This is a genomic window from Ketobacter sp. MCCC 1A13808, assembly GCF_009746715.1.
Lineage (GTDB): Bacteria > Pseudomonadota > Gammaproteobacteria > Pseudomonadales > Ketobacteraceae > Ketobacter.
In genome coordinates this window covers 115344-165579 of the sequence record NZ_VRKW01000011.1, presented here as the reverse complement: position 1 = coordinate 165579, position 50236 = coordinate 115344, and the positions used below count along the sequence as shown (strand labels likewise).

Genomic DNA, 50236 nt, shown 5'->3' with positions numbered 1-50236 from the left:
AATGCCACGTCGATCACTCCTGATTGCTCCTGCATCGTTGGGTGCAGGATGAGTTGAACGTGGGTCAATATTCGATGCAAATATGGGACTGAAGTGGGTCACTTTTGGGTGCAAATCAACAGTTAGTGCCCTACGATGTGGTATTCAATCGTCCGGTGGGAGATAGGACCAGGGATATTTGTCATGCAATCGTCAACGAGTCGTTAACTGTGGTGGGGCTCTGGGTCTTGCCGGTGATCGGTGGATCATTAACCGTGATGTCCCTATGGCCGAGCGATTGGCCTCTGGCGCTACAACTCATCCTGGCCATATTCATTGCGGATGTCGGAATTTCGCTGGCACACTATGCCAGTCACCGAATGCGCTTTTTGTGGAAATTACACGCAGTACACCATAGCGTTAAGCGGATGTATGGGTTTAATGGCTTGATGAAGCACCCACTGCATCAGCTCATCGAAACCACCGCAGGCGTGACACCGCTACTCTTGATTGGGGCGCCATCCGAGGTCATGGCACTGCTCGCCGTTGCCGTTGTCTTGCAACTGCTGCTGCAACATTCCAGTGTAACCTACTACGTGGGTCCGCTGAAGTTCATACTGGCCATTAATGAGGTACATCGCTTCCACCATTTGAACACCACTGAAGAAGGAGACGTCAATTTTGGGCTCTTTACAACGTTAACCGATCACTTGTTGGGGACCTGGCACTACGATAACCGGTCGATAGGATCAAGAGATCTGGGGATTTCATCAGATCCAGATTACCCGGTTAATTATTTACCCCAACTTGTGCAGCCGTTTCGATATAAGCAATAAAGTCAAGCTCCTAGCGCCTCTGATAGCTCTCGATTTAACGGTGTTAAACCGTACCGACAGCAGCTTGGGGCAAACGGATAGTGAAAGTGGTTACTCCGTGGAAAGAAGAGACATCAATCCGACCGCCGTGTGCTTCCACAATGGACTTAACGATTGCCAGCCCTAATCCAGCTCCTTCGCTTTGACGCTGGCGTGACGGATCAACCCGATAGAATCGGTCGAAAATTCTAGGCTGGTGTTCGTCGGGAATTTCCGGTCCTACATTCTGCACGCTAAGTAAAACCTGACCATCGTCCGACTGCTCTAAGCGAACTTTCACGCTTTCTCCTAAAGGAGAGTGGCGTAATGCGTTGGAAAACAGATTCGAAAGAGCCCGCCGAAGCATGGCGCGGTCACCCATTATCCTGGGGGCCTGTCCCTCAATTTCTAACCGGACCTGCTTTTCTTCCGCCAGCGCTTCGAAAAACTCAAATAGCTCGCGTACTTCCTGGTTCATATCAAGTGGCTCCCGGATTGGTTTTAGCAATCCATGTTCACTCTGTGCCAACCAAAGCATATCGTTAACCATCTTGGTCAAACGGTCCAACTCTTCCAGATTCGAGTAGTGCAACTCGCGGTATTCATCCAGACTGCGAGACTTGCCTAATACAACCTGGGTCTGGGTGACGATATTGGTTATCGGCGTGCGCAATTCATGGGCGATGTCCGCGGAGAAATGGGTTAGTCGAACGAAGCTGTCCTCCAAGCGGCCGATCATGTCGTTGAATGAGGTGACAAGCTGTTGCAATTCTCTGGGTACACCGTCGGGCTCAAGGCGAACATGAAGGCGGTCAGCCTGTATCTCTCGCATGGTTCCGCTCAGCCCACGCAGTGGCGCATGCCCCTGATGCACACCATACCAGGTTGCCAACAGCGTGACCGTGCCAGCGAGCATCATAATAAGCCACAGGCTTCGGCGAAAATTCTTGAGAAACTGGATATGAGCATCCATGTCAATGGCAGCGACGATGATGTATTCGAAGCCACCAGCTTGGGTTTGGGTGATGACTCCCCGGTAGGTTTTTCCTTCAGCCTGCCATTGATATTGGTTACTGACTTGAATGCGAGAAACCGGAGCGAAGCTACCAACGGGCGTTAAATAATCGTCTGTTGATGGTCCATAGATCAGCCGTTGTTCCTTATCCCATACCTGGAAATAGACACCGTGATGACCTGATACTGCGTGCGACAACGCCTCATCCAAGCGTGAAGAACCGTCACTCGTTTTGCGCAAAGCACGGTCCACTGCCCTTGTCATGACCTCCAGCTCGTCAGCATCCTGTTCGGCGAAATGGTGCTCGACCGCACTGTTCACCAGATAGCCGATCCCAAGAAGGCTAAGGCCAATGGCAAGGGCCACAAAGGTCATCACCCGGGTGGTGAGAGATAGCGGACGCTTCCCTAGACGACTAATCATGCTCGTCATCCAGTTCCAGCTTGTATCCCATCCCCCTAACCGTATGGATTAATTTAGTTTCAAAATCATCATCAATCTTGGCTCGCAGGCGACGGATCGCGACATCGATCACATTGGTGTCGGAATCAAAGTTCATATCCCACACCTGAGAGGCGATCAGCGAACGCGGTAACACTTCTCCTTGTCGACGAACAAGCAGCTCCAGCAGGCAAAACTCTTTGTGGCTTAGGTTAATTTTACGACCCGCACGCATAGCCCGATGTCGCGGCAAATCCAGAATGAGATCGGCGACGCGCATCTGATCCGTCATTACCGGTACCGTACTGCGACGCAACAGGGTCCGAACACGGGCCAATAACTCGGCAAAAGCGAAGGGTTTGACCAGGTAATCGTCCGCTCCCAGCTCAAGGCCCTTGACCCGATCATCAACGCTGTCGCGAGCCGTCAGGAAAAGTACCGGCGTTTGTCGCCCCGCTTCACGGATGGACTGCACAATGCGCCAGCCATCCACATCCGGCAGCATGACATCCAGTACCAACAGATCAAACATTTCCGTCAACGCCAAATGATGACCATCGAGGCCAGTGCGCGCCAATGTGACCATAAATCCAGCCTCGGACAGGCCCTGCTGTAGATAATCCCCAGTCTTGATTTCGTCTTCGACCACCAATAACCGCATCGTTGTCCTACTCCGTCGTTTCAGAATGGGTTTGGAAACAGCCTAAACCTAGCTAACCCACAGTAAGATGACGCCTAGATTACAACTTTGTCATTTTGGAGTCATGCGGGTGTCAGGCACCACTGGCTAGTATGCGGAGTCAAGATATGGAACAACCAATACTTCCCTAACAAGAGATTGAGCAATGACTTCATGGTTTCACCAACCCAAACAGTCCTGGCCGCTCAGTCGCCGCCGATTTGTGCAAGGCCTGGCAGCCGGTGGCGTACTGGCCGCTACACCGTCCTGGTTGCAGGCTGCTGTAAAAAGCGCAACTACTCTCGGCTCAGCGCCCGTGCTTAGCGGCCGTGAAATTGACCTGGTCATCGCTGAGACACCGGTCAATTTTACCGGTGTCTCACGGATGGCCACGACCATCAATGGATCAATCCCGGCCCCAACCCTGCGCTTGCGCGAAGGTGATGAGGTCATAATCCGCGTGACTAATCGCCTGCCCGTGGCCACCTCGATTCACTGGCACGGCATCCTGTTGCCCTACCAGATGGATGGTGTGCCCGGCATCAGTTTCAAAGGTATTGCACCCGGCGAAACCTTTACCTATCGCTTTACACTGCGCCAGAGCGGCACCTACTGGTATCACAGCCATTCCGGCTTTCAGGAAATGACGGGGATGTACGGCGCTTTGATCATCGAGCCCCGAGCTGGTGAAAGACATCACACCGATAAGGATCACGTGGTGCAGCTTTCCGACTGGACTGACGAAGACCCCATGCATGCCTTCAGCAAGCTGAAAATGCAGAGCGATATCTACAACTTCAGCCAGCCTACGTTTTTTGATTTTACCCGTGATGTATCAAATATGGGGCTGCAAGCCGCATTGGATAAGCGTCAAATGTGGAATCAGATGCGCATGAATCCCACAGACCTTGCCGATCTGTCGGCAGCGACCATGACGTATCTGATGAATGGAACCACACCTGCCGGGAACTGGACCGGCTTGTTTAAACCAGGTGACTGCGTGCGCTTGCGATTTATCAATGCGGCCAGTAACAGTTTCTACGATGTGCGTATTCCTGGCTTGAAAATGACCATTGTCCAGGCAGATGGCCAGGATGTTGAGCCGGTAACCATCGATGAGTTCCGTTTCGGCCCTGGGGAAACCTACGATGTGTTGGTAGAACCTAAAGACGATGCTTACACCATCTTTGCGCAAAGCATGGATCGCAGCGGCTACGCCCGGGGCACACTGGCCACACGCCAAGGCTTATCAGCACCGGTGCCAACGCTTGATCCAGTGGAGTGGCTAACCATGGCCGATATGATGGGTGCTATGAATCACCAGGGAATGAGCCACGAAGGCATGAACCACCAGGGCATGGACCACAGTGCGATGGGCATGGGCAGCATGGACATGGGCGGTATGGATCACTCTAAGATGCACGGCGGTATGGCGATGGATCACAGTCAGCACAGCGGCCACAACATGCAGGGTATGAATCACGCCGCACACAGCCCGCTCGCCAAGCCCTCGGCTACCGTGCGCCACGCTCGGACAGAGTACGGCCCATCCGTGGATATGCGCGTCGATATGCCCCGTACCAACCTGGATGATCCCGGCATCGGCCTACGTGACTTAAGCAAAAAAGGGATGCGACCACAGGGTCATCGCGTATTAACTCTGGCAGATTTGAAATCCATCGATGGTGTGCTGGACGACACTCGCACACCGGTGAAGGAGCTCGAACTCCACCTTACCGGCAATATGGAACGGTACAGCTGGTCATTTGACGGGCTCGAATTTGGCAAAAGTACACCGGTATCATTGCGCCATAATGAACGGGTCAGAATTATCCTGCAAAACGACACTATGATGACCCACCCCATGCATTTGCACGGTATGTGGAGCGAACTGGAAACCGATCAGGGCGAACTTCGCGTGCGTCGTCATACTATACCGGTGCAACCAGCCCAACGAATAAGTTACTTAACCACACCGCATGACCTGGGCCGCTGGGCCTGGCATTGCCACCTGTTGTTTCATATGGATGCGGGCATGTTCCGCGAGGTGGTGGTGTCATGAAGAGAGTCATGAGAATGAAGACTATGAACTGGTTAGCTGCGGTGGTGCTATCTGCCAGCAGCTTGCAGGCGAATGACGCCTTGGCACAGATGGATCATGGCGAGATGAAGGCGCAAGGAGGCAGCGCGCCAGCCGATGCCCGCGATCCACACGCCTACTCTGACGGCAACACGCTTACCGAAGGGCCTTACGCACAATCTGGGCCGCGACAACTGAAGCTGGCCGACGAGCATAGCTTTTGGGCTGTGCTGGGCGACCGTTTCGAATACCAGGAAGACAGCGAAACCACGGTTTACGACCTCCAGGCTTGGTACGGCACCACCTACGATCGACTAGTCATCAAGGCGGAAGGTGATATTGCAGAAGACTCTCTGGAGGAAAGCTCCACTGATCTGCTCTGGGGTCATGCACTGAACGCCTATTTTGATACCCAACTTGGCGTGCGGCTTGACCAATATGACGAAGGTAAAGATCGTCAATGGCTGGCACTGGGTCTACAAGGGCTTGCCCCCTATTGGTTTGAACTGGATGTTACCGCCTATGTGGGTGACAGCGGCCGGACTGCACTGTCCGCTGAAGCTGAGTATGAATTATTGCTGACACAACGCCTGATTTTACAACCCCGCGCCGAGCTGAACTTGTACGGAAAAAACGACCCAGAAAATGGTCTCGGCTCCGGCCTATCATATCTCGCGTTGGGTGTGCGTCTGCGTTATGAGTTCAACCGTCAATTTGCACCCTATATCGGTGTGGAATGGACGAGCACTTATGGCGATACAGCGGATTACCGGCGCGCCGCTGGCGAGAACCGCTCTGACACCCAGATCGTCGCGGGTCTCAGATTCTGGTTTTAATGATTGATACTGCTTGTTCAACAAAACTTTTAATCCCACGAGGAAACTAACAATGAAACTCAAACTTCTGTCCCCCGTTCTCGTTCTGGCTGCCCTGGGCGTCGCTTTTTCGGCTCAAGCCCATGATCCTAAGGAGCACATGAAAGACGCAGAAAACCCGAATTGCGCCGCAATGAAGGATATGGATCACAGCAAGATGGATATGAACGATCCTGTCATGCAGGCCATGATGAAACAGTGCATGAAGGATATGCATCATGACGATGATTCCCACGCTATGAGCCACGATGACACATCTGATGAAGATCATAAGGAAGGCTCAGGCGAACAACACTCTGAACATCAGCACTAAAGAATTAAATAAAGGATCTCCTATGCCATCGCTCACCGCATTTATCAAAAGCCTGTTCATTGCCACGGTTATTGGCCTGGTGGGCGCTGGCTTATTTATCTACTCCGGCCTATATCCCATCGGTGCCGACGTACCCCATAACAAATTAAGTTACTGGCTACTGGAAACCCTGCGCGAACGATCCATTGCCCGCGCCGCCAGCGGCATCCAAATTCCGGATAATTTGAATACCTCCGATCGCTTGTTGGCTGGAGGTGCGGACTACAACGATATGTGCGCAGGCTGCCATCTCAAACCGGGTAAAACAGACAGTGACTTCACCATTGGCCTGTACCCTGCCCCACCTAACTTGACAGCTAAGGCAGATGCCCACGGGCATGAGCATGGCAGCGACACAGGTAGTGAAGAAATAGCTATTCAACGCCAATTCTGGATTATCAAGCACGGCATTAAGGCATCGGGCATGCCCGCTTGGGGACCAACTCACAGTGACGAGCGTATCTGGAATATGGTGGCATTTCTACAAAGGCTTCCATCACTTACGCCGGATCAATATCAGATACTGACAGCAAGAGGCAATACAAGCGATTCCACGACCACTGAATTTATCGCCATCGAAAAATAATTAAATCCGCTTAGGCAATCACGACTCTAAATCCATAAATATGAAAAATCACATGTTGAAAAGATCTCTCTCCATATTCGTATTTTTCTACCCGCTGTTATTTGTTGAATTGGCTTATCCACACTCTGCACATGACCCCATAAAAGACATTGAAAAATATGACCGCACAGTAGCGGAACGGCAAGCAAGCTTCCAAACCCTTGGCAGCTCTCCGGCGCGTATGCAGAACCTTCAGGATCAAGTCGACAGAATGCAAAGAAAACTACTTGCTATGAGAAATCTGATGGCCAGCGACTATCCACACGTCAAGGAAAAAATGAGCAAGTACAAGTACGATTACATGGGCACGGTAGATGAAATGCTAGCGCAATTAAAAATAACACTTAAACAAACGGATTCATTGTTTGATAAATGAGATATGGTAATGGAAGAGAATCCAGGGTATACGGATTTAATGGTTGATGGGGCACCTTCACCCCATCAATCTGATACCCCCCTCAGATGGTTGATAGATCGACTCCGTAGTTGAGTTCCTCTGCGAAGTCCGGCAGTCCGTAACCGATGGTTTTCTTGTAGAAAGGAGAGACCTTCGCAGTCGGGGCCTTCTTCTTGTGCTTCGTGGTGTAAAGCATTCGTGCCCGCATCACCTCGAAGGAGTAACCACGCCCTTCACGGTTCTTGTCCTTAGCCAGTCGGTTGATGGACTCCGTGTAAGCGTTGGTGACTGGCATGTCCGTCTCGAAGTAGGTCATGATCTGTTCGCGCCAGTTGCCCACAGCTCTGACCAGATCGCTCCAGACTTCCTTCTGGCCCTTCGGGATGGTGGCTATCCAGTCGTCCAGAGCGGCTTCTGCCTGGGGTCGTGTGGCGGCGTCCCAGATGTCGTAGAAGCGTTCCTTGTGCTCGTAGGCAGCCAGCAGTTGCGGGAATGCGCCTGTCCAGGTCTCCATGATGAGCTGTTCTCGGTCTGAGACTTCGTGAGCGCGTTTCAGCAGGATTTTCCGGTCTCCCTTTAGGGTTCGGCTCTGGGAGGGCTTCAGCTCCTTCCTGAGACCCTTGCGCACCTTTTCCAGGGCATCGTTGGCCATGCGCACCACATGAAACTTATCGACCACGATGCGGGCCTGTGGCAGCACGGCCTGGACCGCTGCCCGGTAAGGGTTCCACATGTCCATGCTGACGATCTCGACCTTCTGCCGGTCTTTCAGCTTCATCAGGTAGTTGGTCACCACGTCCTGGCGGCGGGTGGCCAGCAGGTCGAGCAGGGTTCGCTCCTCAATGTTGGTCAGAATGCAGCGGTAGCGCTTGTTCAGGTATAGCTCGTCAATGCCCAGGATGCGGGGCGTCTCGAAGCGGTGCCAGCGCCCCAGGAACTCGGCGCGGGCGTTGAAGATGTCGCGCACCGTCTTCTCGTCCAGGCCGGTCTGTGCCGCCACAAAGGTGTAGGGGTGGTTGAAGGATTCCTTCTCCACGTACTCATGCAGCCGCAGTGTCATACGGAATCCGTCCACCATCTCCGGTAGCTGGGGCCTGAATGTTGTCTTGCAGGCCCGGCAGGTGTATCGGCGGCGGACCACCCAGAGAGTGACCCGCTTGCCGTGGATGGGCAGATCACGATAGGGAACGTCACGCTTGCCGAACCGTACGAACTCACCCTGCACGCCGCATTCCTCGCAGGCGATGGGATCGGGCACGTCCACCTGGAAGTGCATTTCGTCGTCGGTTGATTTGCAGCCCAGTACTTGGTATTGCAGCAGGTGAAGGATGTTGTCGGGAAGTTCGGTCATGGTGTTGTATAGGCGTAGGTGTCAGTCAGATCCATCCGGCTCGGCATTGGTGTTTGCTTTTTTACCCAACAAGCTGCTGGAAACGAAAAGTAAGGCACCGAGGACAATTGCAATATCAGCCAGGTTGAAGGCCGGCCAATGCCAGTCTCGCCAATAGAAATCAAAGGAATCCACAACATAGCCGCGAAAGACCCGGTCAATCAGGTTGCCCATGGCGCCACCGAGGATAAGACTGTAAGCGATGGCTTCTCCTTTATGACGATTTTCAAGGATCAGCTTGATCAGAAAAATCGAGACCACTACCGCGATTCCGATAAAAAAGTAGCGCTGCCAGCCTCCACCATTTGCAAAAAGACTAAATGCGGCACCGGTGTTCCATAGGTGCACCCAGTTAAAGAACGGGGTCACCGAAACATACTCGCCATAGGCCATTGATTGCTGCACCAGCCACTTTACAGCCTGATCAGACGCTGCCAGCAGGCCCGATATGGACAATAGGGCATACGGCGAGAGCTTTTTGCCAATAATGAGCATTATTTAACCCTTCAACGCCAAAATGCGTCTGGCACCGTTAAGTACAATGCCCCCCGCGATGGTGCCGATAATCAGATCCGGATAATTGGAACCGGTCCACGCGACCAGGGCGCCGGCGGTGATGACCCCCAGGTTGATTACCACGTCGTTGGCCGAGAATATCCAGCTTGCCTTCATGTGCGCCCCGCCTTCCCGATGTTTGGATATGAGCAGCAGACAACTGGTATTGGCAATCAATGCGACGAATGCGATAGCCATCATCACCAGCGATTCAGGCTCACTACCGAATACAAAGCGTCTCACCACCTCTACGAGCACGCCCACAGCCAAGATCAGTTGCAGTACACCAGCAAGATGCGCGGCACGTACCTGCATTTTCACGCTATGTCCAACCGCATAAAGGGCAAGCCCGTACACCGCCGCATCGGCAAAATTGTCCAGGGATTCTCCAATCAGGCCGGTGGACTGGGCGATCAGACCGGCAGTCATTTCCACCACGAACAGAAGTGCATTGATGCCGAGCAACCAGCGCAGGGTCCCGGATTCTTGCTTAGCAGAAGCTGCCGAAAACTCGGCGGCCTTGATGGTCTCCGGATTTGCAGCGACGGTTTCCTGAAGCGAGGCGCCTAGCCCCAAGGTCTTCAGTTTCGAGGTGACGGGCTCGACCTCGCCGTCATGCACGACCTTCAGCCGGCGGTTCGACAAGTCGAAGGACAGCGCTCGAATCTCCTCAAAGCCGTTCAGGGCTAGGCGAATCATTCGTTCTTCTGATGGACAGTCCATCTTCGGCACGGCATAAACACTGACCCATCTCCCTGGCGCCTCGGAGGAGGCCTGTATATCGGTATCCGCTGCGGACGTTGCATCACCGCCACAGGCGCCACCACAGGATTTGCTCATGATACGACTCCACTTGAACAATGTTGTGGTACCATTTAAAACTATAAAGCTACTATAAGGTCAATAGAGTAAAGAATCCGTTGGGGAGGAGGCTGATGCGCATTGGTCAGTTGGCGCAGTTGGTAGGGGTCGAAACACAGACGATCCGCTTCTATGAACAGCAGGGCTTGTTGCCGCCGCCTGATCGGCAGGACAACGGTTACCGTGTCTATACCGAGAAGCATGGTGAGGGGCTGGCCTTCATCCGTCGCTGCAGAATCCTGGGCCTGTCACTGGCTGAGATTCACGAACTACAGAGCTATCAGGACGACCCTCATCAGCCTTGTACCGCCGTCAACGCCTTGCTCGATGATCACATCTCTCATGTGCGGTCGCAGATAACCGCTCTGCAAGCGCTTGAGAAACAACTCGTTTCACTGAGAGCGAGTTGCAATGATGACCGGGAAGTTGAGGCGTGTGGGGTTCTTGCTGGAATTAGCGAAGGAAACATGCACCAGCAGTAGGTGAAGCATCAACCAGATAATCCGATGAGATGCCGGTCTGTCTCACTCTCATGCAAAGGTAAGATCAACCATTTAATCCGCTTACCCAGAATCCAGAAAGACCCAGCAGCTAGACAGTGGATATAGCGATTCGCCCCATGCCGGCTAAAGTATTTATTACTGGTGGCGCTGTGTTCACCATGGTGTTATGGGCAATATGCTTCCCGCTCATCTCCCTTAGTTTACCCTATGCCCCGATTATGTTGACGGCATTTCTTAGAGCAGCGATTGCGGGTTTCTTTTTAATTGTCATCGCTTGGATGCTAGGTAGACCTTTCCCAAAGTCCACTAAAGTCTACCTCTATATCCTTGGCATTGGTCTAACCGCAACGAGTATTGGGTTCTGGGGCATGTTCTATGCGGGCAGCCTAATCACACCCGGACTGGCAACCGTACTCACCAACACACAACCTCTAATTGCCGGCCTTCTGGGCTGGCATATTCTGAACGAACGCATAGGGAAGCGGGCACTGCTGGGTACTCTACTCGGTTTTTCAGGAATTGTGGTCATCAGTGCGGAAAGTCTTTTCGCCACAGATGTTCAGTCATTGAGCGGTATCGCCTATGTTGTTATTGCCGCTGCAGGTTTAGCGATCAGCAATCTCTTGTTGAAGAAGTCTGCTAACCGTATCGATGTGCTATATGCCATGGGATTCCAGCTCTTACTGGGGGCTATCCCCCTGTCGCTATTGGCCTTTTTTAACACTTCATTGCCGCCCCTGAGTTGGAACTGGGATTACGTGTGGATCTTACTGGCACTGGCATTGCCCGGCACTGCTCTGCCATTTATTCTGTGGTTCTGGCTGATGGATACTGCGCCATTATACAAACTCAATGTCTACAGTTTTCTAACGCCTGTATTCGGGCTGTATTTAGGTTACACCTATTTTGCTGAGTCGCTATCTTCAATACAGTGGCTGGGTATTTTCCTGGTTATAGCCGCCATACCTCTGGTGAATTCGTCAACCAGAGCAGTGGTTTGAGGAAATATGAAATCGGATAATCTACCTGTATGACAGGCTGAATCGATTTACCAACAAGGTGATGTGATGACAAGTTCAGCGAAGAAAAAGCCATCCTATAAAACGGAGCTCAGAGAGCTACAAATACAACTCGTTAAACTTCAGCGGCACATCATCAAAAACAACCTACAACTGCTGGTCATATTTGAGGGCCGGGACGCCGCCGGAAAAGATGGTGTCATTAAGCGAATCACTGAACATCTAAGCCCGAGGGAAACGCGAGTCGTCGCCCTGGGAAAACCCTCTGAGCGCGATACTAATAGCTGGTACTTCCAACGTTACACAGCCCATCTGCCAAGTCGGCAGGAAATGGTACTGATGAATCGCAGCTGGTATAACCGAGCGGGCGTTGAAAAAGTCATGGGCTTTTGCTCGGAAAAAGAATATAAGCAATTTATGAAAGCGGTCGTACCGTTTGAAAAGATGCTTTGCGATACAGGTATTCAAATCATCAAATACTATCTCGATATATCGCGAGATGAACAGCAAAGTAGATTAGCAGGCTGTTGAAAAAATCTTACTTTTTCAGCTGAATGTGAGTTTTCCCACATTCAGCTGAGTTCTGGCTCTGCATAATCGACCGCGTTGCTCAGGATGAGCAGCTGGCAAGGAGGCCGATCAGTGACGATCGAGAGCGCAGGATGCGCGCTAACGCAATGGATGCGTGGCCCCTTGCTGTTTTTTACGCCAATAGTCGCTTCATCCTTGTAATGTTGTATGCTGCCGCCGTAAACCGAAACAGCCAGGCAACCGTTTCCCGGCCCTTATGGCGCAATTTACGCATCAGACCAATATCCTTCATCCACCCAAAGCACTCTTCTATCCGTTTGCGGCGAACCTGGCTGATCTGATAACCCCGTGTGCTCGTGGTGCGGCCGTCGATAGCACTGCGCTGTGACTTCGCCGCCACGTGTGGTGTAATCTTTAAGCCGCGACACCCTTCCACAAAATCAAAGGTGTCGTATCCCTTCTCGGCCCCGACACTTCGGCCCGGGTGCATAGCCTGAGCTGCCAGCAAATCCAACCCCGCTTCCCACTCCTGGCGCGTACCGGCTTCAGTGACTTCGGTTCCCACAATCAGGCCGTTGCGGTTTTCCGTCAATAGATGACCCATATGGCACAGCTTCGATTCTTTGCCTTTACCTTTGCGGAACAGCCGGGCATCCGGATCTGTCGTGGAGGCGTGGGTAGTGTTCGTGCGCTTCTGGCCATGAAAATTCTCATCGTCATTATCCCGCGGCCCATCCTTCGGTTTGAACGACTTCATCGAGGCACAGGCATCCAGCAGCGTACCATCCACACTGAAGTGTTCACGCGACATCAGCTGCTTCGCTTTGGCCTGTTTCTTTATTGCATCGAAGAACAACTCGTCGATATCGTGCGCCAGTAACCGATCCCGGTTCTTGGAGAAAACTGAATGATTCCATACCGGATCGTCCATACGCAGCCCGACAAACCAGCGAAACATCAGGTCGTAATCCAGACGCTCCATCAACTGCCGTTCCGAGCGGATGGTAAAGAGAATTTGCAGCAACAAGGCGCGAATCAGTTGCTCCGGGGGAATGGAGGGGCGACCGACACTGGCATACATCACATCGAAGGTGCCATCCATCGCTACCAGCCTTATCAACGATCTGCCTCACCAGCCGAATAGGGTGTTGTTGTGGGATTCGCAACTCCAGGTCAACGTAGCTGAACAGGGTTGGCTGACTATCGATTTCGCCGCGCATGAATCTCGACTCGCAAAGTTAAAGTGTTATGATCGCATATCCAGGGTTTTTCAACAGCCTGCTAATCCATTTAGACTCAGGGTATGCCTGGTGACGAATCCCGGGTTAATGCCTGATTGATGTTCGCTCATCGGCCCTGTACCTTTCTGAAATAATCCAACAACTTATTTTTTGTGTTTATGCACCGGTGACTTTTTCGTCTCTAATTCATGGTCCATCATTTGCCCCATCATCATTTGCATCATACCCATGCGCTCTTCCATCATCTCCATGCGTTTCATCATGTCCATTTTCTCCGGCATACCTTTATTCATCATCTGCATGCCGTCCTGCATAGCCTGCATATGTTCATCCATTAATTTTTTTCGCTTCTCAGGGTCGGTTTCGGTTTTTATTTCTGACATCATGGTATGCATTTTTTTCATATGATCATGCATCGCCATCATCTGATCATGATTCATCATTCCCATCATCATGCCGCTGTCAGCACCTTGGCTTTTATCACTGTGATCATGGGAGTTTTCTGAAAATACCGGAAAAGAAATGACAGAAGTAATAACGATGGTGGAAAGCAGTGTTGTCATTGAATGTTTCATAAGGAAATCCTCAGTAGGTTGAAGCGGCTTTATCGGTAGCAAATTTTGGTACCCACCCTGGGGTCGATTTCATATAGCGAAGATACACATCGCCAAATTCCTCAATCGCCAAACGCTCTTCACGCTTGGCCAATCGCACATAGACAACGACCAATATGGGAAACATGACCAATGTCGGCAGGGTCGGCCACTGCAACAGAAAGCCAAACATAATCATGATGAAAGCAATGTATTGTGGGTGACGGCAGCGGGCATACCAGCCGGTGGTCGCCAGGGAGTGAGTTTGTTGCGCTTTGTGGAGCACGTTCCACGCCGACGCGAGCAGAAAGAAGCCGAGCACGATTAGTACATTGCTGGCAATATGCAGCGGATCAAAGTGCGGATCACCTTCAAACCCGAGCATGGTGTGCAGTAAATGGCCATTTTCATGGGAGAGGAAGTCCACTCCTGGGTACTTTTCCGCCAGCCATCCAGACAGAAAATATATCGTCAGCGGAAATCCATACATCTCGGTAAAGAGCGCAATAATGAACGCAGAGAAAGCCCCAAAACTGCGCCAGTCGGTTTTTGTTTGTGGCTTGGCAAAACTGAAGGCAAAGAAAATAAATATTGCCGAATTCAGTATCACCAGTGTCCAGAGACCATAAGCTGAATCACCGTGCATTTGTCGTTCTCCTGTTTTCTACCGGGTCAATGGTGGTGCCGATGTTCGCTATCCCGGCGCCCATCTTCTAATCCACGCTGGTAAGCATCTTGATCTGACTCACCCTCATGCTGATGGCCTTCTCCCTGGCGCTGATGGCTCCCACCATGCCCCCCGTGGCCACCATGACCACCGTGCATGAAAAGATGCATAAAAGGACATGCCAGCAAAATCAGAAAAGGTAAAAACTGCCAGACATGCTGGCGGTGTTCGATCAGCAGAAAATACGTGGCAGCACCAATTAGGCCCAATGCCGCCAGTCCTTTGGGTGTTAACCAGAATGATGTTTTTTGCGTTGCCATATCACACCTCACGGATGAAATTGAAAATCGCTGTCTATCGCACTGCGTTTATCATGAATCCAAAGCAAGTCATTCACCGGAATAATACAAACCAGCCCTTCGCTATCGGCATTGACGTGCGCCGTTTCTACAATCAGTTGCGCGATGTTATTTGCATGCTCTGACCTGGCGTAAATCTCCATTTGAATGTGCTTAATCAAATGATTCTCGTTGAAGCTGTCGAAGTATTCTCCACGACCGCGAACCGGATGCAGGGTGAAGCCTTTAACCCCATGCCTAATGAGTGCTTCTTCTACGTCCTTCAAACGAAATTCGTCAAAAATGGCGGTCACTTTTTGAATATTCATACTGATATCAATCCTTACTTTCTTTGTTGAACATTCTCTAATTCACCGTGAGTTGACCGCGATACATCTGCATCTGACAATGAAAGGCGTATTCACCAGATTTCAGTGCAGGTAGTTGTATGGACTTCAGTTTATTGAGGGGCAAGGTGTCACTGATTTGCAGTTCGGGAATCAGTAACGTTTCTGAGCAGGGTGATTCATCTTTACGTATGAACTTCAGCTCAACCGGCTCACCCACAGGCACTTTAATTCGGGAGGGTGAATAGGTGCCATTTTCCACGGTAATCACCAGATCATTTTCACCCAGCTCTGCCTCTTTGGGTTTGTACAACCAAAACCACCATATAATGAGCGCGATCAGAACAACGCCAACACTATTAATGATTAACATGTCCACTCTCCTAAACAGGTTTCTGACGAAATAGCCATTAGTGCTCCTGTGCTTTGAACAAGCGCAGCCGGTTGGCATTAGTAACGACCGTGAGTGACGAAAATGCCATCGCGGCACCCGCAATCACAGGATTCATAAGCACCCCAAGCAAGGGATAAAGAATGCCAGCAGCCACCGGAACGCCCGCCACGTTGTAAATAAACGCACCGAACAGGTTCTGTTTGATGTTACGTAATGTCGCCTTGCTTACCGCAATGGCATCGGCAAGCCCATGCAGCGATCCGCGCATCAAGGTGATATCGGCACTTTCTATGGCCACGTCGGTGCCCGTACCGATGGCGAAACCCACATTGGCAATCGCCAGCGCAGGCGCGTCGTTGATACCGTCGCCTGTCATGCCGACGACTTCGCCTTCCATCTGTAACTCCTGAACCTTTTTGGATTTATCTTCCGGTAACACCTCGGCGAAGAACTCCTTAATGCCCGCTTTTTCGGCGACGGCTTTTGCCGTGGCGCGGTTGTCGCCCGTCAGCATTACAACGCGAATGCCGTTGTGCTGCAGTCGTTTAATGGCAGCAATGGAGTCTTCTTTGATGGGGTCAGCCACTGCGATAATGGCGGAGAGCTTGTTATCCACGGCGAAATACATCGGCGTCTTAGCCTCGGTAGCCAGGCTCTGCGCTTTTTCAACGAAATCCCTAAGTTCGATATTGCGCTCTCGCATCAGTTTCTCATTGCCGAACAACAACGTTTTGCCATCCACTTCCGCTTGCACGCCGTGGCCGGCGATAGCGTTAAAATTGGAGACTTTCCCGGTTTCGATTCCTTTCTCCTGGGCAGTCTCGACAATGGCCAGCGCCAGGGGATGTTCAGAACCCGATTCAAGCGTGGCTGCCAGCTTCAGGATAGTGTCCTCGTCCTGCTCGCCTGCGACCAAAATATCGGTGACCTTCGGCGCCCCCAGGGTAATGGTGCCGGTTTTATCCAGAATCATGGCTGATATTTTCGATGCGGTTTGCAAGGCTTCGCCGTTGCGAATAAGGACACCCGCTTCTGCCGCTTTGCCCACACCCACCATCACCGACATGGGGGTTGCCAGACCCAACGCACAGGGACAGGCGATAATCAGTACCGTGGTGGCCGATACGATGGCAAACGCCACGGCTGGGTTCGGGCCAAAGTTGAGCCAGACCAACGCACTGGTGACGGCGATAATCATTACGACGGGTACAAAATACGCGGAAATCACATCGGCCAAACGACCAATAGGCGGCTTGGAATTCTGTGCGCGTTTGACCATGTTGATAATTTGCGCCAGGGCCGTGTCTTTGCCGACACGAGTGGCCTTAAACAGAATGGAGCCGGTTTTATTGATGGTGCCCGCTGCAACCGTGTCGCCCACGGCTTTTTCAACGGGCATGGGTTCACCCGTTAACATGGACTCGTCAATGGCGGTATGGCCTTCTATGACTTCACCATCGACAGGAATTTTTTCTCCCGGACGTACACGCACCACATCGTCCATCAGTACCTGCTCAATGGCGATATCCAATTCCTTTTCGTCGCGTATGACTCTGGCTGTCTTAGCCTGCAGGCCGATCAGCCGTTTAATAGCTTCCGATGTGCGCCCGCGGGCTTTGAGTTCTAGGGCCAGGCCAAGATCGATCAGCCCGATAATGATCGCCGTGGCCTCAAAGTAAACATGGCGAGCTTGTTCTGGAACCGACTCGGGGAAAAATACGACCACCATGGAATACAGCCATGCGGTACCCGTACCCAGCGCAATCAAAGTGTCCATATTGGCAGAATGATTCAGGAAGGACTTCCAGGCGCCGACAAAAAAATGTTTTCCTGAGAAGTACAAAACGCCAAAGGTGAGTATGCCAACGATCAGCCAAGCGATCCGCTCGGTTGTGGTATTAACATTAACCTCCCCGGTAATCAGCGCATAGGCCATTAGCGGCCCACCCAGGGAAAGGGCTATCCAGGTTTCCTTCATCAGGCGTTTGTAATAAGCCTGATCCGCCTTTTCTTTTTCTGCGAGCGCATCATCTTCGCTCTCCGCAGCCGCAAGCTTCGCGTTGTAACCGGCTTTTTCCACCGCCTTTACCAGATCAGCAGCATCGGCATTGCCCGTCACACTCACAGTGCGCTGAGCGAAATTCATCTCGGCATTTTCTACACCGGACACCGCCTTTAGCGCCGACTCAATTTTTCCAACGCAACTGGCACAACCCGCACCTTCAATAATCAGTTCCTGAGGACCAGAGTTATTTCCTGAACTGTGGTGATGAGCCTTATGTGCATGATGATCATGAGGCGGAGTTGTCGTACCATCTTCATGGCAAGAGACACCGCCAGATTCCGTTTTAGTTGTACTCATACCCTACTCCCGGTTATTTCTTAAGAACTGTTATCGGATGACCGCCGCTGGAAAGCCAACGCCTTGCAATACTTCAACGAGATGATCTGCATCGACTGCACCAACAACTGAAGCGACACCGGTTGCCAGATCCATAGAGGCCTCACTGACCCCGGAAACGGATTTCAGAGTATGTTCTATACTTTTAACGCAACCACCACAGGTGGCTCCCTGCACTTGTAATTGGTGCAGGGGTTGCGATGATCTGCTAACACTGTTGGTATCAGGTGCCGCAGACGAAATGGATGACTTGCCCGCACAGCAACAGCCACTTTTACGTTGATTGGCGTTCGTCGTTTGGTGTGTATTCATACTCATTCCTCCACGGTGAATTCTTCAATTAAATGGCAAAGCATATGACCTGTCGGAGCCTTGTCCGGTTTTTGGCTCCACTCCAATACGGCGCGTTGCATACGATCCCGCAGCCGTATCGTTTCTTTAAACTGCTGCTCAGTTTCATGTAATCTCTGATCAATCAAGCGTCTCACCGTCGGACAAGGAGATTTTTTCTTGTCAGCATGGGAAAGAATTTCCTGAATATCCTCGACCGAAAATCCCAACTGTCGGGCGCTTAACACAAACCTCAAACGCTTAACATCGTTGTCGCTGTATTCCCGATATCCATTGGCCTTGCTTTTGGTGGGATTCAGAATATTGATGCGGGTATAAAACCGTACCGTGTCTGCCGTAATGCCCAATAGCCTGGCAACCTCGATGACTTTCATGCCACCCTCCTCTTGATCCAGTCATGCCATCCTAAGCTTCCGCCGGGATCAGGACCTTGATCTGAGTCAATCACCGGTTATAAACCGAGGTTCTACACCAAGCTTTATAACCGTGCGCTGGAAAAGGTTATACACCTGTGTCATGGACACAGGTCAAGCAGTTTTAGCGTGCAGATTCATGCCATCTATTGGCTATGTTAATGAGGGGAGACTGACACCTGGATGACCCCAACATTACACACCTGTAATGTTGGGGTAGATTATTTGATCCAAATCAACTCGAATGACATTTGGCCAGATCCCTTTCTCAGAGCTTTCTCCAAAGAAGGTAAACGGCTGGTAGCACGAGTAAAGTCAGAATGACCGCACTTAGCATCCCACCGACCATGGGCGCGGCAATACGACTCATGACCTCCGAACCGGTCCCTGTTCCGTACATTATCGGCAACAGCCCCACGATAATCGCGGCAGCCGTCATCATCACCGGACGCACCCGTAAGCCGGCACCGTGTAATACGGCGTGGCGCAGGGTTTCCAGGCGGGGTTCCACGCCCTCCTGCTCACACTCCTCCAGCATATGCCGATAAGCCTGGTTGAGGTACACCAGCATGATGACGCCGATTTCCACAGCAACACCGGCCAACGCAATAAAACCCACGCCCACGGCGACTGAAAAGTTATAACCGAGCAGGTACATCAGCCAGATTGAACCCACCATCGCCAAGGGTAGTGTTCCCATAATGATTGCGACTTCAGCAAAGCTACGGAAGTTGAAATACAGCAGCACGACAATGATGGCCAGCGTCAGCGGCACTACATAGGTGAGTTTCTCTTTAGCGCGCAACATGTATTCGTACTGCCCCGACCAGTTCAACGAATAACCTGCCGGCAGCTCCACCTGATCGGCCACCACGGCCATGGCATTCTGGACGTAACTGCCAATATCCACCCCGTCGATATCGACAAAGGTCCAACCGTTGAGGCGAGCGTTTTCACTCTTGATAGCGGGTGGACCATCCTCCACATAGACGTTCGCCACGTCCGCCAGGGCAATGCGCTGGCCACTGCCGGTCACAATCGGTAGCAGTGCCAGTTGCTCCGGGGAATTACGCAGATCCTGCGGGTAACGCAGATTCACCGGGTAGCGTTCCAGGCCTTCAATGGTTTGGGTGACGTTCATGCCGCCGATGGCGGTGGCCACCACCTGTTGCACATCGGCGATATTCAGTCCGTAGCGAGCGGCTTTTTCCCGCTGGATATCCACCTTGATATAACGCCCGCCGGCCACACGTTCGGAATAAACCGAAGCCGTACCTGGCACATCTTTTAAGACCTGCTCCAGGCGCCGCCCGATTTTTTCGATTTGCTTGAGATCAGGTCCTGCCACTTTGATGCCCACCGGGGTTTTAATGCCGGTGGCCAACATATCGATACGGGTTTTGATCGGCATCACCCAGGCGTTAGTCAGGCCGGGAAATTTCACCAGCGCGTCCAGCTCTTTTTTGAGCGAGTCGGTGGTCATCCCCTCGCGCCATTCATCCCTCGGTTTGAGCTGGATAAACGTTTCGATCATGGTCAGCGGCGCCGGGTCGGTGGCCGTTTCTGCACGACCGATTTTGCCGAACACGCTTTTCACTTCCGGTACGGTGGCAATCAGCTTGTCCGTCTGCTGCAGAATCTCCCGGGCTTTACCAATGGACAGCCCGGGATAGGTGGTGGGCATATACATCAGATCACCCTCATCGAGCGGCGGGATAAATTCGCTGCCAATTTTGCTCACCGGCCAGAAGCCGATGACCGTCACCACCAAAGCCAAGGCCAAAGTGGTTTTGGGGTGGTTAAGCACCACTTTCAGCGCAGGCATGTAGACGGCAATCAAGGCCCGATTCAGCGGGTTTTTGTGCTCAGGCAAGACCTTGCCACGAATAAAATAACCCATCAGCACCGGCACCAGTGTCACCGCCAGTGCGGCACTAGCCGCCATGGCGTAAGTCTTGGTGAAGGCCAGAGGTGAAAACATCCGTCCCTCTTGCGCTTCCAGGGTAAACACCGGCACAAAGCTCACGGTGATGATCAGCAGGCTAAAAAACAGCGCGGGCCCCACTTCAGCCGCCGATTCCGCAACCACTTGCCAGCGATTTTCGTTGGTCAGGGGTGTGCGCTCCATGTGCTTGTGCATGTTCTCGATCATCACGATAGCGCCATCAATCATTGCCCCGATGGCAATAGCGATACCGCCCAAGGACATGATATTGGCGTTCAGCCCTTGCAGGTGCATAACGATAAAGGCGGTGAGAATACCGACGGGCAGACTGACGATGGCCACCAGGCTGGAGCGGATATGGAACAGGAACACCACACACACCAGGGCTACGACAATGAATTCCTCCAGCAACTTATGCCACAGGTTGTCGACGGCGCGCTCAATCAGACCGGAACGGTCGTAAACCGTAACGATTTCCACACCTTCGGGAAGACCCGCCTTAAGGGTTTCCAGTTTGGCTTTAACACCGTCAATGGTTTTCTGGGCATTTTCGCCAAAGCGCATCACCACGATGCCACCGACGGCTTCGCCTTCGCCATTCAGTTCTGCAATACCCCGACGCATCTGCGGACCCACGTCGATATCCGCCACATCTTTCAGTAGTAGTGGCGTGCCCTTTACATCAAGACCCAGTGGAATATTGGCCAGATCCTCGCGCCCCTGGATATAACCGGAGGCACGTACCATGTATTCCGCTTCGGCCATTTCCACCACCGATGCGCCGACCTCCTGATTACCGCGCTGGATGGCCATCTGGATATGGGACAGAGGGATGTTGAAGGCACGCAACTTGTCCGGATGTACCTTGACCTGATACTGCTTCACCATGCCGCCCAGGGCGGAAACTTCCGACACGCCGGGCACGGTTTGCAGCTCGTATTTCAGGAACCAGTCCTGCAGGCTGCGCAACTGGCTGATATCGTGTTTTCCAGTACGATCCACCAGGGCGTAGAGGTAAACCCAGCCTACACCGGTAGCGTCCGGCCCCAGTTGTGGCCGGGCGTTAGCTGGCAAGGTGGGCGCGACTTGCGACAGGTACTCCAGCACCCGCGATCGGGCCCAATAGGCGTCGGTTTCCTCGTCAAAAATGACGTAAACATAGGAGTCACCAAAGAAGGAATAACCTCGCACGGTGACCGCACCCGGTACCGATAGCATGGCGGTTGTCAGTGGATAGGTGACCTGGTCTTCCACCACCTGTGGTGCCTGGCCGGGGTAGCTGGTTTTGATTATCACCTGCACGTCCGAAAGGTCGGGGATCGCGTCCACCGGCGTGTTTTTCAGCGACCAGCCGCCAATTCCCACCAGGATCAAAGTGGCCAGCAATACAAAAAACCGATTCTGGACGGACCAGCGGATAATGCCTTCGATCATGGCTTACCCTCCCCGTTGTGCTGACTGTGGTCCATATCCATCTGACTGTGATCCATATTCATCGAATCGTGGTCTGTCTCCATCGAATCGTTACCCATCTCCATGCCATCATGAGTCATGGATTGATGTTGGCTGTGATCCATTTCCATACCGTTGTGACTCATCGGCTGATCACCGTCGGATATCGGCATGTCTTCGGTAGCAGCATCGGGTCGATGGATCTGGCTGATCACATAGTTGTTGTCGCCCTCTCTTGTAATTTCTACGTGAAGAGTCATGTCAGGCTGTAAACCTTGAAGGTCTACATTTTTAGAGGCGGTAAAAGTCATGGTCATGGCCGGCCATTGCCAGTCATCGATGGCGTCATGCGCCAGCGTCAACATCCGGTGCTCGGTCATCAGGCTTTTAATACGTGCGCCAACCCAGACCGATGTGGGAGCTGCGGCCTCAGCCTTATTGTCCGAACCATGGTTCATGCGCAGAAAGTCCGAGGTTTTGCTGGACTCAGAATCAATCAGGAATTGCGCCGAGGTCACGATGCGATCGCCTTGATTCAGCCCCGACGTGATTTCCGCCTGAACATCGGTGATATGCCCCACTTGAACCGCAACGGATTTAAAACGGCCTTCGCCCTTGGCCAGCACAACACGAGATTGACTGCCGGTACGAATCAGCGCTTCACGGGGAATCAACAGGGTGTCGTCCATCGGTGCCGCCTCAATGCGCATCTGCGCAAACATACCCGGTTTCAGATAACCATCGGGATTGTGAAAATGCACTCTTACCTGAGCGGTGCGAGTCGTGGTGTTAAGGCTCGGGTAGACATAGTCGACCTGGCCCTGCCACTCACGCCCCGGTAAATAACCCAAATGCATCTGGACTTGATCGCCGACTTGCACCAGGGAAGCCTGTCGCTCAAAGACTTCACCAATCACCCAGATATGCTCCAGCTGACCGATCGCCATGATTTCCATGCCGGGTTTTACAAACATGCCTTCGCGCGCCATGAGGTTATCCAGTACACCCGATTGCGGGGCTGTGATGGTGATGGTCTGGCTCACCTTGCCGGATTTCTTCAGTCGGTTGATTTCTGATTCTGGCACCTGCAGAGATGCCAGGCGCTCCTTAGCGGCTTCAATCAGCGTGGCGTTATTGCGCTTTAGTGCCAAGAGTAATTCCTCCTGCGCATTAACCAGGGTCGGTGAGTAAAGCGCATAGAGAGGTGCCCCCTGCTCCACCGGATCGCCAGATGCCTTGACGTAGAGTTTTTCGATCCAACCCTCCACCCGCGGGTGAATATGTATCAAATGATCTTCGTCGTACTGCACATAACCCACGGTATTGACGGAAACGTCCATCTGGCCGCGGGTAACGGGTGCCGTGCGTACGCCAAGGTTATTGACCACATCCGGCGATATGTTGACGGTGCCAATCTCCTGATCATCGCCGGCTTCTTCATACACCGGAATCAGGTCCATCCCCATGGGGGATTTACCCGGTTTATCACGCTTGTAATTGGGGTCCATCGGCGCGACCCAGTAGAGCGGTTCCTTTTTGGCTGTCGCCTTACCGCCCTCTCCCGCGTTTTGCATGCGCCACAAGGCTGAATAGTGGGCAAGGGTTGCCGTTGCAATCAGCAATGCAACGGTAATGAAAAATGATTTATTCAATTGAATCTTCATGGGGTCATTCCTTCCGTGCGATTGCCGTTTGTTGCAGGGGACTGCTTTGCGTGGCTTTGCGGTAACAGCACTGAGCGGTTTGTCGGTAAGAGATAGTTCAGTTCGGCAAGGGTTTTTAGCCGATCGACCTTGATGGTCAGGAAATCGATTTTCGCGTTCAACTCGGCGATGCGGGCACGCACCGCTTCAGCAAAGTCGCCGTCATCGTTGTTATAAGCAGTCAGGGCAGCTTCGGCCTGCTCCGCCATTTGCGGCAGTAGCTGCTGGTCATAGAGTGTGCGGCGCTCATTCAGCCGCTGGATTTGCACGATCGACGTGTCCAGCTCTGCCATCAGTTTTCGCGCCATCAGTAGCTTGTCCGTTCGCAGCGCCTCGGCTCGGGAGGTGGCGGCACTGACTTCCTTATCCTGTCGATTGTCCGTGAAAAGCGGCAGATCAAATGTGACACCGACCGAGAACAGATCGGCGCGATCCCGACCCATGGGGTCATCGTCCCGATAACCGTACTGGGCGGTGAGCCCCCACTCGGGCTTATACTTTTGCTGGGCCAACTCAACCCCGGTCTGCATGGCCTCGATACGCTGGTCAAAGGCCAATAACAGGGGATGCCGATTGATCTGTTCATAGAGCCAGCGATCATTTTTAGGCTGACCCATGACTAAAGTTGGCTCCTCACCCAATTTACTGGATAAGGTTTGCGCCAACGGCAGACTGGCTTGACCGCCAATCCACTCGGAGAGCCGCTGCTGGGCGGATTCCCGTTGTTGTCGCAACACGGTCAGGCGATCATCCAGTCGTGTGAGTTCCAGTTGTGCCCGGATAATATCCTGCTGGCGGGCGCGCCCCAGTGCGGAGGAATAGCTGGCTTTGGTGGCATCCACCAGATGTTCAAACAGCGCGCGATCCTGTTCAATCAAACGGATACTTTCCTGTGCCCGGTAGGCTTCCAGCCATAACTGAGTCACCGTCGCTGTCACCTTGTCCTGGCGATCCTGCCTGAGCAGTGGCTCCTGGGCCGCCAACTCCTGCTTTTGGCGGCTGGTTAACGCCAGACTATCGCCGCGCGGAAACATCTGACTAACACCCACAGTCAGCTGCGTCATCGGTTCCTGATTGATATCGAAGCTATCGGTCGGGAAGTTGGCCGCCATCAGGCTGACCTTGGGATCAGGCAGGGTTGAGGCGGAAATGGATTCACTGGTCAGTGCATCTTCCCGGTAACGGCTGCCGTTCAGCCAGGGGTCGGAGGCAATCGCCTGTGCAATCGCCGCTTCCAAGGTCAACTTACCAGTCTGGTCTTGATCCAACTGTGTTTGGGCAAATTGTTCTTGGGCAACTTTTTCCTCGGCAAAAGCAGGAACCCCCACCAACAAGAACAACAATAAAAAACTCCGTTGAATGTTCATGGTGATACGTCCTATTGCTGATCGCGGCTGTCCACTGAAGCAAACACTTCAGCCGAACCGTCTTTTTTTAGCAACCACACCTGGTAAGGCATAAATCTGTCGCCCATTTCCATCCCGGGGCTGCCCGCCGGCATGCCCGGCACGCTCAGGCCGATGGCACCAGCCGGTGGATTTTCCAGAAACTGCTGAACGAAGCGCGCGGGGATATGACCTTCGAAGACATAGCCGTCACTCGTCACCGCCGTGTGGCAGGATTGGTATTCGGGGGCAATGCCATGGTCGTCTTTAACGCGATTCAAGTCCGCCGGATGGTGGATTTTGGTCTCAAAGCCGGTGTTTTCCATATGCTGAATCCATTGCTGGCAGCACTGGCAGGTGCGACTTTTGTAAACATCCAGTGTGGTAATCGATGCGGTTTTAGCGGCATGATCTTCGCCCTCCGAACAGGCGGCGAGGAATAACAGAGAAACAATCAGCGCAAGATAACGCAGATAATGAGATAAAGGTTTCATGGTGGCTCCCAATCACGAGACGCAATGAGCGCATTCAGTGGCGATCACGCGTTGTAAAAAATGTTTTGGGAGTTTTTTCGACTCCCGCTTAAAAAGTAGTTGGAGGCCCGAATTTCAGGCGTACCAACCCTATGTCAGCGGGAAATGGGGGGGCGAAATAGCGAGGAAACTTCCTGGGTGAGGAGGGAAACCGAATATTCCGTATTGAGAGTTTGGGAAAACTGAACGGAAAACGAAGACAGTGCGCTTACTACCGCCACACTTGCAAAAATACAATCCATCTGAGAACAATCGTCCTGGCTGCAACAGCCTTTGGCCTTGGCATTATCGGCCGCAGCGTGGTTCATATGGGCCATATCCATTGTTGCTGCCATTGCATGAGCGGTGGAATGATGAGTCATCTGTTCGCAGGGCAACTTCACAACGGCAAACGACTGGCTGGTAAAAGCCAGTAACGCGAAGATTGCCATGTAAAACCCAAATCTGTTCAATTGCATACTGAGATGATACAACTCATTATTTATATCTGATAAGTCTATATATTTCGTCTGAATGTTCAATCTTTCGTTCCACTTCATGCGTTGAGGTGGATCAAAAAACTTGTTATTTCGTTACCGCTAAACTGAAAAATAAATTGCACCAACCATAAAAAATACCTTCTCAGTAAATAGTAAAACACAAGTCTGTCAACCAGATGACGGTATAATTACAAAGCCGTCATACACGGTTGCTTGAATTATGGCGTGGTTAAGCCCAAAGGGCTCCCAGTGGTACGGCATAAAGATTGTCACCAAAGGCTGTCGTATGGTCGCCGTCATAGAGCAGAATACCGATCTTGAAGCGATCGGCAGCCACGGATTGAAACCGTTTCAGTCCGGTAAAATCCTTCGCACTTAAGGTCGCTGCCGCCTTCACCTCGATGGCGAAGCAGTCACCCATGGCGTTCTCGATAATCACGTCCACCTCCACTTTGTCCTTATCCCGGTAATGGTAAAAACTCAATGGTTCGTCCACCCAAACCGCTTGCTTGCGCAATTCGTTATAAACGAAGGTTTCCAACAGCAGACCAAAATCTCCCGGTTGTTTGAGCAGACGGTCCCGGTTGAGGCCTCGCACGGCGCACATCAGGCCAGTATCGACGGAATGCAGTTTGGGTGTCTTCACCAGCCGTTTATATTCGTTGGAATGCCAGGCGGGCAATTGCTCCACCAGAAACAATTGCTCCAACAGTGCCATATATTTTTTGATGGTCAGCCGATCCAGTCCCAGTTTGCCCCCCAATTCGGTGAGATTGACCAGTTTACCGGCGTAAAAGGCGGTGAGCTTGAGCAACTTGCCCATTAAATCCGGATGATCAATGTGGGTCAGATCACGAATATCCCGTTGCACCAGAGTGCTCAGGTATTGCTGATACCAGGCCTGGGAGCGTCGTTCACTGGCGCGCTGTAGCGGCTCCGGAAAACAACCGGTGACCAATCGGTTCAGGATGTGCTCCCTAACACGGATGGACTGGGTTGAAGGAGCTTCCCGGTTCAACAGCTTAGAGAGAAATGTCGGTTGCTGCCCCTGGATCTCACACTCCGAGAGCGTCATCAAGCGCACCGATTCCATCCGGCCCGCCAGAGAGTCGGAGAGCCTCGGCAGTAACAAGGCATTGGCGGAGCCCGTCAGCAGAAATCGACCGGGTGTACGCTGTTCGTCCACTGCCTGCTTGATGGATACGAACAACTCCGGCAGGCGTTGCACTTCGTCCAGGGCAATGCGGGTGGCTGGCAGGTTGCGAATAAAGCCCACCGGATCGGCTTGGGCAATCTCAAACTGGGCCTGGTCATCCAAGGTGATGTAGGTCCATTGCTCGGCCCCCATTTCATCCATCAAGGTCTTCACCAGGGTGGTTTTACCGGTCTGACGGGGCCCCATGATAAACACGACGGGCGTGTCGCTCAGCGCTTCTTTGACGTGGAGTTCAGAATAACGAGGGTACATAAATGGACTTCCGGCTAAACAGGAGTTGTAATTCGGCTACCTGATATTCTATTATCGTCCAATCGTTATTACAATGCCGTCCAAATGTGAAAGATGGCAGTACCCACTGTCGGCATCATAAAAACACAAATAAAAACAACTCTATAGGAGTAGTTGGCGTGACCACAAACCGATGAGGCGCTCATGACAGCCAAAGAGCAGTTTTTGACCAACCAACAACGCTATCAGCCACTGATATTGCCGCAACGCTTTTCCGACGAGGAAATGGTTCGCGACTGGACCCTGAATCGCCGCGACTGCCAGATGGTTAACAAATACCGCAAACAGTACCGCTTGGGCGTTGCCATCCAGCTCTGTGCCATGCGCCTCTATGGCCGCTTTCTGAACCAGCTCAGCGATCTCTCGTCCCGCGTGGTCAGCTACCTCAGCAGCCAACTCGATTTACCGCCAGCGCTCACTGTGGAAGTGCCCGAACGGGAAGCCACCTTATTGGAACACCGCAATAACATCCTCAAATACCTGGGATTCAGGCGTTTTGATGTCAAGGTGGAAGCCGATCTGGATCGCTGGGTCGAAGCTCAGGCACACCAGGGGTTACTGCCGGATGAACTCTTTCATCGGGCAGAGCGCTACCTGCTGTTGAATCGGATTGTTTTACCGGGGCCCACCACCATCGAACGGCAAATCGTTCGCATCTGCAACCAGGTCCATGCTCAGCTCTTTGAGCAAGTGTTTGAACAGATGTCGCCTGAATTGCGAGAGGCTATCGATGATCTGCTGCAAACTTCAGGCGGCAATCAACGAACCTATTTCAATCAGCTTAAGGAATATCCACCCGCTGCCAAAATTTCATCGCTGAAGCGCTACCTTGAGCGCTACGACAATCTGGTGGCTACCGGTATTAATGCATTCGAGGAAATGCTCATTGATACCACCTTTCTTCACTACCTGTACCGATTGACCAAGCGCTACAGCGCCAAGGACATGAAACGCTTCAAGGATCATAAGCGCTATGCCCTGATGGTGTGTTTCCTGCTGGAATCCCGAAAGATATTGCTCGATCACCTAGTTAAAATGCACGATCAGTACATGACGGAGCTGTGTCGGCAAACCAAAAACAGTCACGACAAGAAGCATAAGGAATTTCGTAAACGGCAAAAGAAAGCGATTGATACCGTGCTCGATACCACAGATGTGCTGCTTGAGTGGCCCGAAGAGGAGCCTTTATACAAGCAGGATTTATGGCAGCGTATCGACCAGAAACACCTACTGGTTTCCATTGACGATTTGCGCATCTTCAAGCGCCTGGAAGAGCGTGGCTACTGCGATTTGCTATTGACCCGTTATCCCAGTCTACGAAAGTATTTTGCCGACTTTATCCGCTTACCATTTGAGGTCGCGAAAGGCTCCGGACATCTGATCAAAGCAATCCAGATTGTCCAGCAACTGGATAATGGTGATCTCAAGAAGCTACCGGAAACGACACCGATAGCCTTCATTCCCCGCGAATTACGTCGCAGCCTCAAAGATCAAGGTGGCAGCATCAATCGTAATGTGTGGGAAATGGGACTAGCGTTGGCGATGAAAGACGCATTGCGTTCCGGCGATCTCTATTTGCCGCAAAGCAAGCAACATGTTTCGTTCTGGGATCTAACCTTGAACGAGCCTAACTGGGATGAAACAAGGCAAACCGTCTATACCGAACTGCAACAACCACCTCCGCACGAAGTTCGTGCCGTCATTTCAGCACAGTTCCACGAATCTGTATCTGAAGCGAAAAAACGGTTTGGTCTGGATAATTTCGCCGAGATCAACAATGGTCGGTTGAAACTCAAGCGCGATGACAAGCTGGATGTGCCGGATAAAGTCAGCCGACTGCAAAAAGTGATCGATGCGCACATGCCAACCATCCGCATCGAACAGCTCCTCATGGAGGTGGATCAAATGACGCACTACAGTCGTCACTTTGTTCCCATTCAGCACCATCAATCACGCCCGAAAGCTTTTTATAAAAGCCTGATGGCCGCCATTATTTCACAGGCCACCAACCTGGGTGTGGTGTCGATGAGCGCCAGTGTAAAGGGAGTGACCGTCGATATGCTCAGGCACATCCTGCAATACTATATACGTGAGGAAACCCTCATTGACGCCAGCGCCGAAATCGTGAATCAGCACCATGAACTGCCGCTCAGTGCCGTCCATGGTAGCGGTACGTTGTCCTCATCGGATGCGCAACGATTTAAGATTCGGGCTGACAGCCTGCTGGCATCCTATTATCCCCGATACTATGGCTATTATGAGAAGGCGATAGGGATCTATACCCACGTGTCCGATCAATATTCCGTATTCAGCACCAAGATCATTTCCTGTAGTCCGCGTGAAGCGCTGTATGTACTGGATGGATTATTAGAAAACAACACCATCCTGAAAATACGGGAACATACCACCGATACCCACGGATATACGGAAATCGTTTTCGCGCTTTGCCATCTGCTCGGCTTCTACTTTATGCCGCGTATTCGGGATTTGAAGGATCAACAACTCTACCGTATCGACAAATCCGTCGATTACGGTGACCTCAACAATCTGCTCACCAAAACTGCTGATCTGGCCATCATTGAGGAACAATGGGAGTACATGATGCGCGTGGCCATTTCCCTGAAGCAGAAAACGGCGCCAGCCCATGTAATCGTTCAGCGATTGACCAATAGCTCACCCTCGGATCGCCTCACTAAAGCCTTCACCAATCTCGGGCGGATCATCAAGACTGAATACATTCTGCGCTACCTGACGGATCAGGAATTGCGTCGAACCGTCCAGCGGCAATTGAATAAAGGAGAATACAGACACAAGCTGCCGCGCTGGATCTTTTTTGCCGACCAGGGTGAGTTCACTACCGGTGATTATGAGGAAATCATGAATAAGGCCAGCAGTCTTAGTTTTGTGTCGAACGCCATTCTTTACTGGAACACGATCAAGATAAATGACATTGTGGAACAGCTCCGACAGCAGGGGGAGGACATTGACGATGAAACCCTGTCCCATATCTCGCTATTGCCCTATAAACATGTGCTACCCAATGGCACCTACTTTATTGAGGATGAAGAGGAGAAGGGGTAAATCAGCAGAAACCTACGGTTACGACGTGGTCGCGGGATTCAAAACCGTAGGTTTTCGTTCAAATGCCCCCGCTGGTCCTACGTTTGTAAATGGGATTGTGGATGAATCCAAACCCATAAAGTGTCACGACAAGGCTATCGAAAATACGATATGGGGCGAGTATGAGTGGGATATTAACGGGGTTAATTTACGAGGTAATGCTAGTGATCTTCAAAGAACAAAAGGCGTTATTGAGGATGGCCAATTTATAATAGGAAAAAACAGCTAACATATTTCTTCAAGGTACAAAGCTACATTCCACTTCATCCCTAAGCAATGCGTCGTAGTCCTAAATGAATAACGTGCGTTTACAGAAAATATTTCTGCTTATTGCTCTCGTGCGTTGGGGACAGTGATAGAGCATGTATAACTATATGGAGAGCAGATATGACTGAAAATCAGAAAGTACTGGATATAGCAGAAAATTTTCTAGATCAGATGCTGAAAGCGGATCGAGACGGTGACAATCCCGAATAGTGAGGTTACAAAAATTCGCAAGCGGTATCGCGTCGAAGCGGCCATAGGCGATTGCAGTGACGAAGAAAAATACCGAAAGCGGCAGACACTGAGCGTACCGCTGCTCAACGAACTCAACGGCGGGCAGGAATATTATCGAAGCTCTGCTAACGTGGAATGTGCCGCTGGAGAGAAGTTCAAAAATCACATCTACCTACCGTAAGGGTCAATGCGCGGATTGAACGGCGCTTACTGTTGTCGCAGTATTCCGTGGGCTAACGCAGCCTGCAAGTTATGTTAGAATCGCGCGATTCTGACAGCACCCATGCCCATGATCCAACTCTATGATGTTAGGAAAGGTCGCAGCCATGCAGCATAACCACTCGCCCATCGCACCCACAAACACGGTACCCGGCGCACTGCGAATCGTCTTTATCTTGTTAGCCGCCGCCGGGTTGGCCGTTACCTATTGCCTCTGGAATCTCAAGCTCATTGACCACGGTCACTTTCATGAAGATGCGTACATCATGTTCATCTATGTTCAGAACATACTGAACGGATACGGTGAAGCCTTTTACCCTGGTGGGCCGCCAGCAGAGGGGGCAACGGATTTTCTTTGGTTAATGCTGTTATGCGGGGCCGGCCTGCTCGGCATCGACCCTGGTTCCGCTTCCATTGCACTAAACGCCTTTGGCGTCTTTGTGATGAGTGCATTGATACTCTGGGTGCTCTGCAAAAAAGTAAGTGGCCCGTCCCTGCTCCTGTTTCTACCCTGGGCCCTGATCTGGATTTACAACGACAGCCTGGTCGCCGCAGTCGGTGGCTTCAGCGTTTATCTGTACTCCGCACTCTGTACCAGTCTGGTTTTTATTCTGTATCAACAAAAAGGGATACTGTGGCTGCCCGCACTGGCGCTGGTGGTGGGGCTGTTCAGACCTGACGGTGTCATCTTTGGGTTGGGGGCATTCGCAGCAGGAGCGTATATCGCGTTCAATCAGGGGCACATAAAGCACTACCTGGCTATTTCATTGGCTTGCCTGATCCTGGCCATCACCTATTTCGGACTGCGGCTAGCCTATTTCGGAGAATGGCTACCGCTGCCGTTGTATGTAAAGGGGGCTGGGGAACTGTTCACCAATAGCCCATGGGCACCCCTCAACGAAAAGCTCCTGGTACTGTTGGGGCTGATTGCCGCACTGTCCCGACAGTTGAAAACCGCAGCCTTGTTGATGGTGCCTGCGGCCTTTCTGTTTATCGCTTTGCTGTTTGCCCATCAGAGCCAGAATGTAGGCTACCGTTTTCAGGCACCGATTTATTTTAGCGCGTATTTTTTGCTGTTCTGCTGCTTGGTGGATTGGTATGCACGCACCACACCCACCACCAGGAAAAAGATGGTCGTGGGTCTGTCCCTGCTGTGCCTGATAGTCATTGGCGTGGATAACAAAAGCAATCTGAAAAGTAGCAAGCAGGTTATTTCCAACCACACCTACATCAATCAGTTTTCTTTTGATATTCGGGACCTGATTCCCGACGAAGCCACCATAGTGCTCACAGAAGCCGGCCGAATGGCGTTCTGGAATCAGCACGGGGCACGTATTGTGGATCTGGTGGGTCTAAATAGCGTTTACCCGGCCAAGCACGATGTTGATGTCCCTTATGTTGCATCCCTCAACCCCTCGGTGGTCATGTTTCATCACGCGTTTATGGTGGATACCTCATCGTTCAAAGGCGAGCATCAGGGCCAGCGGGTGGTGCTGCTGAATAACAACGAGCGGGGCAAGCTCACCATCGACTCCCGGATCAATCCCGAAATTTACGCTCACGACAAGGTGTTGGGAGCATCGGTAACCCTCACGGCATTCCTCAAGCAGTACTTCGATCAGTATTTTGTTTATCTGGTGGACTACCAGGAGGACGATACTTTCCGCCACATTTACGGCTTCCGAAAAGACCAGTTTGACAGCAAGAAAGTGACCGAGCTTATGATGTACGCCTTTCAGTGTGACGATGAATGCTTGTCCTACACCACTATGATCCAACGCTAACAAGCAGGCTGATCCGGCGGCCCTCTTGCATCATTGACACGGGATTACGAGGAAGGCTCTTTCAAGGTCAGCCTGTTAATAGCGGTTGCCATGGGGTATTCTTGCCGCACATAAATTCGTCACAGAATGAAGCTTATTGGCCCATTACCCCAGTTAGCCCACACTACCGTCAGCCTGTTTTCTGAAATAACTTAATGCCGGATTTTTGGAACACCTGATCATATGAAAAAATCGCTTCTCATCTCACCTCGCGGCGAACGCACAGGTGCAGAAATGCCTCTCTACCACAGTATCAGAAATAAGTTCCGGCAGCAGACCTCGGTGCTTGCGATTGGCTACCCGGTCACTGTATTCCTGCTGCTGGCATTTAACACCAACGATCATGCTCGTGATTTCTTTACGGTGTTGCTGCTTGTTTCTATGTGGTTTGATCGTGGGCTCTGGAAATCAGTGCTCGCGCAGCTGATACGAAACCCGGCGGTGGTTGCAGGGTTGTTGTTAATTGCGTATGTGGCATTTTCTGCATTCTGGAGTCAACCACCTCATGACCCAACTCCTGCAGTTCAAATTCGCAAGGGCATCTCTGTCATACTGTTTTGGGCCGCCAGCGGCCTGTATTTCTACAACGACGAAAACGCCATGAAGCGGCTGTTCTGGGCAATGGGGCTGGGGATATTGGGAAACCTGCTGGGTGCCTGGCAAATGGGTCAGGATCTGTTTGTCATGTACGGTAATCGGCTGACAGGTTACGGGATTCTTCTCAACCCAAACATGCTGGGTCCGGTAACGGTCATATTGATTGCAATAGGACTGCACCTGAATCTGACAAGCGTGCGTGAAAAAATCCTCACTATCGCCATGCTGGGGGTAGCAATAGCCATAGTCGCGCTTACGGTCAGTCGCAGCGCTATCAGTGCAATGGTCGCCACCATGCTCATATGGCTGCTCTACACACCTGTTTTGGGAAAATCCGGCAAGCTTATCGTTGTGGTCGCGGCCGTCAGTGTTGTTTCTGTCTTTGCCTATAGCACGGATCTGATTGCGGTGCTTACCGATCGCGGCAGCAGCTATCGGCTTTTAATCTGGGAGGAAACCTTGCGCTATGCCCAGCAACATTGGCTGGTCGGCTGGGGCTGGATCAATGATTTCAGTCAAACGGTTTATCGCAACAGCGACGAACTGCAGGCTCGCTCGGGGACCATCGCACACCCACATAGCCTGCCGATTTCTACGTTTTATTATGGAGGAATCATCGGCTTGCTGATCCATATTGGAGCCCTTGCAATGCTCGCCCGTGAAGCGCTTCGATCCAGCCTCCACAGCCTTACCATAGGTTTGCTTACGATAATCTTTTTACTGACATTAGTAGACTGCTACACCGTTGTTACCCGGCGTGACTATATTCTAGTGATATTCTGGATTCCCTCGGCCATTATCATTATGAGCAATCTTTCTGGCCCGGGCGGACAACTAAAAGCCGCGCGCCGAAAACCGTCAACGTAGTCCGGGAAGGGATGACCGCGTAACAAGCGGACACAAACCTTTGGAAACCCGACGGGTTCTGCCGTTAGAAAGACATAACGTTGTCAATAATAATGAATACGCTTCCGTGCTGGAAAATACTAGAGATAGGTCTAATACCTAACGATAATCTGGTGATGAAATGCGAGAGATGAGACCCGGATGTGAATGCTGTGATAAAAACCTGCCTGCAGATTGTGCGGGCGCGTTTATTTGCTCCTTTGAATGTACTTTTTGTGAAAGTTGTTCGAGATCCGTTTTAAAGTTTGTTTGCCCGAACTGTGGAGGAGATCTTGTTTCAAGATCCGTAAGGCCAAGTGGCATAACAAGAAGAATTGAACCATACAAGTCGATGCATCCTGGACACAAGCTGTGTGGCGCTACGACGATCGAAAATACGGAGCGATGAATGTACTTCAATGATGATATTTCGCAAAAAGGATCCTTCGATCTTGTCAGCGATTATTACGATCGGGCGAGGCCTAATTATCCTCTTGAAGTGTACTCGGTAGTGAAGTTCCTCCTAGAGCTATCTGACCTTGGAAGCAATGATTCAGCCAATATTCTTGAAGTGGGTAGCGGATCTGGTCAGGCAACTGAAAACTTAGTTGACCTGGGCGGACGCATAGACTGCATTGAGCCCGGAAAGAATTTTTGTGAAATATTAGATAAAACATCATTCCAATCGAACCGTTTTTTCCGTGCCTGATCACCAAAATCACTCGATGATAGAGGGTTTAATGTGTCTGAGTCTGTCTATATTCAATAGTGTTACTAACATAGACCTGTAGCCCGCTAAGCCGTTTTTCAACGGCTCAGACTTTCCAATTTCTGAAAAAATACCAACTATCAGTAACGCCAGGTAATCGATCCCAACACATTGCTGGGTGCGCCGTAGTTCGCCTGCCCCCACTCGGGACTTTCCCGGTATTTTTCATCAGTTACGTTGTTCAGGTTTAGCGCTAGTGTCAGGTTGTGGGTTACATCATATTGGGCGAACAGGTCCACCAGAGCGTAGCTTCCCTGTACTTCTTCCGTACCGAAATAGATCTCGTTCTGCCAGGTAACGCCACCGCCCACACGCAACTTGCTCAGGGAAGGAATCTGATAAGCACCCGCTACCTTGAACTGCCGGGTCGGTATAAAGGTGCGAGTGTCCTCACCGTTTTCGTCTTCCATGCTGAGGTCGGTGTAGCCCATACTCAGGTTCATTCCCGGCAGAACTTCACCGGACAATTCAATTTCAAAGCCCTCACTTTCCAGTTCCACACCGCGATAGATGTTCAGCCCGGTATTCTGATCGCGGGTGACCCATTCGCCGAAGTTTTCCTGGCGGGATTCAAACAGGGCAAAGGTAAGCACGGAGAGTCCGTCGTTCAGTTCCTGCTTCACACCGACCTCCGTGCTTTCGCCCTGAACCGGGCCCAACGGTTGCAACGAAGCGTCCACCCAGGTTTGTGGATTGAACACTTCGCTGTAACTGGCGTACAGCACGGTACCGGTTATGACTTCCCAGGTAGCGCCGATATAGGGCACTGTTTCGGTTTCCGACATTTTTTGCGGTGCGCCGTAACTGAGGCCATCCTGTTCAATCTCTACGGTGCGGGCACCCAGTAGAACGGCAATTCGGTCGGTCGCTTTCAGCCGGGTGGAGAAATAAAATGAATCCTGTTGCTGGTCAATATTGGTCGTCTGGTTTGCCGGGTCAAACACGTCATACGTTGGACGCGGAGTCAGGCCCGATGCCCAGTTACCACCAACAGGGTCGTCGTATCCCTGCCAGCGGCTGGCGTAAACGGAATGGGCGGTGAGCTTGATGTCGGCTGTATTGAAACCGGTCACCAGTTCATGCTGTTGGCCAAAGAGTTCGAACGTGCCGCTGATGAACAGGTCGGCGATTTTCTCCTGGTCGTCGGCTGCGTACTGGCTGGCAATACCCACCAGGCCTTCCTGAGTTACCGGGTCCGGGTAGGAAAGGGCTTCCGACAAGTAGAAATTCTCAACTTCTTGCTCCTTATCGTTCTGGGTATAGATGGCTTTCACCATCCAGTTTTCGTTCAGGTCCTGTTCCAGCTCCACAAAAGCACGGGTCTGGGTTGTATCGCGATAGGCCCAATAGGGTGCCGTGCTGGTGGACACGTCATAGTCAGATACCTGACCGTTACTGTAGAACAACGGCAAAGCACCGGAACTGGTGCCGTCGATGCTGTCTTCATTGATGCTGTAGCCCAGATTCAACCGCGTGGAACCCGTCAGGTCGGCGCTGACAACACCATAAAATACGTTACGTTCGTCGGCATAACGATCCAGATGGGACTCACCTTCTTCTCTCGCGACCACCAGACGTCCGCCAACACGGTCGGTGATCGGGCCGGAGATATCACCTTCCAGCCGAAAGGTATCCCAGGAACCCGCCGAGGCTGTAACGTAGGACTCCAGTACATCGGTAGGACGCTTGCGCACGTAATTGATGGTAGCGGAGGGATTGGCCAGGCCGGTCACCAGGCCGGTCGCTCCTTTGATGACTTCCACCTGCTCGTAAATGGCGGTGTCGTCGTGGCCCTGAGTGAGTCCGTATGAGAAGGGAACACCCACTCCATCGTATTGAAAATTAACGATATCAAAGCCACGTGCGGTGTAATAGGTTCGGTCGGTTTCCACCTGTTCCACGGTCACACCCGGCACGTACTTAAGCAGTGAATTGACTTCGCGAAGAGAAAAATCCTCAATCTGGTCGCGGGAGACAACCGAGACCACCTGAGGCGTTTCAAAGATGGTCAGATCCAGCTTGGTGGCAGAACGGGTTTCTTCCTGCTCACCATAAACCCGGAAGACTTCCAGGCGATCTGACGTTTCAACTTCTTGTGCGTTGGCCAATCCGCAACAGGCAGCGGTAAGGGAAAGAGCGGTTGCTCGACGGGCGATGGATTTCATGTGGGTCCCCGGTTAATCGATAGAAATAATCGGGGCAGTTTATCGTCTGCCGGCACAAATGCAACTGGTTATCATTCGCGACCGTGAAATTCATCCAAATTATTGATCGGATTCATCCGTTTCGGTCGCCAGAAACCCGCCGGTCTGATGGGCCCACAGGTTGGCATAAAGCCCGTTGTTCGCCAGCAGGCTCTGGTGGTTCCCCTGTTCTACGATTCGCCCCTGATCCAGCACCACCAAACGATCCATCGCCGCAATGGTCGATAAGCGATGGGCAATGGCAATCACCGTTTTACCCTCCATCAATTGATACAGGCTGTGCTGGATCGCTGCTTCTACCTCCGAATCCAGCGCTGAAGTGGCTTCGTCCAGAATCAGAATGGGGGCGTCTTTTAACAGCACGCGAGCAATGGCGATACGCTGTCGTTGTCCGCCGGACAGTTTCACTCCACGCTCCCCAACCATGGCATCGTAGCCGGTATTTCCGTAAGGGTCAGACAGCGTCAGAATGAAGTCATGGGCCTCGGCTTTTTTGGCCGCTGCGACCATCTCTGAATCCGATGCATCCGGGTTGCCATACAAGATATTGTCTCGCACGGAGCGATGCAGCAGGGAAGTATCCTGTGTCACCATGCCGATGTGTGAGCGCAGGCTTTCCTGCTGTACGTCGCGTACATCCTGCCCGTCAATGGTGATACGCCCGGCTTCCACGTCATGAAATCGCAGCAATAGATTCACCAGGGTGGATTTTCCCGCACCGGAGCGGCCCACCAGCCCGACTTTCTCGCCGGGTTGAATGGTGAAGGAAAGCTTGTCGAACACACCCTGCCCTTTTCCGTAGTGAAACTGCACCTGTTCAAACCGGATCTGGCCTTGTTGAAGGCGCAGCTCTTGCGCATCGGGTTTGTCGACAAATTCCAGTGGCGTAGACAAGGTGCTGCTGCCATCGGCCACCGTACCCAGATTTTCAAACAGCGCACCCACTTCCCACATAACCCAGTGGGACATACCGTGCAAGCGCAGCGCCAGGCTGATAATCACGGCGATGGCACCGATAGTAACGTCATTGGATAACCACAGGCTGATGGAGAGTGATGCGACTGAAAAAATCAGCAGATAATTCAGCAGGCTAACGCTGACGTTAAAACCGGTGGCCAAGCGCATCTGGCGATAAACGGTGTTCAAAAAACCGCTCATACTGTGGTGGGCGTATTCCGCTTCCTGTTGGCTGTGGGCAAACAGTTTCACGGTTGCAATATTGGTGTAACTGTCAACGATGCGACCCGTCATGACCGCTCTGGCGTCGGCCTGGTCGCTGGAAACCTGTTTCAAACGCGGCACGAAATAGGTTTGGCAGACAACGTAAATAACCAGCCACACCAACATCGGTATGGCCAGACGCCAATCCGCTTGTGCGAGGGTATACAGCATCGAGAGCAGATACGAGGTCACAAACACCAGCACATCCAGCAGCTTCATCACGGCCTCCCGCACCGAGAGTGAAGTCTGCAATACTTTGGTCGCCAGGCGGCCTGCAAAATCGTTTTGATAAAATGACAAACTCTGACGCAACAGATAGCGGTGCGCCAACCACCGGATCTTCATGGGGAAATTGCCCAGCAGCGTCTGGTGTACGATGGTGGAATGTAATAACGTCACCAACGGCATGATTACCAGTAACACCACGGCCATCAAAATTAATTGTCCGCTTTCCTGTTGCAGAAACGTAGAACGATCGTGGGCGCTAAGCCAATCCACCAGTTGGCCCAGAAAATTGAACAGTTGCACTTCCAGAAAAGCGTTAATCGCGGTCAGGATGGACATGGCCAGCAGGGGCCAGTGCATCCCTTTACTGTAGTGGAGAATAAACCGGAACAACCCGGCCGGCGGGGTGTCAGGAGTAGCGGACGGAAATGGGCGAATGATTCGCTCGAACAAAGACAGCATGGTGATGGTGTTTCCCGAAGCCAAAGATTAGGCCCAGATAATACAGGAACAACGCGTTTGGTTCAGGTGCGGCATCGGCTGCAAAATATGATTGAGGGGATCTCCGTAACGGTAAAAGCCGTGCTGAGGAACAGCACAGTCCGAGCGACTCAGCCCCGGAGAACCCTTAGCACTTCACCACCCGGGTTTTTCCTGCCAAATCATGAATGCAGCGTTTGTCCGCACGGAAGATAAAACACACATTGATAAAGGAGAACAGCTGGCCAATTAAGGGAATCTGTCCCGGCAACATGTACACAGCATAACGCGGTATCAGATTGCTCTTGAAATCCGGGATCTGTCCATCCAGATCGACAATGCGGATACTGAGGGCTTTCTTACCGATGGTCTGACCGTCGCGGGTCAGAAAGCGATAGTTAATCAGAAAAAATATCCCGATAAAAACCAGCCCCAACATTAGGCTAGCAATGTAATTGCCACCGGATTCCAGGTTTTCGGCACTGAATGTCCCGGTCAGGACCATTATCGGTGAAGCCAGTATGAGCATAATCACGGTATCGATCAGTGACGCTCCCAGGCGCGCCCAACGGCTGGCCAGCTCCCCGCTTCCACTGAGTTCATCTACCAGTTCTGATTGTGGTGTTTCGTATTTAGTCGTCATTAGATATACGCTCCCTTATCGACTGAGTAGCCCATTGCATTTTTAAACCTATGAACTATTGATAATAGGTGACTAAACCCAAATGGCGACTGTAACCACCAATCAAGGCGCTGAAGTGTTGAGCGGGCTATGTTAGTATCGCCCATTGTGCACTCTAATGCGTTCCGGTGCACTCCTCAATCACCCTCTCGTACGGACCCGTCTGGATAACCAAGATAATCCGTGCAGTACGCGGTTATTGCATATACTTCAATGACCGCGATTTTATTTACGAGCAGTTGAAAGGAGGAATCCCCCTTGCTTCCCCTCATTCTCCCCGTCGGTGCCTTGCTTTTTGGTGTCGCTCTTCTCCTGTTGGGCTCAGGTTTGTTAAACACGCTGCTGGCAATCCGCGGCGGACTGGAAGGGTATAGCGACAGCGGCATGGGCTTTATTATGTCCGGCTATTTTGTCGGTTTCTTCATTGGCACCTTTGTCGCACTACCGCTGATTCAACGTATTGGTCATATCCGTACTTTTGCTTTCTGTGCCAGCATCGGCTGTGGCTCGGTGCTGTTACACGCCCTGTTTGTTGATCCGATTGCCTGGATTTTTCTGCGCATCATCACCGGCATCTCGCTTGTGGTGTTGTATACCGTGATTGAAAGCTGGCTCAACGAACAGACCCCCGCAGCCCAACGGGGCCGGGTTTTTGCCATTTATATGGTAGTGAATCTGGTGGCACTGGCACTCGCCCAACAGTTAATCCGGCTGGGTTCCGCCGAGACCTTTACCCTGTTTGCACTGTCGGCCATTCTGGTCAGCTTTAGCCTGTTACCGGTGACCTGGACCCGCATGTCACAACCCCATGTCACCGTGGTACATAAAGTGCCTTTCAAAGCCCTTTACAAAGCCGCGCCGGTCGCCATGGCAGGTTCTTTGTTGTCCGGTATCGCAATGGGAGCATTTTGGGGGTTGTCCGCAGTTTACGCACATCAGATTGGGCTGGATTCGGCCGGGATCGCTACTTTTATGAGCTGCGGAATCATCGGCGGCGCGTTGTTGCAGTATCCGGTTGGTCGCTATTCCGATACCCACGACCGGCGCAAAGTGTTAGCCGGCGTATGTGGAGCAGCAGCACTGGCGGCATTGCTTTTAGCCGCGCTGTCCATGAGTGGGCAGTGGGTCTTATTGGCCATCGGGATCTATGGCAGCCTGGCCTTCGTGATCTATCCCATTACCGTGGCCCACCTGACCGATCATCTGGATCCCACTCATATTATCTCCGGCAGCAGCGGCTTGCTGTTAATGCACGGCCTGGGGGCGGCAATCGGCCCGGCATTGGCAGGGCAGTTTATGGGCATACTCGGACCTCAGGCATTACCGCTGTTTTTTGCTGTAATGCAGACTGTGCTGCTGATTTTCACCGTCACCAAACTGCGTTTAACCGAAGACCCTCCGGAAGACCACACCACCCACTTTGTGCCCATGGTACGCACAACACCTACGGTGCTTGAAATGCTTCCTGAAGAGGAGCAGGAAGAATGGGATGGAACCGACACTCAGTCCCATGCCAGAGACGACGCAGCCTGACCTGGTTGGCTTCCGGTTCACTAACTGAGGTGATAAACAAACTCACCATGCTCAGCCAGACCCACATGGATGTGGCTGATGCTTTCCTCGTTCGCCATGCGTTGTAAGCACTCGCTTGCCAGCGCAGGCAGCATGGATTTATTGAGGATATTTTCAATATTACGGGCACCCGTTTCCGCTTCCTGGCAGCGCGCAACAATGTGCGTTAACACGGCGTCGTCGTAGCTGAACCGTGCGGCGTAGTGACTGCGCACGCGCTTCTCGATCCGGCTCATATTGATGGCGGCGATCTTCGTCATATCCTCGTCGTCAAGGGGGTTATAGGCGACTAACGTGGTGCGTCCAATAAACGCCGGTTTAAAGTGGTTAAGCAGCTGTGGGCGGATATTTTGCAGCAACGCTTCCGGCTCGGGGCGTTGTTCGCTTTGTGTATACAGTGCACGTATCGCGTCTTCACCGGCATTGGACGTCATGATGATGATGGTATTCTTAAAATCAATATCACGGCCCTCTCCGTCTTTAATGCTGCCCTTATCAAACAGGTTGTAGAATATATCCTGCACGCCGGGATGCGCCTTTTCCATTTCATCCAGCAGAATAATGGAATAGGGTTTGCGACGGGCCGCTTCGGTCAGCACCCCCCCTTCGCCGAAACCCACATACCCCGGAGGGGAGCCCAGCAACATCGAGACTTTATGTTCTTCTTTAAATTCCGACATATTAATTGTCGTCATGTTCTGCTCACCTCCATACAGCAAATCCGCCAATGCCAGTGCGGTTTCCGTTTTACCGACACCGCTGGTGCCGACAAACAGAAATACCCCGATTGGTTTGCGCGGGTCCGTTAATCCCGCGCGGGACGTGCGAATGGCTTGCGCCACTGCATCCAGTGCATGGTCCTGGCCAATCACCCTTTCTGCCAGTCGCTGTTGAATAGTAAGCACACCCTGAATTTCATCACCTACCATTTTGCCCACCGGAATTCCGGTCCAGTTGGCAACCACTTCGGCTATAGCCTGGGCATCCACATCCGCCTGCATCAGCGCACGAGGGCCCTGAATGTCGGACAATCTCGCATTCAGTTCCGCGAGCTGGTATTTCAATTCCGCCCCCTGCCCAGGGTCTGATTGAAGACTGTCAGCATCCTCTTTGGTTTGCTGGCGTTTCAGAAAATCCGTTTCTATCCGACCACGAAGCTGCCGGATTTCTGTAATGGTTTCCTTTTCACGCTGCCACTGATCTTCAAACTCCACCAGTTGATCCGCCAGGCTTTGCTGTTCTGTCTGTAAAGCGGTTATACGCTCTTCATGCACTCCGGTGGCGGCGTTTTCTTTTTCCAGCATGGCCAGGTTGGCGCTGTTCTGTTGCATCCGACGACGACAATCTTCAATCGCCGAAGGCGTAGTAGTCAGGCTTAGCGCCACGCGGGCACAGGCTGTATCAAGCAGGCTAACGGATTTGTCCGGCAGTTGCCGACCGGGAATATAGCGGTGGGATAATTTGACTGACGCTTCGATCGCTTCATCCAGAATGCGCACTTGGTGGTGATCCTGCAGCAGCGAAGAAATGCCACGCATCATATTAATGGCTTTGTCTTCATCCGGCTCTTCAACTTTTACTACCTGAAAGCGGCGGGTCAAGGCCGGGTCACGTTCAAAATATTTTTTGTATTCCGCCCAGGTGGTGGCAGCAATGGTGCGCAGCTCGCCGCGCGCCAGGGCCGGCTTGAGTAAATTAGCGGCATCACCCTGGCCCTCGCTACCACCGGCTCCGATCATCGTGTGTGCTTCATCTATAAACATAATGATGGGTTTGGCGGCGCTTTTAACTTCTTCTATAACGGATTTGAGACGGTTTTCGAATTCTCCTTTGACACTGGCACCGGCTTGCAACAACCCCAGGTCTAGCGTGTGAACCTCCGCATTTTTTAATGGCTCAGGCACATCGCCCAGGGCAATCCGCAGCGCAAAGCCTTCCACTACTGCTGTTTTGCCGACGCCCGCTTCGCCGGTAAAAATCGGATTGTTCTGGCGCCGGCGGGTAAGAATATCAATGCACTGGCGGATTTCTTCGTCACGCCCCAGCACCGCGTCGATTTTGCCCTGACGGGCCCGCTCCGTTAGATTAATGGTAAATTTATCCAGCGCCGGGGTCTGGCTAGGTTGACCGCTGGAATCGCGACCGGAAGGCGATTGCAATCCGCTCCCCGATTGATAGCTGCCGTCATTTTGCAGCAAGACCTCAGCGGATTCTGCCGTTCCTCCAATGAGTACCTTGGCGGTTTCACGCAACGACTCGGGGGCAATGCCGGACAACTCGGGAACCGAGTTCAGCAATGAACGACGCGATTGCTCATCCAGCATCAGCGCCACCAACAAATGGCCGCTGGTGATCCTGCCGTGACCAAAATCCACCGAGCTGATCATCCAGGCATTTTTACTGGCATCGACAATGGCCGGAGCCAGTGCCGCCGGACGGGCACTGCCAGTCTGAAATTTTTCCACTGCGTCGGTAAGCTGTGCAGCCACCCGGCTGGACTCTATTTCGTAGCGTTCCAGCAAAGCCCCGAAATCACAGTCGACCACCTCCAGCAGCTTAAGCAGCCAGTGCTCCACTTCCACGTTGTAATGGCTACGACCAATACAGAGCCCCGCGGCCCCTTCCAACGCATCCCGCAGCGTTGGAGACATCTTATCCACCAGGGATTTCAGGTTTACATTGATCATTGCGCAGCGGCCCTCGTACAGTCGGAATTGGGAGTATTAGCGGCTAAAGCGCCGCTAAGTTCACCATATAGACAACCGCAACGTTAAATTACGAGGTTCCAGCCGTATTCCTGCCACTGACCGGTCAGCATCGCGGTGAATCCCGCAGTTTGGGGCAACCCTTTGCAGGATAACAACACATCATTACCGTCCTCTCCTGCAGCGGCGTACCACAGGCTATAGCTGGAACGCTGTTGCCGCAGCAGTGCTTCATTCCAATTCAGACTTTGCATCAGATTCAGATCGAGGGGGCGTGCTGAAGACGCGTTTTGCGGCGAAGGGTCGGTCTCTTCGTCAGTGGCGGTCGGTTTCGGGCTCAGCATCAGGCACTGGCCTGCCAGGGGCCCGCGATGGGGTTGAATATTCCAGAGCGGAGTAACGGGCGCATTCAATTGCGCCAGCACCTCAAGTAACGCATCCACTGAGGGGGAATTCTCAAGACAGGCGATACCGATTTCCTGCAAATGCCGGAACCAGTCGCCATTGCAATGCATGGACAGGGAAACGTGAGTACTGGCGGTGGCGGGTACTGCGATGGTAAGCGGGAAGTATCGGCCGACCCGATCCACACTGGGTAGTACAATGCCGAGCCAGGCCAGATCGTCAACGCACCCCGGTGATAAGGCAAATCGCCACACAGGCGCGGTCAGATAGCTGTCCATCCAGTGCTCGCCCAACATCTGCCGACTTCCGGCAATCACTTGCTGCAGCCATTGATCCCAGGGCCTGACAAACGTCTGAGGCAGATTGCGCTCGATAAAATCCCCGTATCCCGGCAATTTGCCGTACAAACCGATACCCTGTGCCACCAGACGACACTCCCTTGCTCATAACCGCCCAATTGATTTTGCCCGATCTTAGCATAACCGCGGCTACAATCTGGTGATCTAGTTAATGAGCAGAGCCGGTACTATGTCATATTTATATATCGTGCTCATAAATCGTAGTTTAAGCCCACGGTTAACCGATAGTCCGAGTTGTCCGGGATGACCCCGTCATCATCCGGCTGAGGCCGGTCGATGTGGTCGAAATAGGCTGCGATGCGAAAATCGATATCCGATATCAGATCGATATCCAGCGCGACTTCGGCGTGGTGCTTGCCGCGTCCGGTTGCATCGTTACTGGCGGTAAATTCGTAGAGCCAATACAAATCGACATCATCGGTCAAATCCTGATCATATTCTGAACTGATTTGGAAGGTACCGGAATGACTATCCAGATCGTCACCGGCGGGCACGGTATTGTAGCGCGTTTCCTGGTAACCCGGCCCCGCCGCAACGGTCCACAAAATATCATTGTTATCGATAATGTAATAACCGGCCCCGACACTGAATTTCCACTGGCTATCAATATTCTGAAACGGGTCCTGATAATATTCCATTCCGAACGGGCGTAAGAACCAATCCTTATTCAGGCGATAGTCATAAGTGGCATCGGCAAGATGGTCATTGGCGGTTTCAATGTCATTGGTCTTGGTAAAATTGCCCACATAGGACAAACGTACCGTGCTATGAGCCGTACGCCGAGTAAAGCGGGTGGATACATCCACATCACTCTGCTCAACATTGCCGCCACGCAGGCTCATGCCCACCGCCACATTCCCGGTCCATAATTCCCGCTCTTTAGGGATGCCCACCGCGACACCGATAATATCACTCAGCTCCAGCTCCTGGTCCGGCCCGATCATGGTGACCTTATCGCCTTTACTGCGCATGATGCCCACAAGCGTGGACCCGTCACTCAGCATGATCGACATTGGCCGGTGACTATAAATGGCTTTAATATCATCCCAATCCAGGGACAGCACCCCCAGTTCGTCGCTATCAAAATCCACCTCATCCCGTTCCATGCCACGCAAATCGCCTTTCAACCATTCACCGGAGTCGAGTCGAAGCCAATCCCATTCCGGGTCAGCAGCGACCATGGCCGGCAACGGGATCTGCCGGATTTTATCGGTTTCGCGGCTAAAAGATTCCGTTTTGAATACAGGTACCGGATCTTGTTCATCAGCGGCCCATAGAACGGTACTAAAACAGCAAAGAACCGCGTTCGTTAACAGTCTGCAATTCATAAAATTGTGATTGGTAATAAAAAATTCATATTGGGGAGTAAAAAAGAAACGCAAGCTTACACTATTCACCCCTGCCTTTTCAAAATCCCATGTTATAACCTAACGTAAGCAAACCACTACGACCTGGCCGCAACCACGGGGTAATCATCATGCAAGCAGTGAGCATCTTGTCCTCTAAATCGAATTTACGACAACTGGAAAAGCAGATGGACGCGGTTAAACGCTACCGCGACTGGCTGCAACTGGCGCAACAACATGATGCGCTGTCCGGGGCCGAAGACTGGCGCCGGATTGATAAATCCCGGCTTTATGATTACACCGAAATAAAATCGCGCCTGACTTTGCTCAGACAATGCCTTGCCAACGGCGCCTACCGCGAGCTGCTCTACGCACTGAACGAAGGCGTGCACGGTAATATGGGTGGCATGGGGCAACCCATCCTGTATATGCGCTCCAAGTGCGGTACCAAAGAATTAATCGACGACTATGTTGAAACCATTTCAGAGTCGTTGATGTACATTTACCATTGCCCGGAAAAAATAATCTCCCATGCCGAAAAGCTGGATTTTTTTCGCCGTGCCAGTCATTGTTACGGCCGTTCTGCTTTACTACTTAGTGGTGGTGCCGGGCTGATTTATTTTCACCATGGCGTCGTGCAGGAATTGATTGATCATGATCTGCTGCCGAACGTCATTTCCGGCGCCAGTGCCGGCTCCATCGTTTCAGCTCAACTGGGTATTCATACTGATGAAGAGTTAAAGTCAGGCTATTTTTCACAAAAGCGTTATATCGAGACCAGCAACACACCCCTGTTGGGTTCACTGACTGGCAAGCTGACCGCAGCCGAAGCACGTGCGTCCAGGGAGCGCTTTCAGGATGAAGTCATTCCCAAGGACATTACATTCCAGGAAGCCTTCGAGCACACCGGTCGCTATATTAACATTTCCATTTCTGCAGCCGAAAAACACCAAAACTCGCGCTTGATGAACGCCATCACATCGCCCAACGTGTATATCCGATCTGCGGTTTCTGCGTCGTCCAGCATCCCCGGCGTAATCCCTCCTGAACGATTGTATGCGAAAGGTTTCGACGGCAAGCCGCGCCCTTATCTTGCCACCCGACGCTGGGTCGACGGATCGGTGTCCGGGGATTTACCGGCTAAGCGACTAATGCGCCTATACGGTGTTAACCATTTTATTGTTAGTTTAATCAATCCGTTTGTCCTCCCTTTCGTTAAGGATACCAAGCTACGCAAAAGCAAAGGGCTGCCCACTACGGTATCGCAATCCTTGTTTCGGCTACTGAATGAATCCCTGATCACGTCCGAACGTTTTTTTGATCGCGGGGGTGAGATGGGTAGCCGGATTGCCGCTCAAATTGCCTATTTAAGCCGTATGCTGGATCAGAATTACCTGGGAGATATTAACATTCTGCTGAAGCAATCCGATTTCACCTGGAAGCAGGCGCTGTTTGAATTCAAAGAGGGGGAAATTGAAAATTTAACGGATGTTGGAATGCGCAGCACCTGGCCTAAAATCTCAATGGTTAAAAATGCCGCCCGGATTTCAAAAACGCTCGATCACATATTGGAACAGCTAAACGCCGAAGCCATCGATCCCACGCCCTCCGGCATACATCATATCTATTCGTAGCCCTGCGTCGGTGTCGAACCGGCAAAAACACGACTAAATAAGTTTGCTTGCCGGTAAATCTTATCTTTTACTGGTTATAGACGTTAAATATTGCCATTTTGGCCACCTGGTCCGGCAAATCAGCTCGATTCGACTAGACTTTTTGGTGTGAAGTAACCCGCAGGCGTTTTATGGACTGGCTGTTCCAACTATTTAGTTATCCCCCGGACAACTTGCTTATCTACGGCGATTTTTCTCCGGGGCTGGTGGTGCTGTCGGTGTTGATTGCTATTTTCACGTCCTCCATGGCCTTGCATCTATCCAGTCAGGCCCGCTCGACGATCAACCAGCAACAACGGGGCATCACCCTGTTTACCGGCAGTCTGGCTCAAGGGGGTGGCGTCTGGGCCATGCATTTTATTGGTATGCTGGCTTTCGATTTGTGCACACCGGTGGAATACGACCTGACGCTGACTTTCCTGTCGATGATTCCCAGTGTCGCGGCCTCTGTAGTCGCCCTCCAACTCAACAGCAAGCAACAGATCACCTTTACCCAGTTGCTTACCGGGGGCGTCTTGATGGGCGCCGGTATCGGCTCCATGCATTACATCGGCATGAGCGGTATGGTCATGGCACCGGCCTTACGCTACGATCCGTGGATATTTTCGGTCTCGGTGTTGGTGGCGGTATTGCTGGCGTTTGTCGCCTTATGGACACGGGCCGCTATCCGCAACCTGAAACAACTCAAGCTATCGAAGGCCGGTGCTGATATTGCCGGAGGCGTGGTCATGGGGCTGGCTATCGCAGCGATGCATTATACCGGTATGGCGGCAGCGCGCTTTGTGCCGCCCGCCGGTTTTGAATATATGCCCAATTCAGATAATCAGGCCAACCTGCTCGCCATCGGCGTTTCCCTCATCACCATCATGATTACTTGCCTGGTGGTTGCGGTGGATCTGCTATTGCGTTATCGCCGTTTACATCAGACCGTCACCGACAATGAAAAGCGACTAACGGCAATTCTGCAAACCGCAGTGGACGCTATCGTCATCATTAACTCCAAAGGCATCATAGTGGGAGCCAACCCGGCCACCGAAGACCTTGTTGGCTGGAAGCACGACCAGTTGCTCGGGCAGAGTATCAATCGGCTGATGCCGGATACCCCTAGTGAAATGGCCAGCGGGGATATAGAAACTTATCTGGAAACCCATATTCACAAACTCATCGGTATCGGTCGCCAAACGGAAGCGCTACACCAAAATGGTGAGCGAATTCCGGTCCGGCTGGCAATCGGGCACGTCAAACTGCCCCAGGAAAGCCTATACGTCGGTTTCATGACGGATATTCGTGATCAGCTGGCGATGGAGAGCGAATTAAAGGAAAACGAAGCTCGCTTTCGTTCACTCATCGGCAATATCCCCGGTGCTGCGTATCGCTGCTTAAGCTCGGAATCCTGGGAAATGCTGTTCATCAGTGATGCCATCCAGCGCATTACCGGTTATCCTGCCCGGGATTTCAGCCTACCCAATCCCAAACGCAGCTTTGCCGAATTAATTCACCCCGACGATCTGGCGCTGGTGCGACAACCGGAAGCAGACTCCGCGCCGT

The 50236-nt window shown here is 52.1% G+C and carries 43 protein-coding genes and 1 pseudogene (1 of these 44 running past the window's edge); 18 read left to right on the top strand and 26 right to left on the bottom strand.

Annotated elements, in window-relative coordinates:
* Window positions 1-104 precede the first annotated feature (104 nt).
* A complete protein-coding gene (locus FT643_RS17995) occupies window positions 105-815 on the top strand; it encodes a sterol desaturase family protein (RefSeq protein WP_156872803.1) in 711 nt (236 codons plus the stop codon).
* Between the two features lie 43 nt (window positions 816-858).
* Here the strand turns inward: FT643_RS17995 and FT643_RS17990 are convergent, their stop codons facing one another.
* Window positions 859-2271, bottom strand: coding sequence for a heavy metal sensor histidine kinase (locus FT643_RS17990; RefSeq protein WP_198043658.1), 1413 nt, complete (start codon window positions 2269-2271; stop codon window positions 859-861).
* Window positions 2264-2950: a heavy metal response regulator transcription factor gene (locus FT643_RS17985; RefSeq protein ID WP_156872801.1), complete on the bottom strand. Its 687-nt coding sequence runs from the start codon at window positions 2948-2950 to the stop codon at window positions 2264-2266. Before FT643_RS17985 ends, FT643_RS17990 begins: the two co-directional genes overlap by 8 nt.
* Before the next feature lie 184 nt (window positions 2951-3134).
* Here FT643_RS17985 and FT643_RS17980 point away from each other — a divergent pair, with 184 nt between their 5' ends.
* From FT643_RS17980 to FT643_RS17960, 5 genes are read left to right on the top strand one after another with little or no spacing between them, the layout of a single operon-like run.
* Window positions 3135-5030 carry a copper resistance system multicopper oxidase gene (locus FT643_RS17980; protein ID WP_156872800.1) on the top strand — a complete coding sequence of 632 codons (1896 nt, stop codon included), beginning with the start codon at window positions 3135-3137 and terminating at the stop codon, window positions 5028-5030.
* Window positions 5031-5038: 8 nt separating this feature from the next.
* Window positions 5039-5884 (top strand): copper resistance protein B, encoded by an 846-nt coding sequence (locus FT643_RS17975; protein ID WP_232340300.1) that lies wholly within the window; start codon window positions 5039-5041, stop codon window positions 5882-5884.
* 52 nt (window positions 5885-5936) lie between these two features.
* Window positions 5937-6236 carry a hypothetical protein gene (locus tag FT643_RS17970; RefSeq protein WP_156872798.1) on the top strand — a complete coding sequence of 100 codons (300 nt, stop codon included), beginning with the start codon at window positions 5937-5939 and terminating at the stop codon, window positions 6234-6236.
* A gap of 22 nt (window positions 6237-6258) precedes the next feature.
* On the top strand, window positions 6259-6861 hold the full coding sequence (locus tag FT643_RS17965; RefSeq protein WP_156872797.1) for a c-type cytochrome: 603 nt from the start codon (window positions 6259-6261) through the stop codon (window positions 6859-6861).
* A 52-nt stretch (window positions 6862-6913) separates the two neighbouring features.
* Complete coding sequence (locus tag FT643_RS17960) at window positions 6914-7276, top strand: hypothetical protein (protein WP_156872796.1); 363 nt, start codon at window positions 6914-6916, stop codon at window positions 7274-7276.
* Between the two features lie 82 nt (window positions 7277-7358).
* Here the strand turns inward: FT643_RS17960 and FT643_RS17955 are convergent, their stop codons facing one another.
* From FT643_RS17955 to FT643_RS17945, 3 genes are read right to left on the bottom strand one after another with little or no spacing between them, the layout of a single operon-like run.
* Complete coding sequence (locus FT643_RS17955; RefSeq protein ID WP_156872795.1) at window positions 7359-8648, bottom strand: ISL3 family transposase; 1290 nt, start codon at window positions 8646-8648, stop codon at window positions 7359-7361.
* A gap of 21 nt (window positions 8649-8669) precedes the next feature.
* Window positions 8670-9182: a signal peptidase II gene (lspA, locus tag FT643_RS17950; RefSeq protein ID WP_004863699.1), complete on the bottom strand. Its 513-nt coding sequence runs from the start codon at window positions 9180-9182 to the stop codon at window positions 8670-8672.
* A 3-nt stretch (window positions 9183-9185) separates the two neighbouring features.
* A complete protein-coding gene (locus FT643_RS17945; protein WP_004574643.1) occupies window positions 9186-10082 on the bottom strand; it encodes a cation transporter in 897 nt (298 codons plus the stop codon).
* Between the two features lie 95 nt (window positions 10083-10177).
* Between FT643_RS17945 and cadR the strand changes: the two genes are divergently transcribed.
* The 3 genes from cadR to FT643_RS17930 all read left to right on the top strand — a co-directional run bounded on the left by cadR (window position 10178) and on the right by FT643_RS17930 (window position 12156).
* Complete coding sequence (gene cadR, locus FT643_RS17940; RefSeq protein WP_004364961.1) at window positions 10178-10585, top strand: Cd(II)/Pb(II)-responsive transcriptional regulator; 408 nt, start codon at window positions 10178-10180, stop codon at window positions 10583-10585.
* Window positions 10586-10701: 116 nt separating this feature from the next.
* Entirely contained in the window at window positions 10702-11607 is a 906-nt protein-coding gene (locus tag FT643_RS17935) for a DMT family transporter (protein WP_317622057.1), read from the top strand.
* 66 nt (window positions 11608-11673) lie between these two features.
* Window positions 11674-12156, top strand: a complete 483-nt coding sequence (locus FT643_RS17930; protein ID WP_156872794.1) for a polyphosphate kinase 2 family protein — start codon at window positions 11674-11676, stop codon at window positions 12154-12156.
* A gap of 172 nt (window positions 12157-12328) precedes the next feature.
* On the opposite strand, the pseudogene FT643_RS17925 reads toward FT643_RS17930, so the two are convergent.
* The 15 genes and pseudogenes from FT643_RS17925 to FT643_RS17855 all read right to left on the bottom strand — a co-directional run bounded on the left by FT643_RS17925 (window position 12329) and on the right by FT643_RS17855 (window position 27866).
* Window positions 12329-13376, bottom strand: a pseudogene (locus FT643_RS17925) (IS5 family transposase).
* A 164-nt stretch (window positions 13377-13540) separates the two neighbouring features.
* Complete coding sequence (locus tag FT643_RS17920) at window positions 13541-13972, bottom strand: EMC3/TMCO1 family protein (protein ID WP_198043657.1); 432 nt, start codon at window positions 13970-13972, stop codon at window positions 13541-13543.
* Between the two features lie 10 nt (window positions 13973-13982).
* Window positions 13983-14636 (bottom strand): methyltransferase family protein, encoded by a 654-nt coding sequence (locus tag FT643_RS17915; RefSeq protein ID WP_156872793.1) that lies wholly within the window; start codon window positions 14634-14636, stop codon window positions 13983-13985.
* A 26-nt stretch (window positions 14637-14662) separates the two neighbouring features.
* Window positions 14663-14977, bottom strand: coding sequence for a DUF2933 domain-containing protein (locus tag FT643_RS17910; protein WP_068437602.1), 315 nt, complete (start codon window positions 14975-14977; stop codon window positions 14663-14665).
* Window positions 14978-14985: 8 nt separating this feature from the next.
* Entirely contained in the window at window positions 14986-15324 is a 339-nt protein-coding gene (locus tag FT643_RS17905; RefSeq protein WP_068437605.1) for a P-II family nitrogen regulator, read from the bottom strand.
* A gap of 37 nt (window positions 15325-15361) precedes the next feature.
* Window positions 15362-15715 (bottom strand): cupredoxin domain-containing protein, encoded by a 354-nt coding sequence (locus tag FT643_RS17900; protein ID WP_156872792.1) that lies wholly within the window; start codon window positions 15713-15715, stop codon window positions 15362-15364.
* Window positions 15716-15752: 37 nt separating this feature from the next.
* Window positions 15753-18098 carry a heavy metal translocating P-type ATPase gene (locus FT643_RS17895; protein ID WP_232340299.1) on the bottom strand — a complete coding sequence of 782 codons (2346 nt, stop codon included), beginning with the start codon at window positions 18096-18098 and terminating at the stop codon, window positions 15753-15755.
* A gap of 30 nt (window positions 18099-18128) precedes the next feature.
* Entirely contained in the window at window positions 18129-18449 is a 321-nt protein-coding gene (locus FT643_RS17890) for a heavy-metal-associated domain-containing protein (protein WP_156872791.1), read from the bottom strand.
* 2 nt (window positions 18450-18451) lie between these two features.
* Window positions 18452-18862, bottom strand: coding sequence for a MerR family transcriptional regulator (locus FT643_RS17885; RefSeq protein WP_156872790.1), 411 nt, complete (start codon window positions 18860-18862; stop codon window positions 18452-18454).
* A gap of 307 nt (window positions 18863-19169) precedes the next feature.
* Window positions 19170-22280: an efflux RND transporter permease subunit gene (locus FT643_RS17880; RefSeq protein ID WP_156872789.1), complete on the bottom strand. Its 3111-nt coding sequence runs from the start codon at window positions 22278-22280 to the stop codon at window positions 19170-19172.
* Window positions 22277-23962, bottom strand: coding sequence for an efflux RND transporter periplasmic adaptor subunit (locus FT643_RS17875; RefSeq protein ID WP_156872788.1), 1686 nt, complete (start codon window positions 23960-23962; stop codon window positions 22277-22279). Before FT643_RS17875 ends, FT643_RS17880 begins: the two co-directional genes overlap by 4 nt.
* Window positions 23959-25368: a TolC family protein gene (locus FT643_RS17870; RefSeq protein ID WP_156872787.1), complete on the bottom strand. Its 1410-nt coding sequence runs from the start codon at window positions 25366-25368 to the stop codon at window positions 23959-23961. The genes FT643_RS17875 and FT643_RS17870 overlap by 4 nt, the downstream gene beginning before the upstream one ends.
* A gap of 11 nt (window positions 25369-25379) precedes the next feature.
* Window positions 25380-25880 (bottom strand): DUF411 domain-containing protein, encoded by a 501-nt coding sequence (locus tag FT643_RS17865; RefSeq protein ID WP_232340298.1) that lies wholly within the window; start codon window positions 25878-25880, stop codon window positions 25380-25382.
* Window positions 25881-26014: 134 nt separating this feature from the next.
* Window positions 26015-26350 carry a hypothetical protein gene (locus FT643_RS17860; RefSeq protein WP_156872786.1) on the bottom strand — a complete coding sequence of 112 codons (336 nt, stop codon included), beginning with the start codon at window positions 26348-26350 and terminating at the stop codon, window positions 26015-26017.
* A 277-nt stretch (window positions 26351-26627) separates the two neighbouring features.
* Entirely contained in the window at window positions 26628-27866 is a 1239-nt protein-coding gene (locus FT643_RS17855) for an ATP-binding protein (protein ID WP_156872785.1), read from the bottom strand.
* 183 nt (window positions 27867-28049) lie between these two features.
* Here FT643_RS17855 and FT643_RS17850 point away from each other — a divergent pair, with 183 nt between their 5' ends.
* The 6 genes from FT643_RS17850 to FT643_RS17825 all read left to right on the top strand — a co-directional run bounded on the left by FT643_RS17850 (window position 28050) and on the right by FT643_RS17825 (window position 35756).
* Window positions 28050-30986 (top strand): Tn3 family transposase, encoded by a 2937-nt coding sequence (locus FT643_RS17850; protein ID WP_156872784.1) that lies wholly within the window; start codon window positions 28050-28052, stop codon window positions 30984-30986.
* 499 nt (window positions 30987-31485) lie between these two features.
* The gene (locus tag FT643_RS17845) at window positions 31486-31704 is read left to right on the top strand and encodes a hypothetical protein (RefSeq protein WP_156872783.1); all 219 of its coding nucleotides are present in this window, start codon (window positions 31486-31488) and stop codon (window positions 31702-31704) included.
* Window positions 31705-31825: 121 nt separating this feature from the next.
* Window positions 31826-33526, top strand: coding sequence for a hypothetical protein (locus tag FT643_RS17840; protein WP_156872782.1), 1701 nt, complete (start codon window positions 31826-31828; stop codon window positions 33524-33526).
* Between the two features lie 222 nt (window positions 33527-33748).
* On the top strand, window positions 33749-35029 hold the full coding sequence (locus tag FT643_RS17835) for an O-antigen ligase family protein (RefSeq protein WP_156872781.1): 1281 nt from the start codon (window positions 33749-33751) through the stop codon (window positions 35027-35029).
* A gap of 160 nt (window positions 35030-35189) precedes the next feature.
* On the top strand, window positions 35190-35456 hold the full coding sequence (locus FT643_RS17830) for a DUF1272 domain-containing protein (RefSeq protein ID WP_156872780.1): 267 nt from the start codon (window positions 35190-35192) through the stop codon (window positions 35454-35456).
* A complete protein-coding gene (locus FT643_RS17825; protein ID WP_156872779.1) occupies window positions 35457-35756 on the top strand; it encodes a class I SAM-dependent methyltransferase in 300 nt (99 codons plus the stop codon).
* Window positions 35757-35896: 140 nt separating this feature from the next.
* On the opposite strand, the gene FT643_RS17820 is transcribed toward FT643_RS17825, so the two are convergent.
* The 3 genes from FT643_RS17820 to FT643_RS17810 form a co-directional block, all read right to left on the bottom strand.
* Window positions 35897-37981: a TonB-dependent siderophore receptor gene (locus FT643_RS17820; protein ID WP_156872778.1), complete on the bottom strand. Its 2085-nt coding sequence runs from the start codon at window positions 37979-37981 to the stop codon at window positions 35897-35899.
* Between the two features lie 99 nt (window positions 37982-38080).
* Window positions 38081-39928, bottom strand: a complete 1848-nt coding sequence (locus tag FT643_RS17815; protein WP_156872806.1) for an ABC transporter ATP-binding protein — start codon at window positions 39926-39928, stop codon at window positions 38081-38083.
* A gap of 166 nt (window positions 39929-40094) precedes the next feature.
* The gene (locus tag FT643_RS17810) at window positions 40095-40589 is read right to left on the bottom strand and encodes an RDD family protein (protein ID WP_156872777.1); all 495 of its coding nucleotides are present in this window, start codon (window positions 40587-40589) and stop codon (window positions 40095-40097) included.
* 297 nt (window positions 40590-40886) lie between these two features.
* Between FT643_RS17810 and FT643_RS17805 the strand changes: the two genes are divergently transcribed.
* Window positions 40887-42161, top strand: coding sequence for an MFS transporter (locus FT643_RS17805; protein WP_156872776.1), 1275 nt, complete (start codon window positions 40887-40889; stop codon window positions 42159-42161).
* A 20-nt stretch (window positions 42162-42181) separates the two neighbouring features.
* On the opposite strand, the gene tssH is transcribed toward FT643_RS17805, so the two are convergent.
* The 3 genes from tssH to FT643_RS17790 all read right to left on the bottom strand — a co-directional run bounded on the left by tssH (window position 42182) and on the right by FT643_RS17790 (window position 46997).
* Entirely contained in the window at window positions 42182-44887 is a 2706-nt protein-coding gene (gene tssH / locus FT643_RS17800) for a type VI secretion system ATPase TssH (protein ID WP_156872775.1), read from the bottom strand.
* Window positions 44888-44970: 83 nt separating this feature from the next.
* Window positions 44971-45735, bottom strand: coding sequence for a type VI secretion system-associated protein TagF (gene tagF / locus FT643_RS17795; RefSeq protein WP_198043656.1), 765 nt, complete (start codon window positions 45733-45735; stop codon window positions 44971-44973).
* A 125-nt stretch (window positions 45736-45860) separates the two neighbouring features.
* Entirely contained in the window at window positions 45861-46997 is a 1137-nt protein-coding gene (locus tag FT643_RS17790; protein ID WP_156872773.1) for a DUF481 domain-containing protein, read from the bottom strand.
* A 149-nt stretch (window positions 46998-47146) separates the two neighbouring features.
* Between FT643_RS17790 and FT643_RS17785 the strand changes: the two genes are divergently transcribed.
* Window positions 47147-48649: a DUF3336 domain-containing protein gene (locus tag FT643_RS17785; RefSeq protein ID WP_156872772.1), complete on the top strand. Its 1503-nt coding sequence runs from the start codon at window positions 47147-47149 to the stop codon at window positions 48647-48649.
* A gap of 170 nt (window positions 48650-48819) precedes the next feature.
* Window positions 48820-50236: the 5' end (the start) of an MHYT domain-containing protein gene (locus FT643_RS17780; RefSeq protein WP_156872771.1), read on the top strand. 1901 nt of this gene lie beyond the right edge of the window; the window shows 1417 of its 3318 coding nt (coding positions 1-1417); the start codon lies at window positions 48820-48822; its stop codon lies beyond the right edge, outside the window.

Bases quoted from the DNA above. Each gene is read 5' to 3' on its own strand.
- FT643_RS17990 (WP_198043658.1), bottom strand. From the start codon at position 2,271: ATGATTAGTCGTCTAGGGAAGCGTCCGCTATCTCTCACCACCCGGGTG.
- FT643_RS17985 (WP_156872801.1), bottom strand. From the start codon at position 2,950: ATGCGGTTATTGGTGGTCGAAGACGAAATCAAGACTGGGGATTATCTA.
- FT643_RS17980 (WP_156872800.1), top strand. From the start codon at position 3,135: ATGACTTCATGGTTTCACCAACCCAAACAGTCCTGGCCGCTCAGTCGC.
- FT643_RS17975 (WP_232340300.1), top strand. From the start codon at position 5,039: ATGAGAATGAAGACTATGAACTGGTTAGCTGCGGTGGTGCTATCTGCC.
- FT643_RS17970 (WP_156872798.1), top strand. From the start codon at position 5,937: ATGAAACTCAAACTTCTGTCCCCCGTTCTCGTTCTGGCTGCCCTGGGC.
- FT643_RS17965 (WP_156872797.1), top strand. From the start codon at position 6,259: ATGCCATCGCTCACCGCATTTATCAAAAGCCTGTTCATTGCCACGGTT.
- FT643_RS17960 (WP_156872796.1), top strand. From the start codon at position 6,914: ATGTTGAAAAGATCTCTCTCCATATTCGTATTTTTCTACCCGCTGTTA.
- FT643_RS17955 (WP_156872795.1), bottom strand. From the start codon at position 8,648: ATGACCGAACTTCCCGACAACATCCTTCACCTGCTGCAATACCAAGTA.
- lspA (WP_004863699.1), bottom strand. From the start codon at position 9,182: ATGCTCATTATTGGCAAAAAGCTCTCGCCGTATGCCCTATTGTCCATA.
- FT643_RS17945 (WP_004574643.1), bottom strand. From the start codon at position 10,082: ATGAGCAAATCCTGTGGTGGCGCCTGTGGCGGTGATGCAACGTCCGCA.
- cadR (WP_004364961.1), top strand. From the start codon at position 10,178: ATGCGCATTGGTCAGTTGGCGCAGTTGGTAGGGGTCGAAACACAGACG.
- FT643_RS17930 (WP_156872794.1), top strand. From the start codon at position 11,674: ATGACAAGTTCAGCGAAGAAAAAGCCATCCTATAAAACGGAGCTCAGA.
- FT643_RS17920 (WP_198043657.1), bottom strand. From the start codon at position 13,972: ATGAAACATTCAATGACAACACTGCTTTCCACCATCGTTATTACTTCT.
- FT643_RS17915 (WP_156872793.1), bottom strand. From the start codon at position 14,636: ATGCACGGTGATTCAGCTTATGGTCTCTGGACACTGGTGATACTGAAT.
- FT643_RS17910 (WP_068437602.1), bottom strand. From the start codon at position 14,977: ATGGCAACGCAAAAAACATCATTCTGGTTAACACCCAAAGGACTGGCG.
- FT643_RS17905 (WP_068437605.1), bottom strand. From the start codon at position 15,324: ATGAATATTCAAAAAGTGACCGCCATTTTTGACGAATTTCGTTTGAAG.
- FT643_RS17900 (WP_156872792.1), bottom strand. From the start codon at position 15,715: ATGTTAATCATTAATAGTGTTGGCGTTGTTCTGATCGCGCTCATTATA.
- FT643_RS17895 (WP_232340299.1), bottom strand. From the start codon at position 18,098: ATGAGTACAACTAAAACGGAATCTGGCGGTGTCTCTTGCCATGAAGAT.
- FT643_RS17890 (WP_156872791.1), bottom strand. From the start codon at position 18,449: ATGAATACACACCAAACGACGAACGCCAATCAACGTAAAAGTGGCTGT.
- FT643_RS17885 (WP_156872790.1), bottom strand. From the start codon at position 18,862: ATGAAAGTCATCGAGGTTGCCAGGCTATTGGGCATTACGGCAGACACG.
- FT643_RS17880 (WP_156872789.1), bottom strand. From the start codon at position 22,280: ATGATCGAAGGCATTATCCGCTGGTCCGTCCAGAATCGGTTTTTTGTA.
- FT643_RS17875 (WP_156872788.1), bottom strand. From the start codon at position 23,962: ATGAAGATTCAATTGAATAAATCATTTTTCATTACCGTTGCATTGCTG.
- FT643_RS17870 (WP_156872787.1), bottom strand. From the start codon at position 25,368: ATGAACATTCAACGGAGTTTTTTATTGTTGTTCTTGTTGGTGGGGGTT.
- FT643_RS17865 (WP_232340298.1), bottom strand. From the start codon at position 25,880: ATGAAACCTTTATCTCATTATCTGCGTTATCTTGCGCTGATTGTTTCT.
- FT643_RS17860 (WP_156872786.1), bottom strand. From the start codon at position 26,350: ATGGCAATCTTCGCGTTACTGGCTTTTACCAGCCAGTCGTTTGCCGTT.
- FT643_RS17855 (WP_156872785.1), bottom strand. From the start codon at position 27,866: ATGTACCCTCGTTATTCTGAACTCCACGTCAAAGAAGCGCTGAGCGAC.
- FT643_RS17850 (WP_156872784.1), top strand. From the start codon at position 28,050: ATGACAGCCAAAGAGCAGTTTTTGACCAACCAACAACGCTATCAGCCA.
- FT643_RS17840 (WP_156872782.1), top strand. From the start codon at position 31,826: ATGATGTTAGGAAAGGTCGCAGCCATGCAGCATAACCACTCGCCCATC.
- FT643_RS17835 (WP_156872781.1), top strand. From the start codon at position 33,749: ATGAAAAAATCGCTTCTCATCTCACCTCGCGGCGAACGCACAGGTGCA.
- FT643_RS17830 (WP_156872780.1), top strand. From the start codon at position 35,190: ATGCGAGAGATGAGACCCGGATGTGAATGCTGTGATAAAAACCTGCCT.
- FT643_RS17825 (WP_156872779.1), top strand. From the start codon at position 35,457: ATGTACTTCAATGATGATATTTCGCAAAAAGGATCCTTCGATCTTGTC.
- FT643_RS17820 (WP_156872778.1), bottom strand. From the start codon at position 37,981: ATGAAATCCATCGCCCGTCGAGCAACCGCTCTTTCCCTTACCGCTGCC.
- FT643_RS17815 (WP_156872806.1), bottom strand. From the start codon at position 39,928: ATGCTGTCTTTGTTCGAGCGAATCATTCGCCCATTTCCGTCCGCTACT.
- FT643_RS17810 (WP_156872777.1), bottom strand. From the start codon at position 40,589: ATGACGACTAAATACGAAACACCACAATCAGAACTGGTAGATGAACTC.
- tssH (WP_156872775.1), bottom strand. From the start codon at position 44,887: ATGATCAATGTAAACCTGAAATCCCTGGTGGATAAGATGTCTCCAACG.
- FT643_RS17790 (WP_156872773.1), bottom strand. From the start codon at position 46,997: ATGAATTGCAGACTGTTAACGAACGCGGTTCTTTGCTGTTTTAGTACC.
- FT643_RS17785 (WP_156872772.1), top strand. From the start codon at position 47,147: ATGCAAGCAGTGAGCATCTTGTCCTCTAAATCGAATTTACGACAACTG.